A 57,671-nucleotide genomic window follows, 5' to 3' on the forward strand; every position below is an offset into this window, starting at 1 on the left:
CCGGCGCATAGCACCTTCGATACATTTACCCGGAGGTACATACAAAGTGAGATGTTCCGCGTCGTAAGGGGCGCCATAGTACCGGGGCAAACGCGAGTGGAGTCGTTCCAAGGCTCGCTCCTCCGAGTCATCCACGTCGATGTAACAGAATTTCGCTGGCTCCAAAGAAGCCGGATCCCGACCAAGGTCCACAGCATGGCTGGTGACGATCTCCCAATTGCGCTTGAATATCTCAGGAGTAGTCGTGCTTGAAGCTAGCCAGCCGCTCCCGATTCGTGCAGCGCGTTTCAACGCGGCCTCCACTCTGCCTCCGATCAAGATCGGAATCGGCCTGTCCTCAGGTCGAGGGGTCATCGACTCCGCCAGCGCATTGGGGATATTAGCCTCTCCACTATTACTCTGACCCCAGAAAGAACGGAGAGTCTCAACCGTTTCCACAAATCTACTGACACGGGTACGTGTTGGAATTCCACTAGCTTCATATTCCAGTGGTCGTCCTCCTAATGAAGCACCAACGACTAGCCGGCCGTCCGATAGATGATTGAGCGTCGAGAGCGACTTGGCAAGTGGAATCGGGTTGCGCAGGTTGAAAAGCAAAACGCTAGTACCGAGTTGCACCCGAGAAGTGCAAGAGGCTACAAAAGATAGTGTTGTCACCGCCTCGAGTATGTCGATACCTGGATGAAGAAGCCGATCTTCCACCCAGACGGAATCGAACCCAGAAGCCTCAGCATCAGCAGCAAAGGCCTTCATTTCTTCTGACGACGGGACATCTTCCCAGCCTACGTTGGGGAGATATATACCAAATTTAAGAGTAGGTCTCGGATTCATAGACAAAGCAAATTCCTTTTCCTATTTTAATGCCACGCTCGAATTTACATACTGAACCATTCTGAAGCCTGCTACGGAAGCTTTGGTTCAAGACCAGGAAGGTTTTTGTCAAAATATAATATTCTATTAGGCATTGTTTTTATTATTGTTTCCCTCAGAGATTGGGGAATACGAGTAGGCTTATACCTCAGGGCGTAGTACATAGGAAAGCTTTCGGCCACGTCTTCACGATTTGGATAATCTCTCGCATAAGTGGAAATAAAACTCCCATCTGCTTTCTGGGCTGCTTTCCATTTATCATTGTAGTGGTATGCGTCTAGTGATGTATGTGACGCTTCGTGAATAAACGCTTCTTCTAAATTACCAAGCGCCATGAATTTCAAACCCTGCTCATGGTGGATTAGCAGGTTATTGTTACCTCCACCAAAATTAGCATATCCATTGTGAAGCCAAATCGTATCAACATCTTGTAAAAGAAGCGTAGGCAATCGACCAATTGGAACAAGATACATAAGAGCTACCTCTCTAGCGGTTTTCTTGCTTACAAACTCAGGATTGACCTGAACTTCTATGGTTTTACCATTAGTAAAAGTTGCTTCAAACAAAAATGGAGTAAGAGTAATCCATCCGCTTCTACGATCAAACATTTTCCTTGGATTATCAGGTACTTCCGTTAAAGTTTCGAAATGAGTAGGGTCAGTTTCGTTTATAATTTCAGAAGTATTTGGAGTCCAAAGAGTACCTCTGAAAGGCGGGGCTGGATTGCCTGAGCACGAAATAGTAATCAGTAGCATTGTTGTTAGCACAGCGGTGAAACGAACCAAGGAAACACCTTATTTAAGCAAAGGAATGGGCTGCCGTAGACTCAATCGCTAAGCTACTCGCGCAGCATACGCAATGCTATAGCAAAAAATCGCATTTCGTCAGGTTCGCTTATATGTTTCTTTACCTAAAACCATGACCATCGCGGTACCGATAAGTAAAAGGACTACAACAGCTAAGAATGCGCTAGTGAAACTAACTGTGTCCGCAATCAGTCCTATAAATAATGGCCCCGCTGTTTGGCCCGCGCTTTGGGAAAAAGCCCAAACTCCAAGAAACGCACCTCTTTTATCCTCAGGAGCAAGATCCATGGCATAAGTTTGCACAGTACCTGTTCCGATCGCTTCAGCAAGCCCAAATATCAGAACAGCTGCTAACGCGCCTGTAAAACTCGATAGGTCTGACATAAGCCAGACCGAAAGCGCAGTAATTATTAATCCTATAATTAATGTTTTTTTTCGACCGTATCGATCGGCTGCAATACCAGATGGAATGGCCGCAAAGAGAGCTAATATTCCTGAAATTGCAATCAAATTGCCAACTTGAATTTCATCCAATCCAGCTACATCAGTTCCCTGTACTGGGAAGAAAGTACGGAAAACTCCAGTACCTCCAACCACCATACTGACTGCAAAGGTACCGATAGCCAATGCTAGAAATGCGCGATTTCTGAACATATTTAGATCAAGATTAGGAATCCATTTTCTCTTTCTCTTAGTGATGGTCTCTCCAGAACCTGCAGGCGTATGACGCTTTGTATGAGACTCGCGTATCCACCAAACAGTAACGATGATTACGGCCACTTTATTGATGGCAATGAAAAGGAAAACTGATGGCAACGATATTACAGTGGCTACTATCCCTGCGACTGCAGGGCCAGCAAGCAAGCCAATGCGAGAGGAAGTCTGCCTCAATGCGACGGCCCTTCCTCTGGAAGCAATCTCTGTTTCATCAGCTAGTAATGCATTTGAAGAAGTCAGCCAAACAGCAATCCCTGTTCCTCCTAAAATTTCGAGTAAGAAGAAAGGAAGGTAGGTTTCAGAAAAAAATTGACCTGTTAATGAAGTGATGTGGATAGCCGCGCCAAGAATAATAAACGGCTTTCGCCCAAATTTATCTGTTAAATACCCTGTAAGAGCACCCACAAAAGTTCGAGGGGCAGCGCTTACGGATGACGCTAAGGCGACAAGAAGGAATGAGTCGCTTACGGAATATGCAAATAATGGCCTTACCAGCCATAACCCGCCAGTTCCAAATCCCCAAAAGAAGAACATTAAAAAAACAGGTAATGTTCTGGGATTTAGAAGGTCCAATATGCCTTCTTTTTTCGTTTCCACGCGCATTTAGGCATCCTACACCTTCTAGAGTAAAATCGCAGAATGAGTAAAGATTTACAGTTAATTGGAAATGAAATATTGAGCTTTGACAGCGTCATGTCAACCATGGATATTGCCTGGGAACATTACGAACTAGGCAAAGAGCATGGCCTAGTTATATTGGCAAAGCGCCAAACCCAAGGTAGGGGCCGATTCTCGCGACGGTGGGTAACTGGTTACGACGAAACATTATCAATGTCTGTTCTTCTTAACCCCCCCTTAGATCTACTGCCTTTCATACCGATTGCTGCCAATTTGGCTATATCTGACACTCTAAACGATCTTGCAAACGTTGAATGTCTGTACAAATGGCCTAACGATGTCTTGGTTTCAACAAGAAAAATTTCTGGAGTATTACTCGAAAGTCGCGTATCTACAGACGGGGTATGCGCGGCTGTTATTGGCATTGGAGCAAACATTAACTTGGATGTCAGTGCATATTCCGAACTGTCAGACTCAGCAACAAGTTTGTATGCCTTAACCAATCAAATTGTTGATATGCGAATGGTAGAGAAACGAGTTATCCAAAATTTGCAAAACAGGTATGCAGAGGCTAGTTCCAATCCAGCATACACCCTAGCAAAATGGTCTGCGAGCTTAGCTACTCTCGGTAAAGAAATAGTAGTGCATCAAAGGTCGGGTGCAATTTCAGGAATAGCAGAAGGAATTGACAACCGAGGAAGGTTGATCCTCCGTCTGCCTTCAGGTAAGGCTGCTATCCTTGAAGAAGGAGATGTAACTCTGTCAGCGTAACTCTATCAGGTACAATAGACTAAAGAGCGATATCAAGAGAATTAAATGAACCTCCCTCCTAATAGTTCCCAACAGCAACAACGATTAGTTTCAGACATAAATATTCGTCTCAGGAAATTTTTTGAACGAAGAGGGTATGAACTTTTCTCTACATCAATGCTTGAGCGAACAGACTTGTATTTAAAAAAGTCAGGAGGAGAGCTTGCTTCACGCATGTATTCATTTACTGATCCTAGTGGTGCTGAAGTAAGCATGAGGCCTGAATTTACATCCTCTGTGGTTAAAAATTATGTCAGCGGCCTCCTCAAAGGCCCATTACCTCAAAGATGGACCTACTCTGGCTCTGTGTTTCGCTATGAACCGGGATTTTCCGGGGAATTTCAGCAAATTGGAGCAGAACTGCTTGGGGCAGGTAGCTCTGATGCAGATGCTGAAATTGTTGCCATGGCATCGCAAAGCCTCTCTACCATCGGTATTCGTGGGCATAAGATACGCATTGGTCACATGGGAGTGGTCTCTGAAATGCTTGAATGTTTAGGGCTTTCAAAACGAGCAGGCGTCTTCCTTTTACGTAACATTCCACAACTTCGAACTGGTGAGGCAGGATTAGCTCAAATACGTGAAAGTGCTAGTCGTTTTGGACTATTAAGTTCTGGTAATAATTCAGATCTTGCACGAATCACGCGCGAAATGCCGCAACAAGATGTCATACAAATGATAAAAGGTTTTATTGGAGATGGAATGCACGGCGCTTTGGGACAGCGAACTTCTGAAGAAATAATTTCCAGGTACTTGGAGAAATTGCGAGAAGAAGGTCAGGCTGAATTTTTTGATATAGCGATTGAGTTATGCAAGGAATTAATAGCACTTGCAGGGCCTCCACTTGTTGCTAGGAAGAAACTGACAAAGCTCGCAAAAGCATATTCAATTCCCGAAAATGTTTTCGATCCAATCGATTCATTCTTTGACTCACTGGGGCATTATGACATGAAAAATGTCCCTCTTATTTTAGACCTAGCCTCTGCGCGAGGGATTGCATATTACACTGGAATCATTTTCGATATTGAAAACCCGCGGATTAAGATCGGCCGTTCAATAGGTGGGGGAGGTCGATATGATGGGTTGATTGAAGCATTGGGAGGGAAAAAATCATTACCAGCAATGGGTTTTGCATTAAATTTGGAGCAAGTAGCCAATTTGCTCCCCAAGGACTATGACCTAGATTTAGAAGAAACTCCCGCAAAAATACTCGTCACCGCGCAAGAAACTGCAATGAGCGAAGCTGTCGCTACAGCAGAGAGATTGCGGGCACAAGGGTTTTTTGCTGAAATCGACCTTGAGTGCAAAGATGATGCTAGCGCTGCAAAATATGCAAAGCAGCGTGATATTCAAACTATTATGAGGGTAGGGCAGGATGGCCAAGTCAATGAGCAATTTATCTAGCTCTGCATCTGAAATTTTACGTTTGGTAATACCGAGTGATGGAGCAATGTACCAAGAAACTTTAGATTTCTTAGCCGAATGCGACATGCACGTTCGCAGGCCAAGTGCTCGTGGCTACACTGGCAAGTTAACGTCGATATCTTCAGTGGAAATTGTCTTTCAACGGACCGCAGATATTTCGAGCAGGGTAGAAGCAGGTGACGCAGATATAGGAATTGTTGGGTATGACCGCTTTGCTGAAAGCCGTATTGATGATAGTGACGCAGCAGTGGTAATTCCCAATTTAGGCTTTGGCAAATGCGCATTAGTTGTAGCGGTCCCTGAGAGTTGGGTCGATGTTGAATCCATGTCTGACTTAGCAGACTTAGCTGTGATATTCCAAGAAACCAATAGAGAATTGCGTGTGGCTACAAAGTATCCTTCATTGACACGTAAATTCCTCTACCGACATGACGTTAATTATTTTTTGCTATCAGTTTTATCAGGAACAGTAGAACCTGCTCCAAGTATGGGCTACGCAGATTTCATAGTTGATTTGACTGCTAGTGGTCAGACTTTGCGCGAAAATCATTTAAAGCAAGTCGCTGATGGAACTGTAGTTCAATCAGAGGGAGCTTTAATTGCAAATCGGCGATTATTAAGTCAATCAGATAAAAAAACAGAGCTTTTCCAAGAAATAATTAAACGTATTGAAGCACAGAGACTGGTATAGCTAATGAGAATCGTTGAAAATTTCGCTACTAGCCTTCGAGAATTGGAGCGTTACCCAAGTCAGGAAGATCCTAATCTTCCGTCTCACGTACTTGATAGACTTGCGACAATATTTGGAGAAGCTATCTCTGCAACTGAAGCGGTATGGCGAATTATTGCAGATATCCGACTCCATGGGGACCAAGCAATTCTTGACTACACTAAGCGTATTGATGGAACTGAGCTAGTTAATCTAGACATACCGAGTGACACATGGGCTAGCGCTTCAGTTAATTTGAATGAAACTTTACGCGAGGCCTTATCGCTTTCATCGTCACGGATTTTTGATTTCCACCAAGCATGCCTGCCAAAAGATTGGTTTGATGGAAATTTGGGAGTAGGGCTCAAGCACGTTCCCATCGAAAGAGTTGGGATTTATATTCCTGGCGGCACTGCAACGTACCCATCTACAGTCCTGATGAGTGCAATACCGGCACGCGTAGCAGGGGTTAAAGAAATCATTCTATGTACCCCAAATCCGACCGATTCGGTTTTAACTGCTGCACTTAATGCAAAAGTAGATCAGGTATTTCAAATTGGAGGAGCGCAAGCTATCGCTGCAATGGCATTTGGCAGTGAAAGTATCCCACGGGTGGACAAGATTGTCGGGCCAGGGAATATTTTTGTCTCGATTGCAAAGCGGCTTGTATATGGGAGTGTAGACATTGATGGTCTCTATGGTCCTACAGAAACATTGATAATTGCCGATGATTCAGTGAATCCACAAATAATTGCTTCCGATTTACTAGCACAGGCAGAGCATGACGATCTTGCTACTCCAATACTTATAACTTTTTCACGCGCTATAGCTAACCTCGTTAATGATCACATTGAAGAACAGTCAGCAAATATGCCTAGGGAATCGATTATCAAAAATTCTTTGGCCAACCAAGGCGCTATTCATCTTGTTTCTGATGTATCTGAGGCTATTAAGCTATCCAATGTATTCGCGCCAGAGCACCTCAGTTTACTTATACGAGATGCAGAGAAATACATTCCGCAAATCGAAAATGCAGGTGGAATCTTCGTAGGGGAAAACAGCCCTGAAGTTTTAGGGGATTATGTGATTGGACCCAGTCATGTGATGCCAACTGGTGGTACTGCAAGATTTGCCTCTAACTTGGGAATTAATTCCTTTCTCAAGCAGATTCCTATAATGAATTTGTCATCTTCAACAATGCTGCAACTTGCACCCGCAGCTGTCGAAATAGCTGGCATAGAAGGTCTAAGTGCACATTCTGCCTCTGCTGCAATACGGATTGAAGGGATTGAAAGTACTTCCGACGAAAAGGGGCAATCGAGCTGATGTCAAATATCAATCCTTTAAATTATATTCACGATAGATGGCGTAGGCTTTCACCTTATGAAGCCGTAGATCCTCCGGAGAAATTGGCTGAAGCTGCAGGCATTCAAGAGAATGAAGTCATAAAGCTCAATGCTAATGAAAACCCTTATGGTCCTTCACCTCTGGTGCTAGAGGCTCTACGAGATCTTCCTAATGTCCACATTTACCCCGACCCAGCGCAAGTAGCCATGCGTAAAGCCATAGGGGATTACATTAAGGTTGATCCACATAATGTCGTAGTTGGCAATGGTAGTGATGAAATAATTGATCTGGTGTTCCGTGCAGTTCTATCGGACGGCGATGCAATTATTAATGCAGTGCCCACTTTTGGGATGTACCCAGTAACGGCCCAGATTTGTGGGGCTAATACTATTTCTATACCCAGGGGTTCTTCATTTGAAATACCTGTTCATGAAGTAATGGCATGTGCAAGCAAAGCCAAAATAATAGTAGTTGTATCCCCCAATAACCCAACAGGCAATTTAACTCCCCTTGCAGATATCGAGGTTTTACTTGACTCCGGCTCATTACTTGTATTGGATGAGGCATATGCAGAATTTAGTAATCAAACTGCTATGGGATTAATTAATAAGTATCCAAATTTAATTATCCTCCGAACATTGAGTAAATGGGGTGGGCTTGCTGGATTAAGGGTAGGGTATGGGGTAATGAATACTGCCCTGGCTGATGTTTTAATGAGAGGAAAGCCCCCTTATAACGTTTCACGTACTGCAGAAATTGCGCTATTGGCTTCATTAAAAGACCATGCGGTTTTGGATTCTAGGGCGCAAGTCATAATTGCGGAAAGAGATCGGTTGTACGAAACCTTGGAGAACTTACCCGGAGTAGACCCTCTCCCCTCACAAGCCAATTTCATCCTATGTCATATTGCTGAAGGTCGCGCAAAAATGGTATACGAAGGGCTCGCTCAAAAAGGCATAGCAGTGAGATACTATTCGGAAGGGCGCTTAGAAAATTACCTGCGCATTAGTGTAGGTACAACAGAGCAAACCAACAAGCTAATCGTAGCGCTGAAGACTTTAGTGTAGGTGTTATATGGAAGCCCGAAAAGGTAATTACAGTAGGACCACAGGCGAAACAGAGATTTCCGTTTCAATCAATTTAGATGGAACAGGAGAATCAAACATATCTTCTGGCAACGGCGTACTCGATCACATGATTAACCAGCTTACACGCCATGGGTTAATTGACATTGAACTCCAAGCAAAAGGCGACAGTGCTTTAACAGGCTGGCATCATACGGTTGAGGATTGTGGCATTGCATTAGGCAGGGCATTCTCCGACGCGCTATGCAACGGCGCAGGTATTAGACGAATGGGGCACGCATTGGTTCCTCTGGACGAAGCTCTCGCCCGGGTTGCCCTTGATTTAAGTGGACGCGGCTATGCTGCAGTTGACTTGGGTATAACAGGTACAAATATTGCTGATTTACCAGGCGATTTATTAAGGCATTTTCTTGAATCGTTTGCAGTAGAAGCACGCATGACATTACACATCAATGTATTAGAGGGAATCAACGCGCATCACCGAGCAGAAGCTGCATTCAAAGGATTGGCAAAAGCCTTACGTGATGCAACTGGGCGTGATGAAAGATCTGCAAATACGATACCAAGTACAAAAGGGTCGATCTCTTAAGTCGTTATCTCATCCAGAACAAAATCAAATGATTCTATGACCGTATTCGCAAGTAATTTTTCGCACATGTCAGTTACTTGAGACTCAGCAGATTGTTCATTAGAAGCTTGCAAATCGATAGCAATAAATTTCCCAACTCGCACGTTTTCAACAGATTTAAAGCCCAATGAATTTAATCCAGTCAATACAGCATTACCCTGAGGATCGTTCACGCTTTGCTTAAGCATAATCTTGATCGTTGCCCTGAATAACATTGTTACCCACTAGCCCCGCAGGTACTGCCCATGAATAAAGGTCCTTTATTAAGATGGTCATCCACAAATGCTTGCATACTTTCTTGGTCATCAACTTTCGTTTCCTGCAGCCAACCCCAAGAAGTCATCACGACCTCTCCTGAATCCAGTCCGTTATGAGGGTTTACAAGTAAACACCCCGGATACCCTGGCTGCTGTCGTGCAAAGTCTGCCAGTTTAACCGCATCTGCATCTGACAAACCATGATTAAAAATTACAGCTCCGTATTCAAGATTTCTAACGGCTTGCCCGTCAGAAATCTGTTTGTCATGTACACCCCAATCTGCTGCTAATTCCAATCTTGGTCCGGAGGTTGGAGGAGTCGTAGAATATGAAATAGATGATGTGTCAGATACAACACCGCCAGGCTGAATGGCAATTTGCGTACCTACTAGCTCTTTAACTACTACGTCTTGATTATCAGAGCCAGATCTAACTCCGCCACCTATAGATGGCAAAACAAGTCCTGCTATTAAAGCAATAGCAATAAGGCTACCACCTGCGGTATAGAGCCTACGTTTGCGAGTCTTTTTTGCCTCAGATCTAAGCCGTCGTTCATGTCTCGCTACAGTATTCCGAGACGGAAGTTTTGCTTTTTTAGGAACTCCTCGAGCAGTGGCGCCTTGATCAGTAGGTTCTTCTTCATGCTCTAGGCTCTCAATATTTTCTTCAAAATTATTTGTATCTTCAGCAGTCACGCAATGCTCCTAGGGCTAAAGGTCTAGCGGTGTACCTACAAGCCTCAAATAAGCTTCTAGATAGCGCTCTCGGGTTTTTTCTATTATTTCTGCAGGCAATGAAGGGGCAGGTGGTGTTCTATCCCAGTCTTTTTGTGTCAAAAGCCAGTCTCTGACGAATTGCTTATCAAAATTTGGTTGCGATTTCCCGGGATTATGCCCGGATGCGTCCCAAAATCGACTCGAATCTGGAGTTAATACTTCATCAATCAGGATAATTTGACCATCATGCATGCCAAATTCAAATTTAGTATCAGCAAGCATTATTCCCCGATCCAGTGCAATATCATGTGCTCGTTGGAACACCGCAAATGATAGCTCCTGTAATCTACTAGCAAGCTCAATTCCAACCATTTCACCTAACTCAGCAATTGTGACTGGCTCATCATGCCCTACTTCAGCTTTTGTAGTAGGAGTAAACATTAAATCTGGTAGCTTGCTTCCATCCTGCAACCCTGAAGGCATCTCAACCCCAAAAATAGTCCCGGTTGAATCATAATCAACTAACGCAGAGCCTGTTAGGTAAGCCCTTACAACGCATTCAGCGTCAATTCTCTCTGCTCTCTTCACAATTGTCGCCTGACGCGCGACTTCAACAGGAAGGTTTTTAATTAATTCATTATCTTTAAATCTATCTTGTACCTCCGGATCGTCAGCTAAGCCAATGAAATGGTTTGGAACAATATCCTCAGTTTGCTCAAACCAAAATTGTGACATCCGAGAAAGCACCCGTCCTTTGTCAGGAATGCCGTCCGGCAGAACAACATCAAAAGCAGATATCCTGTCAGTAGCCACCATAAGCAGCAATCCATCACCCAAGTCATAGGTGTCACGAACTTTCCCTCTATAAAGTCTGTCAGGTAACGGTGTTTCTAATAAAGGTTTCATATACATCCCATAATAAATTATTTATCTAAACCGACTCGTTCGTACAAAGCATCGACACATTGCGTATAAAAAGTATAGTCAAAAAGCTCCTCAAGTGAGGAAGGCTCAATGAGCTCTTTCACCTTAGTATCATTTTTAATTAATTCCCGAAAGTCAGCACCTTCGTCCCAAGTTTTTGCTGCATACGATTGCGCTAGTTTATAAGCTTCATCGCGCGACATACCAGCGTTTACCAGTGAAAGCATTACTCTCTGCGAAAAAAGTAAGCCGCGAGTCGATTCTATATTGGCAATCATACGATCGGGGAAAACCGTCATCCCCTGAACAATTCCAGTGAAGATGTTCAAAATATAATCTAAGGCCATGCAAGAATCAGGCAATATAATTCGCTCAGCTGAGGAGTGTGAAATATCGCGTTCATGCCATAAAGCGACATTTTCAAGCCCTGTAATTGAATTGCCTCGTATTAGCCTGGCAAGTCCGCAAACTCTTTCAGATAAATCTGGATTACGCTTATGTGGCATAGCTGACGATCCAGTTTGTCCTTCGCCAAATGGCTCTTCCACTTCGTGCACCTCAGTTCGCTGCAGGCCCCTTATCTCTGTAGCAAATTTCTCTAGTGAAGCCGCGATTACTGCTAGCGTCGTAAGAAAATAAGCATGACGATCTCTTTGTACAATTTGGTTCGATAATGGAGCGTAATCAATACCTAATGCATCACATGCAAACGACTCTATCTCTAGAGGTACTGTAGCATGCGTTCCAACTGCGCCTGAAATTTTACCTACGCTAATTTGTTTTGTCGCATGGATAAGCCGATCTCGATTGCGACGCATTTCATCCCACCACAAAGCTAATTTGAGGCCAAAGGTGGTAGGTTCAGCATGGACGCCATGTGTACGGCCCATCATTAGCGTGTATTTATGCTCTTTGGCCTGAATTTGAATGGCATCAATCAAAGCATCGACCCCGTCAAGCAGGATTTTCGCGGAATCTTTAAGTTGAAGTCCAGTGGCAGTGTCCCACACATCGTTTGAGGTAAGCCCTAAATGAACCCATCTTCCTTCAGGGCCTAAATTAGAGGTTATTGAATAGAGAAATGCAGTAACGTCGTGCTTAGTTTCAGCGAATTTTTCTTCCAGTTTCTTAGAATCCCAAGAGGCATTGCGTATTTTTTCTATATCCTGTTGGGGGATTGTTCCAAGCTTTGCCCAAGCCTCGCATACAGCTAGTTCTACAGCGAGCCATCGATCATATTTGCCATCGTCCGACCAAATACTTTTCATCGGTTCAAGTGCATAACGATCAATCATTTGTAATCTCCAATCGTTTTCTTTGCATAATCAATAATATCGTAGAAACTACCAAGTTTCTGATAGTTGATGGCATTGTCTGTACAAAATGTAACAAGCCAATCTCTTGCAAAGACATAGTCCGCACGCAGAGCAGGGCACGCATCTGAAGTACTATCGCCTGCATAGATTATCGTATCGCCTGAACCTTGGTATTGTTCTAACATTTTGCATTTACAATTGCCTGGCCACGCGAAACAGGATTTGTCTGCGTACGGGTACTTAAATGTCATTTCTGACTTTTCGAAATAGGTTTCTACCGAATGAATAGGAATATTAATGTCCTCAGAATCTAAAGCGGCAGTAATGTAAAAATCTAATCCATGGCTGGTTATTGCAATAGCAATATCATTGTTATTACAAAATTCGACCAACTCTTTAAATCCTGATCGAAGAGGCCTACTCTCTCGTACAAAGTTTTCAATAATGGTCTTACTTTGATCCAGTTGCAAAAATGCTAATTCTTGGTATTTCGCCAAGGATATTTCCCGGTCGGAATACCTATTACGAATTTCTTCCCATGGCACTACGCCTGGGAGCATTACATCAGGCTGAAAACGTTTGAATATCGATTGGCCAACATTTGCAGCAGCCACTGTATCGTCAAAGTCGCATAGGATAGTCAACAAGAGAATTAATTCCTTTAGCGCTGCCTAAGTCGCTCGCGATACTGTTCCACTTCTTCTCGAATTTCAGGGTATTTTATTCCTAAAATTTCAGCAGCAAGCAATGCGGCATTACGTGCACCCCAAGACCCTATCGCTACAGTTGCAACTGGGATGCCAGGAGGCATCTGCACAATAGAATAAAGCGCATCGACTCCCCCTCCCATTTCGCTTGAGGCAATAGGTACTCCGATAACGGGTAGCGTTGTATGAGAAGCAACCACACCAGGAAGTGCAGCTGCACCTCCTGCTGCGGCGACAAATACTTCAACCCCTTCTTTTTGAGCCGTCATAATATACTCTTCAACTTTTTTCGGGTTTCGATGTGCAGAGGCGACTATCAGATCTGCGTCAATTCCCAAATCGCCTAGTGTTTTTTTGGTATCTTCCATCACTGGTTGATCTGTAGCGCTCCCTACAATTATTCCTACTTTTGGCACGGGTACTCCTCTCAATTATTTAATAATTTTGTATTAATTAGAATTGTGCAATATCTGTGCGAAATTCTTTGCCGGTAAATTTAACAGAGCGCACTAATTTGTATGCACTAGCACGAGCTCCTTCCATTGTAGCTGCTTTTCCTATAGCAGTCAGGACTCTTCCTCCTGCGGTAGAGATCACTCCATCACGTAATTGAGTACCTGCATGGAAGATCATACCGTCATCGGATTTTTCATTAGAACCTTCAATTATATAACCTGTTTGATAAGTCCCCGGATAGCCACCTGATGCAATGACAACTCCTACTACGAAGTCATTTTCCCACCGTAATTGCAGATTTTCTAAGTTGCCGTCAAGAACAGCGTCGATTACGTCAATCAAGTCATTTTCAAGGCGAGGCAAGATAAATTCTGCCTCTGGGTCACCCAATCGCGCATTAAACTCAATAATTGAGGGACCTTGCTCTGTTAGCATCAAGCCTCCATATAAAACGCCAATATAAGGCGAACCGTCCAGAGCCAATTGGTCAATCACAGGCTGAATGCAAGTTTCTTTAATTTCCTGTTCAAGGTTATGACTCCACCAAGGTGGCGGGCTGTAGCCACCCATTCCACCAGTGTTTGGCCCTTCGTTACCGTCGTAAGCTCTTTTATAATCGCATGCGGCAACAAGTGAAGATGTATTTTTACCATCGCTAAAACAAAACACGCTTACTTCAGGCCCAGACAAACAATCTTCAATGACTACGCAATGCCCCGAGGACCCAAATATATTTTCAATCATCATATTGTGTAATGCCTCAAGAGCATCATCAATAGACTGAGCGACTACAACACCTTTGCCTGCTGCTAACCCATCTGCTTTTATTACTATAGGCGCGCCATGCTCGAGAACATATTCTCTAGCATCTGAATAGTTATCAAAAACCATAAATGGAGCAGTAGGAGCATTCGCTGCTCTCATTATCTCTTTAGAAAATGACTTGCTGCCTTCGATTCGAGCTGCTTTTTGAGAAGGACCAAAAATACGTAATCCTTCATCTTGAAAGCGATCAACTATCCCGTTAACCAATGGAATTTCCGGTCCTACTACGGTTAGATCTATATCGTTTTCTTTCGCGAATAAAATTAATTTATCGATATCATCGAGTGCAATTGGCACATTTATTGCTAATGCGCCCGTACCAGCATTACCAGGTGCTACAAAAATTTCTGGTTTTTTGGGGCTAATAGAAAGCTTCCAAACAATTGCATGCTCCCTCGCACCACTACCTACTACTAGCAAGCGCATCGATATGATCTTCTCTTAGTTCGTATGAATTTTATTTTCAAAAATTGGCTCCATAGTAGATAAGGCTATGTTCAAAGACTCTAAATTCAAAGGCTCCTGACTAATCGTGCTTTTTAGAAATTCGGTGATTGAGTTTTCGAGGCCAATATCCCAATTATCTCTGTAGGATATGGAATTTTCGTAAGTTTTAGGCGGTGAAATAAATCTACCGTCTTCGTCATAATAATTCCTTGGCTCATGAATGTGCTCTGCTACTCCATCGTAACGGTATAGACCGTCTGTGCAAGTCAAAAGCAAATCAAATTGGTACGGCACTGAATAGCTCACGAATATATTTACACGCGCTTTGTTCGCCATATCAAGGGTTATCATAGAGGTATCTGGGACGTCACCATTTCCTGAGAAATTTTCAGATTTAATGTTCCCATTTACGATTCCACCAAAAAGATGAATAGCCGCATTTATAAAATGTACTCCGGTTTGTTCAGCAACCCCATTCGTACTGAGCGTTGATCTCCAGTTCTTTATATATTTATCGGAGTATGCGAATCCATGCCCCATGCGAATAGCCATTTCTATAGGAGCCCCTAATCGGTTTTTTGTAACAATTTCTTTTATTTTCCTGAAAACTGGCGAATCAATAAATGAGTAATTTACTTTAATCCTCTGCTTTGCTTCTAGATTGAGATTTAACAAATACTTTGAGTTTTCGATGTTCGTAACAAGCGGCTTTTCAACCAAAATATATCCTGTGAATTTGGTTAATTTCTGTATGTATTCAACGTGCGATGGTGTAGGGCTTGCAATAATAATAGCGTTGCAAGAAAAGAGTGTTTGTAAATCATTGGTAACTCTAGGGTCTATGCCTTTGTAATCACGGTGATAGTAGATTTTTATATCTTCCACTAAATCGGATTTTTCCAAGATTTTTATGAGCCGAAGCGCGTGATTATCTTTACCAATAACGCCTACAGATAAGTTGTTATTTTTATGACGATTCATGAACAGCTCGTATTATTCGATTAAATATTCGTTTCTTCAAGCACATTTTGAATGAATAAGTTCGCGCCTGCAAAAAACATTTGACTTAGCCATTCTGGGTCACTCCAACGATCTACTGCATTTTCATCTGCTTGATCAGAAACATATTTGTAGCAAAAAAAATCTAGTTCATTAGCAAGGCTATATTTAGCTAGAGCATAAGCCTCCATATCTACCAAATCTGTATACAAAATATCTCCGTCAGTAACAAAGTTATCGCCGCTACCGCAGCTTAGTCCTGCCCTGCCCAGTTCTATAGTATCGATAGGATCAAATGGTGTTTGCCCTATTTTAAAGCCTAAGCTCCTTGCGTCCATGTCCCGTTGCTCTAATACCGTCACTTCATGCAGTCCAGAAATATTTTTATTGACCGCTCCTGCGGTCCCATAATTTATTAATGTTCTAGGAGAATGAATTTTTACTGCTTTCTGAACTCCAATCATTGCGTTCACTTTTCCCACACCTGTATAGCAAACATTCCAATCAGGAACGAGAGATTTAGGTAACTCTTGTTCTAGCGCAACCACTATAAGAGTATGTTCTTTAGTGAATTTAGTCGTCATATTGGGTTAAGGAAAAAATTGGGCAGTTGAGTGTGTCTTTGCCTTTCAAGTTTAAGAGCTCTACTACAACCGCGCAGCCGACGACTTGCGCGCCTTGTGACTCAATCAATTCCTTTGCGCAGCTTAATGTGCCGCCAGTGGCAAGTAAGTCATCCATCAAAACAACACGCGCGTCCTTCAAATCAGCATCTTGCTTGATGGAAAGCCCATCTATCCCGTATTCCAAGCTATATTTTCTAGATTCTAGTTGCCCGGGCAACTTACCAATCTTTCTAACCATGATTGAGCCTATATTCAATACGTCCGCGACAAGCGCAGAAAACAAAAACCCTCTCGCATCAATTCCGGCGATATAGTCAGGAGACCAATGTTCAATGGCAGTAGCTAGATTAGTTTTGGACCAAGACATCGCTTCGGGTGACTTTAACAATGGACTTATATCTCTGAATAATATTCCCGCTTCAGGAAAATCGGGGTAGCTAGCTACAAATTTATCAATGTCCACGTTCATTCCCATTCAATCGTACCAGGAGGTTTGCTAGTAATGTCGTACACCACACGGTTAACGCTTGGTACCTCATTCACAATACGATTAGAAATTCGTGCAAGCGTATCGTATGGAAGCCGTGCCCAATCAGCAGTCATGGCATCGTCACTTGTTACAGCACGTAGTGCTACCACATGCTGATACGTCCTTTGGTCTCCCATAACTCCTACTGTCCTAGTGTCTGTTAAGACTGCAAAACTTTGCCACAAATTTTCGTAGAGCCTGTCATTTTTTATTTCGTCCATAACGATCCAATCTGCCGCCCGGAGCGCCTCCAGTTTTGCAAAAGTGACATCACCAATCACGCGTATTGCTAACCCAGGTCCTGGAAAGGGCTGCCGGTTCAAAATAGTTGAAGGCAGGCCCAACTCGGCGCCGGCAAGCCTGACTTCGTCTTTGAACAAATATCGTAACGGCTCTACCAATTTCAGCTTCATTCGTTCAGGCAAACCGCCTACATTATGATGGGTTTTTATCTTATGGGCAGCAGTACTTTCAGATGTTTGGCTTTCGATAACATCCGGGTAAAGAGTTCCTTGTGCTAAGAAGTCTACTGAGCCCAAGGCTCCAGCTTGTTCCTCAAATATATTTATGAATTCAGCTCCAATAGTTTTTCGTTTTTCTTCAGGGTCCGCGATACCTGCTAACGCGGTTAAGAATCTTTCTTCTGCGTCTACATATATCAAATTCAACCCTAAACTATCTTGGAAAACTTGACGTACCCGCTCAGGCTCCTCACGCCGGAGCAGCCCGTTATTTACAAAAATACAAGTTAATTGATCTCCAATTGCCTCATGTACAAGCTTTGCAGTAACTGCAGAGTCCACTCCGCCTGATAGCGCACAAATTACTTTGCCACTACCTACTTGTTTTTTTATTCTTTCGATGGTTTCTGAGACGAAATTACCTGGTGTCCAATCGCCTGCAATATTACAGATCTTGTAGGCGAAGTTCCTTAAAACTTCAGTCCCTTGCGGAGTGTGAACAACTTCAGGGTGAAATTGAATGCCAAATATATTCGAATCATTGGCCATTGCTGCAACAGGTGAATTCTCGCTATACGCTATGGAATTAAATCCAGGAGGTAAATTGCTGATCCTGTCACCATGGCTCATCCAAACTGCTAGCTCTTCGTCCAAGTTTTCAAACAATGTACTAGGGTTATTTTTGTGTATGACTGCAAATCCGTATTCACGTTCAGTAGCAGGCGCCACCTCGCCACCTAATTGATGAGCAATGAGCTGCATCCCGTAGCAAATACCTAGTACTGGTACACCCATGTCAAATACCCAAGGTTGTGCCATAGGCGCATTGTCTTCGTATACCGAAGACGGCCCCCCTGAAAGAATAATGCCTTTTAAATTGAGATTGCTGATAGCCTCACGCGAAGCTTTAGGTGAAATCAGTTCACAGTAGACATTCTGTTCTCGAATCCTACGCGCAATTAAACGGCTGTATTGGGATCCAAAATCTACTACCGCTATAGCCTCCGGCATACGTATTGGTTCAGGAAATACAGGAGCACTACTAGACGTGCCTTCTCTCTCTTGAGCAATTTCAAGATAAGTCGAAACCTCAAGATCGCCAGTAGTTGCGACTCTATGAGTATCGCTAGATTCGTTTCTGGAGTTTTCTTTGTCGGGCATTTTGTTCTCGCTGAGCAACCTAAAAGTAGCATCGTCTAACATGTTGGTCAATTTCAAGTGATTAAGCCTTTATAATTGTTTGAGTGATATACTCGCTGCAACTTAAGAAGGCTTGATATGCCCCTTGTAGCTGACAACCCAAACAATCGGTCAATTGCTTCAATTTTATTACGCGAAGGTGGTGTAATAGCATACCCAACAGACACCGTCTACGGACTGGGTGCTTCGGTATTCAACTACTCTTCAATTTCGACAATGTTTGTAATAAAAGCTAGAAGTAGGGATCAGGCAGTTCCTGTCCTCATTGCTTCAGAAACGCAATTAGGCGAAGTTGCTATTGATATATCAAATGATGCATTGAAACTTGCCAAAGCTTTTTGGCCAGGCAAACTTACTCTCGTAATGAAGCGGCACCCAGATCTCCCGTCATTGATTACTGGAGGAGGAGATACTGTAGGTGTTAGATTACCGGACCATCCATGCCCGCAAGCATTAATTCAGGCCCTAGGCTCGCCTATTACTGGCACTAGTGCTAACCGCCACAACGGGCAGGAGCCTACTTCAGCCCAAGAGGTACAAAAGCAATTAGGCAATCGCCTAAGCTTGATACTTGACGGAGGGCCAAGCCCTAGCAATTTACCATCAACCATTATTGATACAACACAGACACCGCCAAAAGTGTTGCGAGCCGGGGTGCTCTCGATCGCAGAGATCCGGAAAGTGTGCGATGTCACGCAGTCTCATGCAGGTGGAGACGAGTAACATGAATCGTGATCGCTTATCTGAACTTTTATCATCTCACAGACCCCTAGTTGAACAAGCCCTCAAGGATAGCTTCGAAATTCCATCAGATCGAACTCTTGCGCTTTATCGAATGATGCATTTTCAACTTGGGTGGATCGACGAAAGCGGTGAACCTCAAATCAGTGACAATGAGCGTCTCTACGGATGCTTATGCCTAGAATCTGCTTATTTATTTGATTCGGATTTAGTGAAGAAAGCGCCTATAGCTGCAGCTATAGAATTGTTAAAGGAATCCATCCAAACCCACGAAGATATGCAAACAGCAAACCAATATAGGTATGGCCGAAGCGCAGTTTGGTGGCTTTGGGGCCCCGCGCAATCCATTAATGTCGGTGATGGTTTGCATGCACTCGCAAGACTAAGTTTGTTCACTGCTGAAAAGAGTTTACAAACTGAATCATTATTGGCAGCAGTGGGTTCGTTAGATTCGTCAGCACTCTCATATTATGAGGGTCAATATATTGATTTGGAACTACAAGAACGCATTGATGTCAGTGTAAAAGAGTATATGAAAATGGCGAAGGCGAAATACGGTTCTCTCTTGGGAGGTGCATTATCCTTAGGGGCAATTGCGTCAGGTGCCAAACAGGCTGAAGTCCAAATAATGCAAAAACTTGGAGAGGCAATAGGCGTAGCGTCTCTAGTATCTGAAGAAATTGAGGCCATTTGGAATCCTTCGCGACAATCAGGGCGAGCACTAAATAAGAGCAAGTTGTACCCCATTGTGGTAGGGCTAGAAGACGCTCCCTTGCCTCAAAAAAGAGAACTCGGGGGCTATTACTTCAAGCGGGTGATGGACATTGATGATTTAGCAGCAATTAAGGCGATCTTAGAGAGCCTTGGAGCTAAAGAAAAAACAGAGCTTTTTGTTGAAGAGCAAAAAATATATGCTAAAACCTTACTCCAGTCCTTAAATTTAAATTCAACAGCCACTGATCGTTGGAATGAACTTATAGAAAATCTGGTGGGGCAAAAGTGAGCAAAAAAACTATTCGGGACATTGATTGGCATGGGAAATGTGCATTTGTCAGAGCCGATTTTAATGTTCCTTTTGTGCATGGCTCAGGCGTAATTTCGGATGATACGCGAATACAAGAAGCAATTCCCACCATAGAGTATTTGCTCGAAAATGGAGCGTCTATAATTCTATGCTCACATCTTGGACGCCCAAACGGAAGAATAGACGAAGACCTACGGCTTAAGCCAATTGCTGAAAGGCTTGCCACACTGCTGGACAAAGAGATCAGGTACACATCTGATGAAGAGAATCAAACGTTAAATATCTCATCTATACGCCAGGGTGAAGTAGTGTTACTCGAAAACATTAGGTTTTCCCCACAAGAAGAAACGAATGATGGGCCGTTTGCAATGTCTTTAGCCAAAATGGCAGACGTTTTCGTCAATGATGCCTTTGGTACGGCCCACAGAGCACATGCTTCAACTGAAGGGATCGCGCATCATGTAACCGCAGTAGCAGGCCTCTTGATGGAGAAGGAATTGTCTTTTCTTGGCGCGGTTTTGAATGATCCTAAAAGACCATTAGCAGCTCTGTTTGGTGGTGCAAAAGTCAGTGACAAAATACAAATATTGGATAGGCTGCTTGGGCATGCCGATAACATATTAGTAGGTGGTGGCATGGCTGCGACTTTTCTTCATGCGCAGGGGTACAATGTTGGGGCATCTCTTTTAGAGAATGAGATGGTTGATTTTTGCGTGAACCTTTTAAATAAAGCGCATGAAGTTGGAACCCATATACATTTGCCTGTTGATGTTTTAACCGCAGATAAAATTGAAGCCAATGTAGAAACTACAATTGCTAATGTGACCGATATTCCTGCCAGCTCAATGATCCTAGACATCGGGCCGGCAACTGCAAACAATTATGTAAGAATTCTAAGCTCAATGAACACTGTTGTATGGAATGGGCCTATGGGTGTTTTTGAAGTCCCACCGTTCGATACTGGCACAAAAGAAATCGCTAATCACCTTTCCATGTCACATGCCGTTACAGTCATTGGAGGAGGTTCAACATCTGAGGCTGTTACTCATTTAGGGTTAGAAACTTGCATGTCTCATGTTTCAACTGGTGGAGGAGCGTCTCTTGAGTTTTTGGAAGGGAAAGTACTTCCTGGCGTGGCAGCGTTAGATGATATTTAGGAGAAAGATATGCGCGTTCCTATAGTAGCAGGTAATTGGAAAATGAATCCGAGTACACTTGATGAATCTTATGCGTTAGCACATGAAATAGTCTCTCAGGATACTGGCAATAGTAATACCATAAGCGTTATTTGCCCTCCATTTCCAACGCTAAAAACCGTCAAGGAATTATGCCAAAATTCATATGTCAAAATAGGTGCGCAGAATTTACATGCCGAATCGTCAGGAGCGTTTACTGGCGAAACCCCACCAGAAATGATTGCAGAACTCTGTGATTATGTAATTCTCGGGCACTCTGAAAGGCGTCAGTTATTTGCGGAGGATGACAAATTTATTGGCGCCAAAGTTAGTAAATCACTTGAACTTGGGATTTCACCAATTTTTTGCGTTGGTGAGACCCTTGAACAAAGAGATTCGGACTTAGCTTATAGCGTTATCGAAGCTCAAATTAAATCTTCTCTTAGCGCAATACCAACAAATAAGATGCAGCAAATAACGGTTGCTTACGAGCCCGTTTGGGCAATTGGTACCGGCAAAGCTGCCACGCCAGAAATTGCCCAGCAAATGATTGCCCATATCCGCGATTGCTTAAAGTCCATTTCAAATGATTTCACCGCTTCACAAATCCGAATTCTTTATGGAGGCAGTGTCAATGCTGCTAATGCAGAATCAATCGCATCTCAAGAAGATATAGACGGTGCTTTAGTTGGGGGTGCAAGCCTAAAGGCTGAAGAGTTTTTGAATATAATTAAGGCTTTTTCTTCGATTTAAGATGGACTCTCCTGATGTCGTTTTTATCGTTGGCCCCACTGGTACAGGCAAAACTGAGGCTGCGCTAAATTTAAGGCATTCATCTTCAATAGAAATCATTAACGCAGATAGTAGGCAAGTATACAAATGGCTTTCCATCGGTACAGCAAAGCCAACATTGCAACAGCAGTCGTTAGTTCCGCATCATCTTTTTGACATAATAGAGCCAGATGGCTCGTTCAGTATCGCGCAATTTCTTGAAATCGCCAGAGAGAAAATCACAGAAATTCTTTCACGGAACATAACACCTGTCGTTGTTGGCGGAACAGGGCAGTATTTATGGGGCTTAATTGAAGGATGGCAAATACCAGCTATACCGCCCAATAAAACCCTTCGAAAAAACTATGAATCCTTTGTCAATGAAAATGGTAGCGAGGCGTTGTATAAAAAGCTATTAAGTATAGATCCGGGCGCGCGCGCAATTATAGATTCATCAAACACCAGGCGAATAATTAGAGCGCTAGAGGTTTGGGAGCATACCGGTGTACCCTTTTCAACGCTTCGGAAACAAGCCCCTCCATCATACCGATTTCAAATTTCTGGAATCAATATCAACAGATTAGATCTTTACAAGAGGATCAACGATCGACTTATCAGCATGGTTGAAAATGGTTGGGTAGCAGAAATCGAATCGCTACTGTCATATGGCTATACGACTAAATTACCTTCGTTTTCAAGCGCGGGCTACAGGGAAATAGCATCATATATACAAGGGATAACAACTTATGAAGAAGCCTTGGAAAAAACTAAAGCCGCTACTCACCGCCTTGTTCGGGCGCAGGATAATTGGTTTAAAAAAAGTGATAGCCGAATAGCATGGAGCGAAAATATAGAAGAGTTATGCAAAAGGGTTAATTTGAAGAAGTAAGCTTGACTGACGACTCCGCATAATGCACTCTTTCCTAGCCAGGATAATACTGAGTAAAAATTAATTAAGAGAGCAGGTGACATGGCAGGTTATATTGATCCTAATGATCCGGTAGTACAGGCATTCGCACAGTTGGGTACAACCCCGGTAAGTGATGCATTGGATAGGCTTGGGTTAGGTGGCCAAGTATTTGGCATTCGCCCCATTGATCGTGAGTTTACTCTTTGTGGTCGTGCACACACGGTTCGCAACGAGCCAATGACTGCTGGGCACAAAGGTGAGAGTGTAGGTGATTACATTGATGAAGTGGCCCCTGGAGGTATTGTGGTCATTGATAATGGAGGACGATTAGACGCTACAGTATGGGGCGACATTCTCACTACAATGGCTAATCGAAATAATTTAGGTGGTACTGTAATTCATGGTGTTTGCCGTGATTCAAACAGAGCATTAAAAGTTAATTACCCAATTTTTTCAAGAGGTACCTATATGCGGACCGGCAAAGATAGAGTACGTGCCGATGCTTACCAAGAACCAGTTTCATTGGGAGAAGTTCGGGTAGAACCAGGAGATTTGCTGCTTGGCGACGGAGATGGGGTTTTGGTAATTGCCAAAGAACATGAGCAGGCAGTATTACAAGCTGCAAAAGAGATTGAAGAAGCCGAAGAAAGAATACGTAATGAAATTGGCAAAGGTGGGAGATTGGATGATGCACGCGCAAAATTCAAATACCATTCTTTACAAAGCCGTACCTAAAATCAGATATTGAGGAATTAAATGCAAACATCGATTCCGTGTGTCTTCATGCGAGGCGGGACTTCAAGAGGGCCATTTTTTCTAGCGTCGGACCTCCCCCAAGAGCAAAATCTTCGAGATCAGGTATTACTGTCTGTTATGGGTTCACCCGACAACCGTCAAATTGATGGCCTTGGTGGTGCGGACCCTCTAACCAGTAAAGTTGCAATTGTCAGCCCTTCAACTAGGGATGATTGTGATGTTGATTATTTATTTGCACAGGTGGTAGTCAACGAGGCGGTTGTAGACGTAAGCCCAAATTGCGGCAACATGCTTGCAGGCATCGGTCCATTTGCCTTAGAGCAGGGATTTCTCGCTGCCAACGAAGGAGAGACAGAAGTTCGTATCCATATGGTTAATTCTGGTGATCGTGCTATTGCACGTGTAATGACACCAAACAAAACTGTCAGTTATAACGGTGATGCACGGATCGATGGTGTCCCAGGTACTTCTGCTCCAATAATGATAGACGTTGAAGATACAGCAGGTTCATTTTGTGGTGCATTATTTCCAACTGGTAATTATATCGACAAGATAAATGGAGTGGACTGCTCTTTAATGGACAATGGAATGCCAGTTGTAGCTATGCGAGCAACCGACTTAGGTCGAACCGGTTATGAGACGCGTGACGAACTTAACAATGATACGGACTTAAAAGAGCGCTTAGAAGCAATACGCTTGCAAGCTGGGCATCTTATGAATTTAGGGGATGTCACAGACAACGTTGTACCTAAAATGTTTTTGTTAGCACCCCCAGTCGCAGGCGGAGCTATATGCACTAGATCCTTCATTCCAAAGGTTGCACACGCGTCGATTGGCGTTCTAGCTGCAGTTACTGTAGCCACAGCTGCCGTTTTGCCTGGGACAACAGCATATGAATATGCTGTACTTCCAGATGGGGGCAGGAAAATGCTTGAACTCGAGCACCCTACTGGGTATTTCTCAGTTGAGCTCCAAGTAGAGACAGAGAAGGGCGTCCCAAATGTACGGCGTGCAGCGTTACTCCGTACCGCACGAAAAATCATGGAAGGTAATGTTTATATACCATCTGATGTCTGGGATGGAAAATAATTGAGGAATTCCGATGGATAAACCAATAAATCTTATAGCAGGACCCGACCCAAATCCTATAAAACCAAATTTAATGCTTCCAGAAGGTTCCTGTGACGCACATTGCCATATATTTGGCCCTGCAGAGAAATTCCCTTATCATCCAAATCGATCGTATACGCCTCCAGATGCTTCCAAAGACGACCTCAAAAAGCTGCATGATCATATCGGGATTGATCGTGCGGTCATTGTTCATGCCAGCTGCCATGGAACATACATGGACGCGACATTGGATGCGATAGCTTCATCCAATGGCAAGTACAGAGGAACATCTATAGTTGAACCTTCTATATCTGATTCAGAGCTGCAGCGTTACCATGATGGTGGAATCAGGGCTGTCCGCTTCAATTTCGTGAAGCATTTGGAAAGCGTTCCTGAAGAAGCAACCGTAAAGCGAATGGCTGATAGGATAGCTGCTATGGGTTGGCATCTTGTTGTTCATCTTGATGCACAAGATATTGTCGAGCTATCCCCATTATTGTTATCCCTACCAGTGCCATTTGTAATCGACCATATGGCACGGGTAAAAGCTAATGAAGGTTTAGCGCAAGAGCCTTTTGTTCAATTGATAGATTTGATGCGACATGAGAATGCTTGGGTGAAAATATGTGGAGGGGAAAGAATTTCTGCAGACGGACCTCCATTTTATGATGCAATTCCATTTGCGCAAAAGCTTATCTCAACTGCGCCTGATCGAGTTTTATGGGGTACTGATTTCCCCCATCCTAATGTAAAGAATATGCCCAATGATGGACACCTTGTAGATTTATTAGGCATGTACACAGACGAGGAAGCGTTATTGAAGAAAATTCTTGTGTCCAATCCAGACCGACTGTATTTCTCTAATTAGTTTTATGTTTGTTTAGCTTATATGAAGTAGTCTATTATGATTAAAATAGATTACTTGCGAGTAAGCGCAAAACACCGGCTTCAGGGTCAGAACCCAAATTAATGCATACTACTTTTCGCTCTAATTTTTGCAGGGCTGATAAATCTCCACGCATTTGAGCCAACAACAAGTCATGAAAACCATAATCTTCAGTAGGGATGGGAAGAGCATCAATTGGATCTGAAACTAGTAACAGAAATACTCCGCTATTTGGGCCGCCTTTATGCAGTTGACCGGTAGAATGCAAGTACCGAGGCCCATATGCAAGAGTAGTTGTAAGCTTCTTGTTTATCGCTATCCGCTCTCGCAGTATTTGCAGTGAAGTTTTCACTCCTTCTGTTTCGCTGACATAGGCTAGTATTGAGAAATAATTCCCTGCTCGAGCATCTTCGAGTAGGGAAGCTAAATCAGAAGGCTTATCATAAATAGGCTTCGTAACCTCACTACCCAACTTCAAAATCTCATTTACTGTCGCATCTTTCGCTGATTGTACATCTGGCTGATCAAAAGGATTGACCCCAAGCATATGCCCTAATACAGCTGTCGCCATTTGCCATCTGAAAAATTCAGCACCAATATCGTAATTGTCTTCTAGCTGAATAGTTATCACAGGATGGCCATATCCATTAATACGCTCGATTGCAACATCCTTCACGGCGTTCTCATCACCATGCATCCTTATATATACAAAGACCCGGTCGTCGCCATAAATATTAGGCTCGAGCAAAGGTTCGTCGACTACTGGAATCACACCCTTATTAGACTTGCCAATACTTTCGGCAAGTAGTTGTTCAATCCATAAAGGAAAAGGCGCAACGCTATCGGACGCAATTAGTGTAATTTTATCTCTACCTTCACTATACAATGCTGCGAGCGCGGCCCCCAACCAACCACCAGGGTTATTTCGAATTCCAACACTAGGCTCACAACGCTTGGACATATGAGCAATTCTTGCATGTAGTTCGTTGCAGTTGAGCCCTGTAAGAACAGCGGGAACAAACCCAAAGTATGAAGTCACTGAGAACCGGCCTCCAATATTTGAATCATTTTCAAACAAGCGAAGGAATTTTCGATCAATAGCCAATCTAGCAAGCGGAGTTCCCTGATCAGTTATAGCAACAAAATGTTGACCAGCATTTTCGAAACCTACGGCGTCACATGTTTTTTTCCAAAAGAATTTATAAAGAGCCATTGATTCCGAAGTGTCTCCAGATTTAGAAGAAACGAGAAAAAGAGAATGAGCGATTTCAATATCATCTAAAGTTCTTTTAATGGCATCAGGTGCCGTAGAGTCTAGAACGTTAAATGATTGGCCTTTAGAAAGGGACGGTATAATTTTACTGATCACATATGGGCCTAAGCTGCTACCTCCCATCCCAATCAAAACAATATTCTTTAAACCCAACAATTTCACTTTTTTTGCAAAATCATTAAGGGCCAGAATATTTTCACCCATGTAGTTAGCTGCATTGAGCCATCCTAAGCGACCGGTAATATCCTCAGCTTCCCCTTGCCAAACTGAAGCGTCTTTCTCCCAAATTCGAGAGATTAAATTAGATGAAGCTAACTCATTTAATGTGCTATTTATGAGTGGTGAATAAGAACCAAGTTGTGCGCCTTGAGGTTGTTTGCTCTGAGTCATTACTTCCGTCCAAGTAGGTGCTCAATCTTTTGAATAATATTTTCTACAGTTAGCCCATACTTTTCATAGAGGGTTTTGAACGGAGCAGATGCGCCGAAGGTATCTACTCCAATCGAATAGCCATTTGGTCCAATATACTTGGACCAGCCCAAGGTACATGCTGCTTCAATAGATATACGTGCAGTTACTGAAGTGGGTAAAACAGACTCTTGGTAGTCTTTACCCTGCTGTTCAAAAAGTTCCCATGAAGGCATCGATACCACACGAGCTGAAAAACCCTGCTCCGAAACTGTCATTGCAGCTGTAAGTGCTAATTGCACTTCAGAGCCTGTGGCAATTAATATCACATCAGGGTTAGCTGACTTTTCCCAGAGCGTATAGGCGCCCTTAAGTACAGCTTCTGCTGATGGCATCTTGTGCCGGTCAATGATCGGGACACCTTGCCGTGTCAATACAATAGAAGTTGGGCCAGTTCTATTAAGCAATGCTGCTTTCCAAGCATAAGATGTTTCAGTGGCATCTGCTGGGCGTAAAACCGTCATATTAGGAATTGCTCTTAATCCTATGAGCTGCTCAACAGGTTGATGGGTAGGGCCATCTTCACCTAAAGCAATTGAGTCATGCGTAAACACATATATAACCCTTTGGCCCATTAGTGCGGCAAGTCTCATAGGTGGTCGCATGTAATCTGAAAAGATAAGAAACGTGGCAGTATAAGGAATCATTCCACCGTGTAATGCCATTCCACCTGCGATTGAACCCATTGCGTGTTCTCGAACGCCAAAATGCATGTTGTGAGGCTCGATTGCCGCTCCAATTTCAACATGCTTACTGAGCAAAGTATTAGTAGATGGAGCCAGGTCAGCTGAACCGCCTACCAATGAATGCAATTTTTGGGAGATATGATTCATAATTCTCCCTCCAGCTTCTCTCGTCGCTAAGGGCTTTTCTTCTTCATTAAATAACTGATCCAATTTTTCAAAGCATGCTTCTTCAACATTACCTTCTATATCTAATCGTAAGCTTCCTGCTTCACTTGGATATAAAGCCTCATACCTTACTAAAAGTTCATTCCATTCTGAGGTAGCGTTCTGCCCTCTTGCCACGGCTTCAAGCATATGTGCTGATACTTCATCGGGTACCACAAACGGAAGATGCTCCCAGTCTAAGTTTTGCCTTGTAAGAGCAACTTCTTCCTCGCCTAAAGGAGCTCCATGTACTCCGCCAGTATTTGCTTTGTTAGGGCTGCCATAGCCGATAGTTGTTGTCGCTATTATCAAACTTGGACGGCTATCTTCCTTGCGAGCCTGGCTAATAGCATTGTCCACTTCCTCAATATTCATTCCGTTGATCGGGCCGACAACATGCCAATTATAGGACTGAAATCGTTTGCTCACGTCTTCAGTGAAGGTGATATCTGTATTTCCTTCTATCGATATATCATTATCATCGTAGAGGTAAATTAATTTCCCTAAACCAAGCGTACCCGCTAGAGATGCTGCCTCAGAAGCAACTCCTTCCATCAAATCCCCATCAGAAACAATTCCATACGTGTAGTGATCAATGACACGACAGTCAGGGCGGTTATAATGCTCTGCCAAAATTTTCTCGGCAATAGCCATCCCAATTCCGTGCGCAAAGCCTTGCCCAAGCGGCCCTGTAGTCATTTCTGCTCCTGGGGTAAGGCCGTATTCGGGGTGCCCGGGTGTTTTACTCCCCCATTGGCGGAAATCTTTAATATCGTCGATGGATAAGTCATACCCTGTTAAGTGGAGCAATGAATACAGCAACATCGACGCATGGCCTGCTGACAGTACGAATCTATCTCGGTTGAACCAGTTAGGGTCAGTGGGGTTATGCTTCAAATAGCGATCCCATAGCGTATAGGCCATAGGAGCCGCTCCCATAGGGGCTCCTGGATGGCCGCTGTTTGCTTTTTGCACAGCGTCTATAGATAAAAATCTGATTGCATTAACCGAAAGGTTATCTATAGTCGTAGTTTTAGACTGAGGGGCCATGGTGCCTCCTGTGTTTTGCTTAGCTAATTCTATTTACGAATAGCATGTCCGGTCTATATGTTTTTATTGAATTTAAGGAATACACTTAAAATCTGCGCTATAGGAATTGGCTCATCAGGAGAAAATATGAAATACAGACAGCTCGGTAACACTGATATCCAAATTTCAGAGATTGGTTTTGGATGCGGTAATACCGCAGGTTTAATGATCTGGGGCTCAAAAGCAGAGCGAATTAAATCCGCTGAGCACGCTATGGATCTCGGCATAAATTATTTTGATACCGCTGCGACTTATGGGCAGGGTAGGTCAGAAGAAAATTTAGGGCCGGTACTTTCAGAATTATCTAGCCGGCCATTAGTTGGATCCAAAGTCGCCCTTCAAGAAGAGGAATTAGCCGACATACCTAAGTTTGTTAGAGCGTCGGTAGAACGGAGTCTATCCCGATTGGGATTGGACTATCTTGACATAGTTCATTTGCATAACAGAGTCACAGTTCGCCGTGATCCAGGAAAAACTTTGGCTATAGGCGCCTTACTAGACGCAGAGCAAATGCTTGGTGATTCCGGGATCCAAGAAACTTTTGAAGAACTCAAAAAGGAAGGGAAGCTGCGTTATTACGGCTTTTGTGCATTTGGAGGTGATCCTGCTGCATACCATGAGATCGCAGATCGAGGAAGGTTTGATTCCCTTCTAGTTTTTTACAATATCTTGAACCCTTCATCTGATCGTTTCATGCCTGATAATTTTACACAACATGACTATGGGCAAATCTTAAGTAAAGCGTCTGAGAAAGGAATAGGAACAGTAATCTTAAGAGTGCTTGAGGCAGGTGCGCTATCGGGTGACGCTACTCCTCATGAATTGAATCAAGGCGGGCCAAGCTCTGACCCTTCCTACGCGCAAAATGCGTTAAGAGCAAATGCACTGCATTTCCTAAAGAAAGACGACTCCGAAACTCTGGCACAGGTTGCCATCAGGTTTGCCCTGATGAACCCTAAAGTCTCAACTGTGCTTGTTGGGTTTTCGGAGTTGACCCAAATAAACGAGGCTGTATCCTGCGTAGGGCACGAGCCGTTCACTCAAACTCAGCTAGAACAGCTGGAAAATCTTTATACGACCGATTTTGGATTGGCTTAAATGGAGGGAAATTATGTTATTTATCGACAACGAAGTTGTAAGACGAGTCCTTTCGATTGATGAAGCAATTAACTCGCAGGACGATGCATTTAGAGGATTAATAGATGGAGCAGCAATTCATCGCCCTCGAATTGACATGTACGTACCAACAGGAAGAACCGAAGATTATTACCGATGGGGCACCATGGAAGGCGCTAGCAAAGACTTAGGGGTGTTTGCCATTAGGATGAAATCCGACATTGTTTCTTGGCCAGAAGATGAAAATGGCAATTGGACTGAGGACAAACATTGCGTAGAGCCTGGTACCTACTGTGGATTGATAATGCTTTTCAGTACACAAAATGGAGAGCCCTTAGCCATTATTAACGACGGGGAATTACAGCACGCCAGGGTAGGGGCAGGAGGCGGGCTTGGAGTAAGATATTTAGCCCGGGAAGATTCCAAGGTTGTAGGGATGCTTGGTTCAGGAGGAATGGCGAGGACATACCTCAAAGCTTTCTGTAACGAACGACCAATCGAAAAAGTAAGAGTTTATAGTCCTACAAAAAAGAACAGAGAAGCCTATGCAGCTGAAATGATGGACTCATTAAACATTGAAGTTGAGCCCGTAGACGACCCTGAAGCAGCGGTACGAGGAGCAGACATCGTGTCCACTTGTACAGATTCAATGAGGCCTGTCCTTAAAGGAGAATGGTTAGAACCAGGCATGCATATTACTAACTTAGGTGGGTATGAGTTGGATGAAACTACCTTTAATCGAGCTAAAGTTGTAATTCGCCAAGGAATTGGAGGTGCCAAACTAGCTGAAGATCCCCGTATTCAGTATGGACGAGGGCATAGTCCCGTCGCATTTGTCGCAGGAAACGAAGAGGAAATGAATCGCTTACCTTCATCTCAGTTGAGGATGGAACAAATTGCTTCTTCCACATATCCGACTTTTACTGATCTAGTTTCACAAACAGTAGAGGGAAGGACATCCAGTGAGGATATTACCCTTTACTTGAATGCAGGCAATCAAGGTCTGCAATTTGCGGCAGTTGGGAAAGTAGTTTACGACAAAGCGAAAAACCTAAAACTTGGCCATGAGATCCCGACATCCTTATTTTTACAAGATATAAGGGACTAGGAGAAGCGAATATGAAAGACGGGTTGCGATTTGTAGATAGTGATATGCACGTTCAAGAGCCAGGTGACTTATTTGAACAATATTTAGACCCTTCTTTCAAATCTAGAGTCACGGCCCCTGTCAATGCCAAGGGAAATTTTCAAAGATATTGGACTATCGACGGAATACCATCCTCAATGGACGGGGAGTTACAGCAGTACCGTAAGCGTGGTTCTAAAAACGTACCTCAAGCAAGCGGCTCAACAGTTACCTCGGTAGGCCAACAATTGTCTGCATCAAGGTCTTTTGGAACAGGTAGATTGCAGTTCGCGATAGATAGGAAGTACGACAACGAAGCTCAGCTTATGGCCTTTCCTATGGAAGGTATTGATATCGCAGTATTGTTCCCTACGGGCTGCTTAAGCATTATGGGAAGAAACAACATGGATCCATCGCTCTCATTAGCGTTATCACAAGCATATAACAATTGGATGTATGACTTTTCCCAGCGCAGCCCTAACCAAATGAAATGGGTTGCAATGCTGCCGATCCACGATGTTTCCCTTGCATGCCAAGAATTAAAACGATGCGTAAATGAGCTAGGCGCAGTTGGCTCTTTTATTAGGCCAAACCTTATAAATGGGCATTATTGGCATTCAAATTATTGGGACCCGCTTTACTCACTACACGAAGAATTGAATGTAGCCTGGTGTTTTCATGAAGGCACAGGAGCTTGGAATTCTTATTTCAACACCTTGTACGGAGAAAATCGATTCTACCGGCATGTAGCCAGTCACTGGATAGAAATGCAGCAAGCTATGGTGGCCCAGATAATAGGGGGAGTATTTGAATTCTTCCCCAATTTACGAGTTGGATATTTAGAGGCTAATAACTCTTGGGCGCCAGGCCTCCTCTCTCGAATTGAGTGGGATTACGTAAATTACCGGGACTCACATGCTCCGTATTTATCTTTAACTCCTAAGGAATATTTCCAAAGGAATTGCTGGGCTAGTGTAGAAGGGTCCGAGCCAGAAATTGAGGCAACTGCATCATTAATTGGTGCTGAAAATATGGCTATTAGTACTGATTACCCTCATTTCGACTCAAGTTTTCCGTTTGTAACTACAAATTTACTGAGCAACGTATCAAGGAAAACTGCACAAGACATTTTACTTGGAGGTGCAGGGCTCTATGGCTTCAATGATGACGACTTCAAGAAGGCAGATGCGTCTGCAGCAGAAATTAAATTGCCATCAGCAGCCAATTAAAACAGCATAGAAAAAAGAGGCACTTAGTGCCTCTTTTTTCTATTTGCTTTATTGCCATCAACTCTTTTCGTTTTCAAACTGGTAATCAGGGTTGGTGTAGCATTCAGGTGGCATTTCGCTTTCAAGCCCGCGCTTAGCTAGTTCAGCGGCAAATCTTTCTCTGATTTCCGGTGCCTCCTGGTGGTATTCAAATTGATCTCCCGAGCGATCAACATTCTCGCCCATAAACCCAGTAAATTGTGGTAGTGGGTGAAATGCAAGGTATCGCCCAGGCTCTTCACCAACATTAAAATGTTGGTGAAACCATCGATTTGGTGGTACGAAAATACTACCCTCGTGCCAAGGGATATAAACCTTGTCTTTACCTTCAGGCCACATGACCGAAAATCCTTCACCAGCAGGAATAACAATTACGTATGCTGGGCCATGCCTGTGTCCTTTTTTATAAGTTTTTGCAGGGAAAACTGACATATGTGCAGTAAGCTCTGAACCTGGGTATTGCACAAAGACCGTAGTACCACCAGCACCGCGGCCTTTAAATGGAACCAATCGGTCCCATGCACGCATGTCAGGGAAAAAGTTTCCTACCCAATATTGACGAACTTGCCCCCGGCCCGAAGGGTCGTTATCGACCGCTAGGGCATCAGAATAAAATTCGTCAGAAGAAACAAGTTCTTCCTGTGGCTGTAGGGGAGTATTGAAAAAAATGCTTGCATCTTTGGCAGCTGACATCGCAATAGGCATATTGTTGTAATGCAGTAATCGCGCAGGTTCGCCGCCAGACATGCTCGCATATTCGACCCAATAATTTCCGGGTATGCGAAACATCGCATGATCCGTCCATTCAAAGCTGTGCTTCTCGCCACCGTCTTTCCAAACTGTGGCAACGCCTCTACCGCTCAAAACATAAACAATGTCCTCTAAAGTCATTTTAAATGGCTTTATCGTGCCACCAGCAGGCACTTCAGTAATACGAGCTTCAGATACGCCTTCCTGTCCGGCTAATTGTAAAAAAGCACCGTTGTGGCCACGTTCTTTCCAATAACCAAGTTCAATCGTACGTCCATCTTCAATGTAATAATCTCGGTAAATTGGAATACCCTGAGCTTCCATCCAATTATCATAAAACTGTGGTGTTCTAATATAGCTAGCTTGTGACTGTCCTGTAGTCATGTAAACCTCCGTACATAAGCGATAAGACCTTACGAAAGGGCAACGAAGCTGTCAAACTGTTATATATATCTAAAATAATTAATCAGGGGAAGTATCGCTATGAAAATTGGATTTATTGGGCTTGGGAGAATGGGCAAGCCGATGTCAATCAACCTAGTAAAAGCGGGTTACGAAGTTATTGTTATGTCACGCTCACGATTACCTATCGATGAATTACTTAGCCATGGTGCAACTGAAGCATCGAATATCTCCGACTTAACCAATAATGCAAAAATTATATGTACGTGCCTTCCTGATGAGCCGGCCTCTGAAGAAATTTATTTTGGAGCTAATGGGCTATTGAAACACGCGACACATGGGCAAATTCTTGTAGAGAACAGCACAATAGGCCCTGCACTCGCAAGGCGAATTGGAACTATCGCTCAGAAAAATCAAATAGGGTTTTTAGACGCACCTATCAGCGGAGGGGTTCCAAGGGCGACAGATGGGACATTAACTATTATGGCGGGTGGTGCCAAAGATTCTTTCGAGCAAGCCTTACCTATACTTAATTCTATGGGGTCGACCATCCACCATGTGGGAGCAATAGGCCAAGGCAGCGTAACTAAGTTAACAAATCAACTATTAGTGGGGATCCATACTTTGGCTGCTTGCGAAGCGTACCTATTTGGTAAATCGGCAGGCGCCGATCCTCAGCAATTATTTGAAGTCCTTGGAAGTTCATGGGGCGCTAGCAATATGCTCAACAGAAATGCACCTATGATGATATCGCGAAACTTCGGTACATTAACTCCTACTAGGCTTCTAATTAAAGACCTAAGTCTCATTGAGGAAGTCGCTACTGAACTAGGCATTTCTTTGCCAATCGGAGCGAAAACCAGAGCCCTTTTCAATGCAGCGCATGAAAAAGGATTGGGGGATATGGATCTTTCATCTTTGATCCAATTATTTGATTAAGGAGTAAGAACAACTTTCCCAGTCGTCTTTCGACCTTCTAATCTTGTGTGTGCTTCGCCCGCTTCTGAAAGATGGAAAACTCCATCAATGTGGATTTTCATTTTGCCTGACTCAACCCAGGAAAACAGATCATTCGCTCTCCACTCAATCTCTTCTCTTGAAAGGGCGTAGCTATTAAGCGAAGGCCTCGTGAGAAACAATGATCCCTTGGCGTTAAGAATTTGAGGGTCTACCGGGTCTACTCGCCCACTCGATTGGCCATACAAAACCATATATCCGCGATGACCAAGGCAATTTAAACTACCCTCAAAAGTAGTTTTGCCCACTGAATCGAATACGACAGGAAGGCCTTCTCCGCCTGTTATTCGTTTGACTTCAGATGTGAAATCTTTTTCTGTATAAAGAATAATTTCATCTGCCCCGACGCTCCTTGCTAATTCTGCTTTCTCTTCAGTCGAAACTGTGCCAATGACTTGAGCACCAAGCATCTTTGCTATCTGTACTAGAAGCAAGCCAACGCCGCCGGCGGCAGCATGGATAAGGCATGTCTGCCCTTTTTGTAATGGGTAAGTAGAATTTGCAAGATAATGTGCAGTCATACCCTGAAGAAGGATAGCGGCCCCTTCCTGGTCTGAAACTCCAGGTGGTAATTTTACTGCTTTTTCTGCAGGAACTTTCATATATTCTGCATAAGCAAAAGGAGTTCCTGTGAAGGCAACATGATCACCTACATCAAATCCATTAACATCATCCGATACTCCGATGACTTCACCTGCGGCCTCCTGCCCTGCAATATGGGGTAATTCAACCTTATACGCCCCTGTACGTTGGTACGTATCGATAAAATTCACTCCACTAGCCCCAACTTTTACCAGGAGTTCGCCATTCAAAATCACAGGGGTTTCCGTTTCTTCGTATTTTAGAACTTCAGGCCCCCCAAATTCATGAAACCTAACAGCCTTCATGGTGCCCCTCCCAATATAAGTTGATGAAGCAAAGCTTTCGACTCGGTATACTAACAGACAATATGCGAATTCTTTTTTTGATTCTTATACTAATGTCCATTGGCCTAGTAGCGTGTTCCCAAGAAAACGCATCCGAAGTGGCTCCAGTTCAAATTGAAATCACCCCTACGCCAATATCTACTCCTACTCCAGCAAGTATTTTTGAGGAAAATTTCACCCTTAAGGATTGTAATTTTTCAATACAAACGCGCCGAAAATACCAATGCGGGTACCTCCAGGTCCCTCTCGATTACGGTGAGCCTGACGGCCTTAAAATTGATATCTCCATAGCTATTTTCTACGCAGAAAATCCTACTTCAAAGGAGAACCCGCTTGCCTATTTGCATGGAGGACCAGGTTCACATTCATTAGAAACCATACCTTTCATCTTTAACTCAGTATTCTCTTCACTTGCTTCTACGAGAGATTTGGTGTTTTTTGACCAACGAGGAGTAGGTACTTCAAAACCATCATTAAATTGCCCTGAAGTAATAGATGACACCATTTCCTCGCTGAATATCAAGCAATCTATAGAAGATCAACAAGCTTCATTCATGAGCGCGTTGCGCAAATGCCACGATAGATTAGTTGAAGAAGGTATAAATTTTTCTCATTTCAATACTCTTTCGAGTGCACGTGATGCAAATAGCATAAGGAACGCATTGGGGTACGAAGTATGGGATCTATTAGGAGTTTCATACGGAACTAGGCTCGCACAGACAATAATGCGGGAGTTCCCTGAAAGTATCGGTAAAGTTGTATTAGATTCATCGTATGGTTTAGAGCAAGATATCTATGCGTCCGTTCCGCAGCATGCAGATAGGGCATTCAGACTACTGATAGACCGATGTATTTCTGATACGGAATGTCATGAAAATTACCCACACTTAGAAACGAAGCTGTATCGAGCAGTATCTCAGCTCGATGAATATCCCATGCCAGGCAATGCTGTGATGATTAAAGCTGATGCAACATCAAATAATGGGTTTGCTGCGGAGAACATACCCACCCTCATGACCGGGAATCGATTCGTATCGGTTCTATTTCAGAGCATGTATCAATCTGAGTTAATCCCCTGGCTTCCAGAGGTAATATCTAATGTTTCCGCTGGGAACGTTGAGGCTGCAAATATATTGCTCTCAAACGACCTTTCAACTATGCAATATACAAGTCTGGGACAATATTATTCTGTACAATGCCCTGATGAAATAAGCTTTACAAATTTAGCATTTTTAAGAGAAAGCTCGCGGGAAAGTGAATTTTTTAGGAAACTTTTTGACAGCCAAGACCTTTACGCCAAAGAGCACATAAGTATCTGTGAATTTTGGGATGCTTCTTCTTCCGCCTGGAAGGAAAACCAACCCGTAGTAAGCAGTATTCCTTCTTTAATCCTTACAGGAGAATTCGACCCAATTACACCGCCCTCTGACGGTGAAACAGTTGCTGGTAATTTGAGTAATTCGTCTTTTGTAATCATCCCAGGAGCAAGCCACGGGGTCCTTTTCTCCAGTGCCTGTGCCCTATTCATAGCTACAGAATTCTTAAAGAGTCCTGTTAGACCCGACAGGTTGGATACTGAATGTGCGAATGGCATCGGCAATATTGATTGGGTTACACCTCTGAAAAAAACAGGCTTTCAAGCATATAGTGACCCCATTTCAGGAATCGAAAGTATTAAGCCTGAAGGATGGGATAATCAAGCGCCAGGGTTTTTCTCTAGAACATCCTTAGGGCTTGTTGGCCTGGCTCAACAAATAGTACCGGGTACGACGGCAGAAGACTTGCTTCCTACGCTTGTTGAGTCCTTTGGGGTTGCAGCAAGTAACACTGATCTTGGGGAAATAAAAACAGATTTATATTCATGGGGTATTACTGAAATTTCCTCCAATGGGCAAATCACTATTCTTGCTACTACAACTATAGGTTCGAGCGCAGCCGTTGTGCTTGCATCAGGTCTTCCAAGCCAGCGAAATGACCTAATTGAAAGCATTTTAAGGCCAGTGACAAAATATTTTAGAGTTCAGTATAAATAGTCTATAGACTTATTGATAAGAGCTAACATTACATAAAATATATTATTTTATTAAGTTGAATATTGGTGGCGATAAAAACCCCGCGACAAAAGGAAATGGCAAGTTAACAATCATTCGACTCCATGTAAAAGCTCCGCCAAGAAAGGGCCATTCCCACATTACAGTTCTTGTAATTGGAATTGTATTCCAAGCCGTAATAAAAGCCGCTACTGGACCAACTCCTGCACCGGACAAAAAAACTGATCCTGCCAACGGGATCACCACGTAGGGACCGCCTGGTATCAATACGCCGACAACCGTCCCGATTAATATCCCTGTAAGTCCCGATTCGTTCCCCATCCATTTCGTAATTATTTCTTCAGGAAGGATTACCTGGGTCATTGCAGAAAGCGCCATACCAAGGATCAGCATTTTGCCAACTGTCTTAAGCAGTAATGCGCTTGTTATAACGCCTTCTCGAATCCCAGAAAATCCATGCCTTTGCAATACAAATACTGAAGCTAAAAGAACTAAAACAGCAAGTAAATAGGTACTCATGAGTCAGACGTCTCAGATTTACCGATTTTTGCTCTTGCTGACTCCTGTGCACTCCGTGGCATCATTCTAAAAACAATTGGAACTAACACCACAGACACTAAGACTAACCAAATGGTGGCAAATGTCCTTGCGAGTGCAAGTGGTATTCCAAGAAATGGAACTTCATATACCAAAAATCGATTTACCGTAAACATATTCCTTGCAGCTGTGAAGGCAGCTATAGAACCGATTCCAGCTCCTCCGTGCATCAACGCTGCAGCTATAGGGTACATAACGTAAGGACCTCCCGGGGAAAGTGCTCCAGCAGCAGCACCAATGAGAAAGCCTTTGACCGAAGCTTCATCTCCCATCCATCGACCAACAGTCGCTGGAGGGAACAAAATCGTAAGTAGTCCGGCCAGAATAAAACCCAATGTTAGTGCCGGAGCAGCAGTTCCAAATAATTCAAAGGTAGTGATACCGCCTTCAATCACCCCAGAAATACCGTGTACTAGTAGTACCAAGCTTGTAACTAGCGTCAGTAAGAAAACCATCGTCAAAAATGAAGGGTCTTTCCACCAAGGTTTTTTAGAATTCTGGCGCATAAATCCTATTCTCCCAGCAACTGGTACAGCTTAGTTGAATATGTATTCTATCTCCAATACAGGAGCGGAAGGTCCGGTCCTACTAGAAAACCGTTTAGCCGTAATGGATTCAGATTCATCACCAATTAAGATCCAACCATAATTGCGATGTGTACCATTTATCCAATTCTGCACATCTTCATTCAACCTAGGCCCTGACCAAGTATATGAACCCGGGCCCTTCACCATAGAGACTGCAGAGGGCTCAATTTCAAAATCACCCCCGCGTTTAATCCAAGCATGCCCAGGGTGGATACGATTCTTCCATGTTGCATCCAGCCCTTGAATTGTTCCTCCAGCTCCTTCTCCCTGTGCGCCTTGTGAACTGCCCTCAGACCATTCATTAGTTAATTTATATAGAGCTACTTGAAAAGCGCCTTCACGGGCTCTGTCCATTTCCAATGATAGTTCGACATTCACCACCTGTGACTTGGAATTAATGCTGCTTGGTATATCGAACATGATTAACGCTCTACGTGAGTCACTTTGATTATTATTACCTGCGAAAATAAATTGACCACCTCCGTTAGAGACTTTTGAGCTCTCCGAGTAAATAGTAGTGTCTTTCAATGGCTTCAATTCAGTTTTTATCGAATTCGAAAGCGCAGGAGTGGGGGTTGGCAAAGCTGTAGGAGTGGGGGTTGGCAAAGCTGTAGCAGTAGGTGTTGGCAAAGCTGTAGCAGTAGGTTTTGGCAAAGCTGTGGGCGTAGGTGCTGGCAACGCCGTGGGACTAGCTGTGGGCGTGATGTTCAAGGGCGAGGTAATGGGAGGAGTCAAAGTCGGCAGAGTAGGAGAAATTGTAATTGAATCCGTGCCTGAATTATTCGCACAGCTTAGGCCAAAAATTCCCAACAACAAGAGAAGGACAATCAGAATACTCAAAGGCCTTTTCAATTTTATGGGGATTCGAATTGATTCCGTTCTCATAGAGCATCTCATTACTTAGGGCTATAATCATGGCATGAATAGACCTCTCCGTTTCATTATAGCTACACCCATATGCGATGGGCACGATGTTGCTGCTGCTGCAATTACCAGGATTCTTCGGTTGGAGGGAGCACAAGCCGTTTATATTGGCTTCAACAAAACTCCTTATCAAATAGCAAAAGCTGCTTCTGAAGAAGACGCTACAGCTATCGCCATCAGCACTTATAACGGCGGTCATGTGGCTTTCTTGAAAGAACTTGTTCAAGAGCTCAAAAGACAAGGAATCAACGATATTCCTATTTTTGTGGGGGGAGGAGGCACTATCCTTGAAAAAGAAATTGAGCCTCTCAAGAAAATTGGTATTACTAAGGTCTATCGCCCTCCATTAGATTTGACAGATGCAATTCGAGACATGATCTCCATTGCTTCCACTCATTCCTATAAGGAACCATCACCCAATGGATCACCATCTCGAATACTGGCACAAACCCTTACATTAATTGAAGCCGAGGAATTGAGTACCACTTACCCAAAGAATGCGTCCATACCTCCGTTGGTATGGGGTATTGGTGGTAGAGGCGGTGCGGGCAAGAGTACACTTATCGACGAGCTTATTTTAAGGTTCCTAATTTCTACTGAGGGATCCATCGCAATATTAACTGCGGACCCTACTCTCGGCGATCGATTGAGAATGATTCACTGCTATAATCCAAGGGTGTTTATGCGGTCCGTTTCAGTACGACCTGGGGAAAGCACTAGTGGAAAACTAGCACCGCTGATCACCAAAATACGAGAAAATGGATACCAATTAATACTCGTCGAATCTGTGGGTCTTGGTCAAAACGAGTTAGGCGTTGCACCTATTGTAGATTCTTCTATCTTTTGTATGACGCCAGAGTACGGAACTGATATCCAGCTTGAAAAAGAAGCTCTCCTATCTTCAAGTGAAATCGTAGTGATGAATAAAAGGGATTACCCTCAATCCGAAGCCCGTGCAAGGCGCGTACAGCAGTTCATTACGTCGGGTCAAAAATTCTTCTTAACTGAAGCAAAGCACTTTGGTGATCCAGGAGTAAATGAGCTTTTTACAGAAATCGCGCAACGGTCGGAATTAGGTTCTAATCCTATAGAATTACCTGCATCTCAATTCGTCGAGCAAATTCCATTTAACCGTCGTTCCTACTTGGGTTCAATCGTTGATACTCATCGCAAGTACTATGAAGATTATGAAAATCTTGGTCAATCTGAGCTTGATGGAATTCAAGCGCAATTCGATCAAATTTGGGACAAATATGGATTTAATGGAGATTTGTCTGGCTGCAGAATTGAGAATGGTATTGCATATAGAGAAGTCGACAATGGTGAGATCCCAGTCGCCAGAAAGACTACTACTGGCATATGGGTGCCCGTAATTGGAATACCTCATAAGAATTCGAGTCTCAATGAAATTGTTCGATATGTAAGTCGGCAAAATGTTCCAGGTTCTTTCCCTTACACAGAAGGAGCTTATCAATTCAGAAGAAAAGATGAAGACCCTATAAGAATGTTTGCAGGTTTAGGGTTACCTGAAACGACGAATCAAAGATTCCATTTACTCGCAAAAGGGCATGGTTCTCCACGCCTCTCTACCGCATTTGATTCTTTGACTCTATACGGCCTCGATTCTGATGAACCCGGAGCCGCTGCAAAAGTTGGAGAAGGTGGAGTCGCTGTCGATACTATAGACGATATGCTCCGCCTCTACGACGGGTTTGACCTAGAGAGCACTTCTGTATCTCTCACAATGAATGGACCAGCGCCGACGATAATGGCTATGTACCTCGCTGCGGCAAAGCGCCGTGGTTTTGATTGGTCAAAATTAAGAGGGACTATTCAAACAGATATATTTAAAGAGCTACAAGCCCAAAATGAAGCTCAATTCCCTCTTGAACCGTCCTTACGCCTTATTGGCGACATGGTGGAATTCATGATGCCTAATGTACCTTCGTGGTATCCAATTTCGATATCGGGCTACCATATAGGTGAAGCTGGTGCAAATCCAATTCAAGAATTGGCATTCACTCTAGCTAATGGATTAACTTACATTGAGGTATTTAAATCTAGAGGATTGTCAGTCGAAGAGTTTACCAAGAAGTTCTCATTCTTCTTTACCTCTGGTTCAGAGCTAGAATTCAATGTTCTTGGCAGGGTGGCCAGGCGTATTTGGGCTGTAGCTCTCAAAAAATATTATGGAGTTGAAGGAAATGGGGCTGCTCTAAAATTTCACAGCCAAACATCGGGGCGTTCATTACAAGATACCGAACCTCTTCACAATCTGACTCGAGTCGCACTGCAAGCTGAACATGCACTTCACAACAACACTAATTCATTGCACACAAATTCTTACAAAGAAACTTACACCACACCTGAAGAAGATGATGCTTTACTGGCAATGGGAAGCCAGCAGATACCTTTGGTTGAAAGTGGCGATTTTGGTTATATTGAAAATCTGAATCAAGGATCCTATGGACTATCATATTTGGAAGATGCGGTTGAGAGCGCGGTTCATCAAATTTTCACTGAAATAAATATGCAGGGCGGAGTAATACCCGCTATCGAAAATGAATATTTCCGAACCGCTATTCAAGAAGAAGTCCAAAGAGAGCGCAAAGCGATGCGAGAGGGAGAGCGCAAAATCATTGGCGTGAATTACCTTTCCAACTCATCCTCACTGAGACCGCGTGGGCAGCTTGTTAATATTCCAATGAAACAAAAACGACATCAAATAAAACGTACCAAAAATTTCAAAGCCGACAATCAAACTAATGCAGCGGTTTCATTGAGAAATTTACAAAAAGTTGCTATGTCGGACGGTAATGTATTTGAGTCACTTTTAGGTGCGGTTGAATACGCAACCGTTGGTCAAATCACCAATGCACTTTCTGAAGTGTGGGGTAAATTCCGCCCAAGTATGTAGAAAGGTTTTATGTCTAACTTAAATGAACTACGTAATCAAATAGTAAAAGCATCTTTAGGCTTAGTAAATTCGGGCATTTTAACGAAAAGTAATCATGGGAACATGTCAGTTAGAGTCCCAGGCACCGACACTTTCTTGCTCACTTCGGTTAGCAATTTATCCCAAATTTCGGAAGAGCAAATTGGCCTATTCGATTTTAATAATCAATTAATTGATGGTTCTGTCGCGCCGACTAGCGCGGAGATAATTCCAATGCATGGCATTATCTATCAATCTCGCCCCTCTACAGGCAGTGTCTTGCATACACACTCACGCTTTGCGACTGCTTTCGCAGTAGCTAGTAAAGTTATTCCAGTAGCTTATGAGGCCATGGTTCGTTTTGGGTTTGATAGCAGTATCCCAGTCGCGCAGTATGGGCCCAGGGGCTCGCAAGAATCGATTGACAGTATCTCCACAATTCTTGATGACCCGATGGTTACTAAAGGTCTCCTTCTTGCAAATCATGGTGTCTTAACATTTGGAAAGACAATTAATGACGCGGTCTCAGCCAATAACGTAATGGAGGAATCTGCAGAGATAATATTTTATGCAGAGTCACTTGGCGGAGCAAAAGAAATCGATTTTGAGTTAAGGAAAGCTGCCCAGCTGCGAATGCAAGAATTTGCAGCCCCAAGTATACAAAAAGGAGAGACTTCTTCTTGAATACAGTAAAAATTGGAATCATAAACCGCACGATTAATATGCTAGATTTTCTTCTAGGAGACCAAATCAAAATTTATGAATCCCACGGAATCAAAGCTGAGTTTGACCTTGTAGCGGGAAATGAGAGTATTGAATTACTTCTAGACGAGAAGCTAGATTTTGTGGTTTCAATTGGAGCTGCAACCCGGGCAATCATGACGAAAAATTCCCCTGTTAGGGTAGCTTTATTGGTACACCAAAATGCTCCTCACTGGTTTATGGCCCGCTCGGATATAAAATCTGTCAAAAATTTGCGTGGGAAAAAAATTCAAGCAGCGCAACCCGGAAGTGAGCCAGACGTAATGGTCAGAAAATATATTAGTGAAAACGGGCTAAACCCAGAAGTAGATGTTGAGTTAGTCTATGAAAGAGCCCATCAGGGCTGGAAAAAAAATGGACCAGCCCCAATAGAGGATGCGGTTATAGCCCGTACCTTAGAACAAGAAGTTTTAGAGGAAATGGGATATCACACTTTAGTGGAATTGTGCGAGCAGTACCCAAATACTTTGATTCATGGCCTAGTTACTACAGAGAAAATATTGAAGGAAAAATTCAGTACAGTAGAGGCAATGATCGCCTCTCACAAAATGATAAGTGAATGGATTGATGAAGGCCGTGAAGAAGTTCTTGAATTCGTTGAATCTACTTTTAATGTTTCAGAAGAGCGCGCTCGCCGTGCACTTTCTTCAATGAAAGGAAAATTTGTAGCACGAATGGAGCCATCTGATTTCGGTTCCGTAATCGAATCATCAGCTAAGGCCTTAGGCTCTGTGCCTATCCCAGTTAACCGTCTGATAGCACAGATTTAACTAAGAGAGTGATTCACTACTGGAACCATGGCGGATAGATCAACATGAGATTGCAACGCCTCATTTACGCTTGCTAATGGATATTGATGCGTAATCATTTTTTCAATAGGTACGTCAATACGTGATTGCATAAGCCTCATTGAGCGAATTATATTTTCAACTTTAGACCCAACCACTCCAGCTACAATAAGATCCTTTGATGCAATTGCAGATGGATCCATTTCTACACTTAATGGCAATATCAGCCCAATAACTAGGTATTTACCCCCGTAACGAACCATTTGCAAGCCCTCATGTACCGAGGTTTTAGCTCCTGAAGCTTCAATTACCATATCTGGACCACGCCCAGTAATTTTTTTTATTTTCTCTATCCTTGAGTCAGGAGTTGGGTAATCTGCCAAATCAATGGTCTCGTCCGCGCCAAGTTCTTTAGCCAAATCTAGTCGATGTGAAGGACTACCAATCATAATTACATGGGCAGCACCTCTAATTCTAGACTGGATAAGTGCGCCCATTCCGATGGGGCCAGATCCTTGTATTACGACTGTGTCTCCTGGGTCAGGTCCGTTGATTTTTCTTAGACCACTCATCGTTGTGTGATTACCTATGACTGACATCAACGCGCGCTCTGTCGTCATTTCATCAGGTACCCTGATCACGGCAGGATTTGGATCCAAAAGCAAATATTGCCCGAAACCGCCTCTAAGCATAGTGCCCGATGAAGGATCCACATGTGAGTTTCCATAGTGGATATTATTTGTGCATCTCAACCCCATAAGACAATTGAAGCAATGACCGCATGGAGCTGAATGGAAAAGGATTCGATCTCCTTCGTGAAGCTTCTCTCCCAAAATATCTGTTACTACATCGGATCCCATTGCTGCTACTTCGCCTATATTTTCGTGACCCCAAATAATTGGGTTAGGGGCTTTCGGGTTGTACCAGTTATGCGCATCTGTCCCGCAGACCGCCGCCATATTCATTTTGACTAAAATATTCTGTGATCCCACTTCTGGAAGTGAGAATTCTTGAATTTCTAAAGGCAACTCTGCGCCCACAAAAACCGCAGCTAAGCATTTTTCAGTCATTGAATACTCCTTTACGAAAAGTGAGTCTAGACAGATCCATCATGGTCGTCAAACGTTGCGGTAAACACTTTACGCGCATAACATCCGGTTTGGAGGACAATATGGAATTCAAAGACATAGATCTCGTAGATTCTGATGGGCATATAATCGAATCCATTGCAGAGCTTGCTGAATTTGGTGACGCATCCGTGAAAAATGTTGCTCTCGACAGGAAATCGATCAGGGCGACTGTATGGCCATCTCTTGATGGAGTACATGTCCACAACAACACACGACTCGAAGCCAATAATAAAAAAAACAGGCAACACGCCAGTGAAGCCCGCCCCGGTTCGGCTGAAGATTGGCAAGGGCTACTAAACAAAAGCGGAATGAACCACACTGTTCTATACCCATCGCTGGGGCTTTCGCATGGGGTTATTCGAGATATTGAGTACGTAACGTCCCTCTCAAGAGCCTTCAACGATTATGTTGCAGAAAAATATGCCAAGGTTGACTCAAGGCTCCATCCGGTGGCACTAATTCCTATGCAAGAACCTGAAGCAGGAGCAGCTGAGCTGCGAAGAGCAGTGAAAGAATTAGGACTTATCGGGAGTATGATTCCCGCAGCCGGGCTTCCTATGAAATCCGACTTGGGCCACCCTCTGCATTGGCCCATATATAAGGCAGCTGAAGAGTTAGATTGTGTTTTAGCGTTCCACGGTGCTTCGAATTCTGGACTTGGTCTCGACACCTTTATGGTTCCTGGATCTTCCCAAACCTTGCATCATCCTCTCGCGCTCATAATTGCTTGCACCTCAATGATCTACAATGGTGTATTCGAGCAATTCCCTAACCTAAGAGTAGCGTTCTTGGAGGGCGGGTGCGCCTGGCTCGTTCTGTTACTTGATCGTATGGAACGAAACCAAGAAGCATTCGGTGTTTTCCATGATTGGCCAATACTTCGTTATCTTCAAGAAGGTCGCATAATGATAGGCTGCGAAGGTAATGACCCAAGCTTGCCTTATCTAGTAGAGCGCGTCGGGGCAATCCCTTTTGCCTATTCATCAGACTACCCACATGAAGTTGATTACCCAAGTGCCATGCATGAAGTTGAGGAAACATTACAAAGTAACTTGCTAGATGATGAGGCCAAGCGTGCAATTCTTGGTGACAATGCACGGCGTTTTTATAAATTGCCTAAGTAGAAAGGATAAAGATGGAAGTAATCAATCCTGTAATAAAAAATAAATTAAAAGAAGGAACCGAGAACCCTGAATCTTTCTGGGATCAAGCTGCTAGAGAATTGCCTTGGCTCAAGACTTGGGATCAAGTATTCGAGTACGACTACCCAACGTTCAATTGGTTTATAGGCGCAAAAACAAATCTTTCCTATATGTGCATTGATCACCATATTAATCAAGGACGGGGTGGTCACACGGCTTTTATTTACGCAAATGAACTAGGCCAGAGAGAGCAAATCACTTATGCCCAATTAAAGCGTGCCGTTGAAAAAGCTGCAGCTGCGCTTAGAGGCCTTGGTATTGGCAAAGGCGATAGGCTTACTATATACATGCCAAATACTCTTGAGACAGTGATACTCATGCTGGCTACAGTTCGGATTGGAGCTATTCATTCGGTAGTTTTTGCAGGTTTTGGTGCACCAGCTCTTGCTGATCGAATTAAAGCAAGCGGGTCAAAAGCCGTATTCAGTGCAGATATTGCTTACCGCAAGGGATCTGAAGTACAACTAAAAAGCATTGTCGACGATGCAATTGACTTGGGATGCGATTCCGTTGAACGCCAAGTAGTACTTAAACGGCATGCAGAAACACCCATGCGTGAAGGTATAGATATCTCGTGGCAAGACTTTCTCCTTCTAGGGGAGGGGCATAGCGGTAATTACGAACCAATGGAAGCCAACGATCCTGCGTATATCCTCGCTACTTCAGGAACGACTGCAACTCCTAAATTAGCAGTACATACACACGGAGGCTACCCTGTAGGAGTTTATAGCCAAGGCAAATGGTGCTTCGGGCTAAATCATGATGATATCTGGTGGGCAACGTCGGATTTGGGATGGGCCGTTGGGCATAGTTACATAGTTTATGGCCCGCTATTATTCGGTGCTACATCCATTGTATATGAGGGGGCATTGGATCACCCGGGGCCAGATGTTTTCTGGAAGTTATCAGAGGAATTCAGCCTCACGGGAATCTTTACATCCCCAACTGCAGTCCGATTATTAATGAAATTTGGTGAAGAGCCTGCAAAAGGTTTCGATATATCTGCGTTAAAGAGAATTGTCTGTGCTGGGGAAGTATTAAATCCTCCCGCATGGGAATGGCTGCAAAAAAGAGTACTCGAGGATCGCATACCTGTTATTGATAACTGGTGGCAAACTGAAACTGGGGCACCAGTTATCGGAAATCCTTACGGTATAAGTATGCTCCCTCAAAAGCCAGGATCAGCCGGCATTCCACTCCCGGGAATGGACCTTGCGGTAATGACACCAGAAGGGCAATTATGTGAGCCTGGAGAGAAAGGGATTCTTGTTTTAAAGCACCCGTTCCCTAATTTGACTCCTACTCTTTGGGGCGAACCAGCCAGGTACGGGACTGACTATTGGGAGCGAATTCATGGAGTGTATTTTACTGGAGACTTGGCCGAATTAGATGAAGATGGTTACGTCTGGTTTTCCGGGCGCGCCGACGAAGTCATTAAAATAGCAGCGCATAGGATAGGGACTATCGAAGTAGAATCAGCTTTCCTGAGGCACGATGACGTTGCCGAAGCAGGAGTAACTGGGCGTCCTGATGATCTACGTGGTGAGGTCATATCCAGCTTTATCGTACTCAAAGAAGGGCGCAAAGCCAGTGACAACCTTCGAAAAGCCCTTATTGAAACGGTAAGAACAGAATTAGGGCCTTTTGCTGTCATAGGAGAGGTGAATTTTGTCAAAATGCTCCCAAAAACTAGGTCTGGGAAAATAATGCGTCGAGTACTAAAAGCTGTAACGTTAAATACAGATCCAGGCGACATCACAACAATTGAAGATGAAGGCAGTGTCGATGAAGCTCGATTAGCTTGGCAGGAAATAAAAGGCGAGATTGAGCGCTGAGGAGGATGGAATGCTGGAAGGCAAAGTAGCTGTAGTCACTGGAAGCGGGCCCAACATCGGAGGAGAAATTGCGCGGACCTTAGCACAGCATGGAGCTAAAGTCGTCTGCGTAGATTTTCTAGATGATCGAGCTGCAGTAGCTGCGGCCTCTATTAAGGAAGCTGGAGGGGAAGCTATTAGCATTAGTGCAGATATCTCTACACCCGTAGGAGTAGGCGACGTCTTCCTCGCTGCCGATAAAGCATTCGGCAGAGTAGATATTCTAGTAAATAATGCTGCAGTAAATAATGAGGCAGGAATCCTAGACGTGGAATATGAAAAATGGAAATGGGTACAATCCGTAATTATGGACGGTACTATGCTCTGCAGTCAGCAAGCAGCACGAAGAATGGTTGATCAAGGCGAAGGAGGTGCAATAGTGAACACAGCCTCGACCACAGGGCATCGGGGTAAAGCAGGATTTATTAGTTACTCAGCGTCAAAGGGTGCCGTTTTGCAAATGACTCGGACCATGGCTGTCCAGCTTGCGCCTTATGGTATTAGGGTCAACTCAATCACACCTACTCAGACAGGCGACTCACGTGGTACAACCCCTGGGGGATCAACTGCTCCGAGAGCTGCAAAACCTAAAAATATACCACTGGGAAGGTGGGGCGATCCTTCAGACCAAGCTCAAGCAGTACTTTACCTAGCCTCTCCAATGTCTGCATACGTAACTGGTGAAAACATTAATGTAGATGGCGGATTATTGGCTCTATTCCCATCGGAGCGAGATCCCGGGCAAACTTAAAATTTAGACAAAAAGATCTTCTAGAGCCCAATTCTTATGAATCGAACCCGTCCTATATAAAGAATCTACGAGTTCTTGGACTGAAGAACCGTGAATATCTAAGCCTTGATTCCTTGGGAATAGTCCTAATTTTCTGAGTATTCCTACTTCAAGTCCCTGGTGAATAGCCTCATCAGGCTCTTCAGTCATATATATCTCAGTTGCGCTATCCATGGCACGACAAACAGCTTCAGCTAATCCGGGATTCAATTGGTGAGATTCTTCCTTTATCACTATCAGTGTATTTATAGGAAATCTATTCTTTTTTGCATTGTATTGCTTGATCAAAGGGTAAGGGTCTTCCACCAAAAATTTTACTGAGTCATCAAGAGTCGCATTGCCCCCTGCTACAACTAAGGCATCAATTTTCCCTTCAATTAGCTTCTGCTCTAAATCAATGGTTTTTTCGCGAAGGAACGCAGGTGGCTTTAAATAGGAAACCCCTGCTAGGGAATCATTTTCACCTTCGACCCAAGTTATTTTTTCCAAGTTTACGTCATACTCAGAAGCAAGTACTGACCTTAGCCAGACTGCAGGATTTGAAGAAAAGCCTAAAGGAACTCCTATTCTTTTACCTTCGAGGTCTTTAGGTGTCTCGATACCAGATTTTTTATTTACCGTTACACCTGTCAAAGGGAAAAAAAGATTAGGGAAAATGGGAAGCCCAAATAGCTTTACTCCACTATCTTTTGCAATGATGAAATTCCCTAGTGTCAATTCGCCCACATCATACGGGCGGGTCGTAACCATTGCAGGGAAAATCGGGGCAGGTGCGGGGCCAGCGTCAATTATTTCTACATCAAAATTTTCAACCTGAACTTTACCACTAATTAAGTGTCTAGTTTCTAATCGGTTACCTACTGCTACTGTAATCGCCATTATTTCCTCGTAGTTCGCGCATCATGAGCAGAAAAAGATCTACTACGTCCACTTTTAACGTCATACCGATGTCGAATAATATTAGTTAAATCCATGCTTGTAATCCGCACATAGATGGTCTCAGTTTCGCTTGAGCCCTGTGTACTGTGTATTTCGCCGGGTAGGAAATAGTGGGCATTACCAGGAAGCTGTTCAATTGTTTGAGTAGTTTGCAAGGAAGGCATTTCACTACGGTCATCTGAGTAGCGGTAAGCGTAGCGGGTCTGTGTATTTGAGCCTTGCTGTACTCCATATACCACAAAGCAGGCTCCATGGTCATGAGGCGACGGCACAGTCTTTTTTGCTGCTGGTTGCCGATATGCAAGTATCATGAATCCTGCATCAGGATGGCCTAATTCTTCGTCCTTATATATTTCATACGTCCCGTTTTCCTCACCGAACTTGTCGCTATTAAGTGGCCAGCCTGCATCAAAGCCTTTCTCAACAATCTGCGCAATCAAGTGAGCTTGCTCGCGAGGATCTAAAGAGTTTTGAAATACCGACCGAATTTCTTCAATTAGTTGTTCTTCAGTGTACGTTATGCTCATGAACCTTTAGCTTTTCAAAGTCGTTTCAAAAAATAAATCATCAACACTCATTTTATTAGGGATCAGGCCTTGTTCGTATTCATATGAAATAAATCGCTCTAAGTTCGGCCGATTAGCCTCAACTCCAATAGCCCAAGGATCCCCTCCAAACACATTACGCTCCTCTTCTAGGTAATGACGACCCCATGTCAATCTACTCCAATTTGGATCATCCATGTACCTAGTCCATATTTTCTGAGCATTTTGGAATCCTTCCATTACGCTTAACGCAATCCAAGGATGTCTATCTAATACTTCCGTTTTAAGCGCAATTATATGCATAATTGGATAAAACCCGTTTCGCTTGTAATAATTGATTTCTTCTTTTCGGGGGTCCGAAAATAATCGTCCAACTTCCTGCGCTTGCTCTAAATATGGCTTGGGCGGCCTAGGTGATAAGTACGCAGATACTTCCCCTTGTACCAATTCTTCGCCTAATGTTTTACCTCTCTCCATCCGTTCCACTGTCACATTAGCGGGGGGCTCAAAATCGACCGGTTCATCAGCAGTAGTCACCCAATGAACCTGATCTAACGGCACTCCGTATTCGGTTGCAAGATCACCTTTTGCGAGTACTGATAATGTAGTTTGAAAAGAACGTAGTGCAACTTTTTTCCCGATCAAATCTTTTGGTTCTTTGATTCCAAGCTGCGTATTGATATACATCTGAGACTGACTGAATAATCTACGAGGGAATATGGGGATTGCAGTAAGGGAAACTCCTCGAGCTTTAGCCATAACATATGATCCTAGGGACAATTCGCAAATATCAAATTCTTGATTTGCGAGCATTCTTTCATGCCTCCTACCGCCGATACCTTCTTGCCCAATAATGAGTAAGTTGAGATCAATACCTTTCATTCCCGCAGTTCCTTCAATCCATGGTATGTGGCGCTCGTAATGATCGAGAGCCATGCTTAAGCTAAGGTTACTCATTAAAGATTTTCTCCGTATTCTTTTGCCATTAGTTTTATATCTGGCTCTTCAAGCAAACATGCAGTGCCGTCTTCCCAGAAAGGGACTCCATCAAGTGCAATTGATTGATTTGAAATGTAGGCTGATAAAGAGGACGGAATCCTGCCTATATGGAAATGCATAACATCAGAATTGCTCTGCTGGCCAGGTTTTTTTTCGGCCTTCGGATGGAACCCTCCATGAAATGAGTCAATTTGGTACGAATTCTCAAAACCATATTGATCTACATTTCGATTTAGCAATGATTGAAGTTGTTTTTTAGTCCATATCGTATTACCAGAAGGATCGTCGCGTTGGTTAGATCTAGTGCTTTCTTCATCCCAATCTATTCGCTGTAGCCGATTGTCCATAACTGATAAAAACATCGGGCTTTGGAAGGCATTCCTATCAGCCATTCCAGGATGGTCAAAGGCAATTACTCCCGCTGCATCGGCGCTTCCTACTGGTGCATATACTTCTCCGGGAAACACACGCTCAGTTCTACTAAGTTCAGCATCTTGAACAAAAAACGCGTCAGCAACTTCGCTTGCAGAAGCAACGCGACCAGCAATATCTGTGCCTTGCGGAGTTGTTATTCTATAAGTTTGTGCAGTTTGCGTAATTTCTTCTATCTTCCCTGCCAATGCCATAACAAGGCGCCAATCAAAAAGTGAATGCGCTGTTGCAATTGCTTCAGGAGTGCGAATTCGATTGTTTACGCGTGTCAAAGATGCATGATTATTATCTGTTAAATAATTAAGTAGTAATACTCGATTGAAAGCACCATTAAGTATTAATTTGTCGGCTGCTAAAATTTCAGAAAACTCCCTAGATTGTAGTTGCTTTTCTGAATTAATAGGCTCTGTCCATAAGGAGATTGGCTTTCCTCCTGCATTTGTAATTGCTTCTTCAATTAAATCAATGAGCGAGGAATCCATAGTCCCTCGCTCATTGATTAATAGAACATTTTCGCCTTTTTGGACTGAAACACAGTGATTAACGAGATTGGAAACTCCGTTTAAAATCCTTGTCGTTTCATCTGCCATAATTCCCTAACCTAGTCGATAGAAACGCTCGGCGTTTCTATACAAAATCGCGGCCTTATCAGAAGAAGTAAGGTCAGGATTATCTCGAAGCTCACTAATTTCTTCTTTGCATGTTTGATGATTCACTTCATGCGGAAAGTCAGAAGAAAATAAAAATGGTTTATTCCCTGCTACTTTTACAGCAAAAGGAAGCGTCAGTTCATCACCTTCCACTCCTACAAAAATCCTGTCTTCGTCTACATTCCGTAAAATGTAATCGGTAACAGATTCGCCTTTATTCATTTGCAGAAATCGGCGCTCAGGGTCATATTGAATATGGCTGTCCCATGAACGCTGAAACCTTTCTAGGCAACCAACAAACCATGCTGCACCTGCCTCAAGGAAACCAAATCTGGCATTCGGATACTTATCCAATACTCCATTGAAGACAATACCGGCAAAGTTCACCATTTGCCCGAAGGGATGACCCAATGCGTTTACCGCAGCATACGGGCTCATATCATCAAGACCCATGTGGTCATGAACGCCGCCATGAATTCCTATTGCGCAACCTAACCTGTCAGCCTCTTCGTAGATAGGCCAGTATTTGGGGTCACCAAGATGGTTTTGCAATTGCAATGCACCGGTACCTGGCAACATGGCTCCAGTGAAACCCAATTCTTCAACGATCCTTCTAAGTTCAATGACAGCCTCTGCAGGTTCTTGCAATGGAATAAGCCCCGCAGCTTGGAACCTTGAATCTTTACTTACGTATTCATCGTAGACCCAATTGTTGTACGCACGTGCAAGTTCTATGGCCCAATCCCGACTTACAACCCTACCAAAAGCCAGTCCATTCGATGTGTAAAGAACAGTTTTATCAACTCCGACATCTTGTAAAAAATCGACCCATCCTTCTCTACCAACCTGGGCAAATGCTCCTTCAGGTAAGAAATGCTTATTGGCTGCATGTAAATGGTCGTTTGGAGGAAAAGGACCTCTGGTCGTTACAAAACTTCTGTCTTTGTATTCATCAGGCATTCGATCCCAAATAGCCTGATGGTCTTCAACCAAATGACCATCCCCATCAATAACTCTTTCAATATTCTCGGTAGTCATCATTTAGCTCCTTAATTCGTTGCTAGCTGGTAAAACCGCCCAGCGTTGCGATACATAATGGCTTCTTTATCTTCAGCTGAAAGCTCTGTGTTTTCACGTAATTCATTTATTTCTGCCTTGCAAGTATCTGCGTCTACTTCATGGGGATAATCAGAAGAAAATAAATAAGGTTTGTTGCCAGTGATCCTAACTGTTTCTGGAAGTGCTAGCTCATCACCTTCAACGCCAATAAATATCCTGTCTTCGTCTATATGCCTACAGATATAGTCAGAAACCTGTTCGCCTTTGCGAATATTTAAAAATCTACCTCGAGGATCATATTGAATATGGGACGCCCATGAACCATTAAAGCGCTCCATGCAAGTAAGAAGCCAAGCTGCGCCTGCTTCCATAAAGCCAATTTTTACACCTGGGTATTTATCAAATACTCCGTTAAAAATGATCCCTGCGAACGCCACCATTTGGCTCATTGGATGCCCAAGAGCATTAATGGGTGCATATGGGCTCATATCGTCCATCAATAAGCCTTCGTGCGCGCCCCCATGAATACCTAATGCGCAGCCTAATTTTTCTGCTTCTTCATAGAGAGGCCAGAATTTACTGTCTCCTAAGTGGGGTTGCTGTGCTCCTGTAGAAGGAAGCATTGCTCCCACGAAGCCAAGATCTTTGACCATACGTCGAAGTTCTTCTACTGCTGCTGCAGGCTCTTGTAGAGGGAGTAAGCCCATAGCTTGAAACCTATCACCTCTGGATACATACGTGTCGTATACCCAATTGTTATATGCCCGTGCAAGTTCAGTGGCCCAGTCCCTGCTGACAATTTTTCCAAATCCTAAACCGCCAGTTGTGTATAAAACGGTAGAATCAACTCCGACTTCATCCAGAAATTCTATCCAGCCATCAGGGCCGACATTAGCAAACGCCCCTGGCGGCGTAATATGACGGTTAGCTGAGTGCAAATGATCTATAGGAGGAAACGGATTGCGAGCACCTCTATCGCCAAAGCTTTTCCCTTTGTACTCTTCCGGCATGTAAGCAACAATGGCATCGATATCCTCCATAATATGCCCATCACCGTCAATTATTCTCTCTAAGTCTATAGACTGCTTCGTAGTCATTTAGCCCCCCCTATGTGTACTAATTTATGTACTCTTTTTGGTTGTGTGGAGCAATGTCGTTGTCCACATCATCCGTTATAATGCGATTGTATGTCGCTGCTGAAGTGCTCGCAACATTTTCAGCAATTGACCCAAGTAAGAATCATCTTCTAGACTCTGATCAAAGAAATAGCCCATAGGAGGGCAAATGGTAACGAGAAATGCTGATTTAGCAAACTGGCAAGAGCCAGAAGGTATGAATAAAGCAGGTTTTGGCTTTTGGAAAACGCCAAAATCTCCTTATGATTTATTTATGGAAGCCCAAGGATTTGAAATACATCGTGATATCGGAGTTAGAAGAATCCAAGATTTACCTCTCAAGCCGGTGAAAAGGCTTGGAGGGAATGGCGTAGCTATACAGTTACTGGGTACTGAGCATCTATGGGGAATGTATGTTATAGAAGTTCCTGCAGGAGGCGCTCTTCATCCTGAGAAGCATATGTATGACAAGATTGTATACGTTGCAGAGGGTAGGGGTTCAACAGAAGTTTGGCACGAAAGTAGCACTAAAAAGCAAACATTTGAATGGAGCGCAGGCTCTCTTTTTGGCATTCCTTTGAATGCTACTCACCGTATAGTGAACGCTACTTCCAGTCCAGCATTACTACTATGTGGTACCACTGCACCTAACATAGTAAATCTTATTCGAGATCCTGAGTTCATATTCAATAATCCTTATGAATTCAAAAATTTATTTGATGCAGAAGATGACTACTTCAAACCTGTAGATGATGTTTTCGCTGACCCTGTCAGAGGTCTTGCGATGCGCAGAACTAACGTAATACCTGATATCGTCAATTGTCATTTACCTCGTGATAACAGAAGGTCATTCAGTTATCGACGTGTAGAGCCTCATATGGCTGGCGCAAACATGTATATGAAAATTGGGCAGTATGAAACTGGTCAGTATTCAAAAGCACACAAACATTCTTCAGGTGCGATACTTGTATGCATTAAAGGAAAAGGTTATAGCGTGACATGGCCTAGTCAGCTTGGTGAGCACCCATTCGAAAGTGGACATGGTGACGAAGTTAGAAGGCAAGACTACGAACCTGTAGGTATGATTAGTGCAGCACCGATGACAGGCGACTGGTTTCATCAGCACTTTGGGACATCACCAGGAGGAATCCGTTTCCTTATTTTTGATGGGCCTTACGGACCTGGAATAAAGCCAGGAAAAGCCCCGGGCTCTGATGCCAGAGATGGTGGAGCGCAAGATACTCGAGATGGAGGTAATGCCATTGCCTTCCCAGACCAAGATCCTGCTATCAGAACAGAGTTTGAAAGAATGATTGGCCTAGAAGGATTGGAAAGCACTATGCCTGAATGGGCCTACACTGATTACGCACCCCCTCCAGGCGCTGCGGACGTTGGTGGCTTCTAGAATGAATAATAAGAAGGGGCGCTTGTGCGCCCCTTCTTATTATTATCGTATTAATCTCGTATATCTTGTAGAAACCACTCAGTAGGTAATTCTCGTCCGAGTCCTTGCTGCCGAGCTTTTTCGTATACCATTCCACCAACAGCAGCAAATTGTAATCCCTGATTTCCACTGTTGAGGTACAGAGTTATATCTTCAGGTGAAGTTCTTTGAATATTTCCACTAGCTAGATCATTGAAGGTAGGGGTGCTATCGTCACCACCTGCTCCCACTCGTGAACCAGCATGGCGTTGAGGTAATCGTTTTTTTTCTTCTTCAGTACCCCCAATATAATCCCCGTTGTTGTAACCTTCTCCCATATGTCTTGGGTCTTCATTACGAGGGCGGGAATGAGCAACGCCTTGCTTTACGATAATGTCCGCGCGCGAAAAAACTTCTTCATCTAATTCGCCTCTAACATCAGTAACATGCTGCCCTGACTGCAGCCATGCGCCCTTTAACGCAGGTTCCATAGCGTTTGTGCAAGCCGCCACAATATCAACTCCCTCTACTGCAGCTTCGGGGGTATCGACAGCTCTTACTTCTAGCTCTAATTTCGCAGACATCTCTTCAGCGTAAAGCTCACGGTTCGCCTCCGTTGGACTGAATACTTTCACCTGCCTTATATCCCGTACTGCGGCAAAAGCCTCAAGGTAAGTACGTGCCATACCACCT

The 57,671-nt window shown here is 43.6% G+C and carries 56 protein-coding genes (1 of these 56 running past the window's edge); 27 read left to right on the forward strand and 29 right to left on the reverse strand.

Annotated features, from left to right (window positions below; translation table 11 throughout):
- From MK127_02560 to MK127_02570, 3 genes are all read right to left on the reverse strand, one after another.
- Window positions 1-831: LLM class flavin-dependent oxidoreductase (locus tag MK127_02560; GenBank protein ID MCH2531679.1), on the reverse strand; the 831-nt coding region annotated here is incomplete at its 3' end.
- Between the two features lie 71 nt (window positions 832-902).
- Complete coding sequence (locus MK127_02565) at window positions 903-1,625, reverse strand: hypothetical protein (protein ID MCH2531680.1); 723 nt, start codon at window positions 1,623-1,625, stop codon at window positions 903-905.
- Window positions 1,626-1,754: 129 nt separating this feature from the next.
- The gene (locus MK127_02570; GenBank protein ID MCH2531681.1) at window positions 1,755-2,996 is read right to left on the reverse strand and encodes an MFS transporter; all 1,242 of its coding nucleotides are present in this window, start codon (window positions 2,994-2,996) and stop codon (window positions 1,755-1,757) included.
- Between the two features lie 36 nt (window positions 2,997-3,032).
- Between MK127_02570 and MK127_02575 the strand changes: the two genes are divergently transcribed.
- The 6 genes from MK127_02575 to hisB are packed head-to-tail and all read left to right on the forward strand — an operon-like array spanning window position 3,033 to window position 8,976.
- Complete coding sequence (locus MK127_02575) at window positions 3,033-3,782, forward strand: biotin--[acetyl-CoA-carboxylase] ligase (GenBank protein ID MCH2531682.1); 750 nt, start codon at window positions 3,033-3,035, stop codon at window positions 3,780-3,782.
- Between the two features lie 45 nt (window positions 3,783-3,827).
- Window positions 3,828-5,225, forward strand: coding sequence for a histidine--tRNA ligase family protein (locus tag MK127_02580; GenBank protein MCH2531683.1), 1,398 nt, complete (start codon window positions 3,828-3,830; stop codon window positions 5,223-5,225).
- The gene (gene hisG, locus MK127_02585) at window positions 5,209-5,937 is read left to right on the forward strand and encodes an ATP phosphoribosyltransferase (protein MCH2531684.1); all 729 of its coding nucleotides are present in this window, start codon (window positions 5,209-5,211) and stop codon (window positions 5,935-5,937) included. Before MK127_02580 ends, hisG begins: the two co-directional genes overlap by 17 nt.
- 3 nt (window positions 5,938-5,940) lie before the next feature.
- Window positions 5,941-7,281: a histidinol dehydrogenase gene (gene hisD / locus MK127_02590; GenBank protein MCH2531685.1), complete on the forward strand. Its 1,341-nt coding sequence runs from the start codon at window positions 5,941-5,943 to the stop codon at window positions 7,279-7,281.
- Window positions 7,281-8,369 (forward strand): histidinol-phosphate transaminase, encoded by a 1,089-nt coding sequence (gene hisC, locus MK127_02595; protein MCH2531686.1) that lies wholly within the window; start codon window positions 7,281-7,283, stop codon window positions 8,367-8,369. Before hisD ends, hisC begins: the two co-directional genes overlap by 1 nt.
- 7 nt (window positions 8,370-8,376) lie before the next feature.
- Complete coding sequence (hisB, locus tag MK127_02600) at window positions 8,377-8,976, forward strand: imidazoleglycerol-phosphate dehydratase HisB (protein ID MCH2531687.1); 600 nt, start codon at window positions 8,377-8,379, stop codon at window positions 8,974-8,976.
- On the opposite strand, the gene purS is transcribed toward hisB, so the two are convergent.
- The 11 genes from purS to guaA are packed head-to-tail and all read right to left on the reverse strand — an operon-like array spanning window position 8,973 to window position 18,289.
- Window positions 8,973-9,203 carry a phosphoribosylformylglycinamidine synthase subunit PurS gene (gene purS, locus MK127_02605; GenBank protein MCH2531688.1) on the reverse strand — a complete coding sequence of 77 codons (231 nt, stop codon included), beginning with the start codon at window positions 9,201-9,203 and terminating at the stop codon, window positions 8,973-8,975. The genes hisB and purS overlap by 4 nt on opposite strands.
- A 29-nt stretch (window positions 9,204-9,232) precedes the next feature.
- Window positions 9,233-9,967, reverse strand: coding sequence for a DUF3105 domain-containing protein (locus MK127_02610; protein ID MCH2531689.1), 735 nt, complete (start codon window positions 9,965-9,967; stop codon window positions 9,233-9,235).
- Between the two features lie 15 nt (window positions 9,968-9,982).
- Window positions 9,983-10,894 (reverse strand): phosphoribosylaminoimidazolesuccinocarboxamide synthase, encoded by a 912-nt coding sequence (locus MK127_02615; GenBank protein ID MCH2531690.1) that lies wholly within the window; start codon window positions 10,892-10,894, stop codon window positions 9,983-9,985.
- 17 nt (window positions 10,895-10,911) lie between these two features.
- Window positions 10,912-12,207 carry an adenylosuccinate lyase gene (gene purB / locus MK127_02620; protein ID MCH2531691.1) on the reverse strand — a complete coding sequence of 432 codons (1,296 nt, stop codon included), beginning with the start codon at window positions 12,205-12,207 and terminating at the stop codon, window positions 10,912-10,914.
- Window positions 12,204-12,842: an HAD-IB family phosphatase gene (locus tag MK127_02625; protein ID MCH2531692.1), complete on the reverse strand. Its 639-nt coding sequence runs from the start codon at window positions 12,840-12,842 to the stop codon at window positions 12,204-12,206. Before MK127_02625 ends, purB begins: the two co-directional genes overlap by 4 nt.
- Before the next feature lie 47 nt (window positions 12,843-12,889).
- Window positions 12,890-13,351, reverse strand: a complete 462-nt coding sequence (gene purE, locus MK127_02630) for a 5-(carboxyamino)imidazole ribonucleotide mutase (GenBank protein MCH2531693.1) — start codon at window positions 13,349-13,351, stop codon at window positions 12,890-12,892.
- Window positions 13,352-13,388: 37 nt separating this feature from the next.
- Window positions 13,389-14,642 carry a phosphoribosylamine--glycine ligase gene (gene purD / locus MK127_02635; GenBank protein MCH2531694.1) on the reverse strand — a complete coding sequence of 418 codons (1,254 nt, stop codon included), beginning with the start codon at window positions 14,640-14,642 and terminating at the stop codon, window positions 13,389-13,391.
- 15 nt (window positions 14,643-14,657) lie between these two features.
- On the reverse strand, window positions 14,658-15,644 hold the full coding sequence (locus tag MK127_02640) for a Gfo/Idh/MocA family oxidoreductase (protein ID MCH2531695.1): 987 nt from the start codon (window positions 15,642-15,644) through the stop codon (window positions 14,658-14,660).
- A 20-nt stretch (window positions 15,645-15,664) separates the two neighbouring features.
- Complete coding sequence (locus MK127_02645; GenBank protein MCH2531696.1) at window positions 15,665-16,246, reverse strand: 5'-methylthioadenosine nucleosidase; 582 nt, start codon at window positions 16,244-16,246, stop codon at window positions 15,665-15,667.
- Window positions 16,236-16,763 (reverse strand): adenine phosphoribosyltransferase, encoded by a 528-nt coding sequence (locus MK127_02650; protein ID MCH2531697.1) that lies wholly within the window; start codon window positions 16,761-16,763, stop codon window positions 16,236-16,238. The genes MK127_02645 and MK127_02650 overlap by 11 nt, the downstream gene beginning before the upstream one ends.
- Window positions 16,754-18,289: a glutamine-hydrolyzing GMP synthase gene (gene guaA, locus MK127_02655; protein MCH2531698.1), complete on the reverse strand. Its 1,536-nt coding sequence runs from the start codon at window positions 18,287-18,289 to the stop codon at window positions 16,754-16,756. Before guaA ends, MK127_02650 begins: the two co-directional genes overlap by 10 nt.
- 267 nt (window positions 18,290-18,556) lie before the next feature.
- On the opposite strand from guaA, the gene MK127_02660 reads away from it, so the two are divergent.
- The 8 genes from MK127_02660 (at window position 18,557) to MK127_02695 (ending at window position 25,833) form a co-directional block, all read left to right on the forward strand.
- Window positions 18,557-19,201, forward strand: a complete 645-nt coding sequence (locus tag MK127_02660; protein ID MCH2531699.1) for a threonylcarbamoyl-AMP synthase — start codon at window positions 18,557-18,559, stop codon at window positions 19,199-19,201.
- Window position 19,202: 1 nt separating this feature from the next.
- Window positions 19,203-20,222, forward strand: a complete 1,020-nt coding sequence (locus MK127_02665; GenBank protein ID MCH2531700.1) for a polyprenyl synthetase family protein — start codon at window positions 19,203-19,205, stop codon at window positions 20,220-20,222.
- Complete coding sequence (locus MK127_02670) at window positions 20,219-21,400, forward strand: phosphoglycerate kinase (GenBank protein ID MCH2531701.1); 1,182 nt, start codon at window positions 20,219-20,221, stop codon at window positions 21,398-21,400. Before MK127_02665 ends, MK127_02670 begins: the two co-directional genes overlap by 4 nt.
- A gap of 9 nt (window positions 21,401-21,409) precedes the next feature.
- Entirely contained in the window at window positions 21,410-22,171 is a 762-nt protein-coding gene (tpiA, locus tag MK127_02675) for a triose-phosphate isomerase (protein ID MCH2531702.1), read from the forward strand.
- A 1-nt stretch (window position 22,172) separates the two neighbouring features.
- A complete protein-coding gene (miaA, locus tag MK127_02680; protein ID MCH2531703.1) occupies window positions 22,173-23,078 on the forward strand; it encodes a tRNA (adenosine(37)-N6)-dimethylallyltransferase MiaA in 906 nt (301 codons plus the stop codon).
- A gap of 81 nt (window positions 23,079-23,159) precedes the next feature.
- Window positions 23,160-23,834 carry an RraA family protein gene (locus MK127_02685; GenBank protein MCH2531704.1) on the forward strand — a complete coding sequence of 225 codons (675 nt, stop codon included), beginning with the start codon at window positions 23,160-23,162 and terminating at the stop codon, window positions 23,832-23,834.
- A 21-nt stretch (window positions 23,835-23,855) separates the two neighbouring features.
- Entirely contained in the window at window positions 23,856-24,944 is a 1,089-nt protein-coding gene (locus MK127_02690) for a 4-oxalomesaconate tautomerase (protein MCH2531705.1), read from the forward strand.
- A gap of 13 nt (window positions 24,945-24,957) precedes the next feature.
- Complete coding sequence (locus MK127_02695; GenBank protein MCH2531706.1) at window positions 24,958-25,833, forward strand: amidohydrolase family protein; 876 nt, start codon at window positions 24,958-24,960, stop codon at window positions 25,831-25,833.
- A gap of 40 nt (window positions 25,834-25,873) precedes the next feature.
- On the opposite strand, the gene MK127_02700 is transcribed toward MK127_02695, so the two are convergent.
- Window positions 25,874-27,514, reverse strand: coding sequence for a glucose-6-phosphate isomerase (locus tag MK127_02700; GenBank protein MCH2531707.1), 1,641 nt, complete (start codon window positions 27,512-27,514; stop codon window positions 25,874-25,876).
- Window positions 27,514-29,532: a transketolase gene (gene tkt / locus MK127_02705; protein MCH2531708.1), complete on the reverse strand. Its 2,019-nt coding sequence runs from the start codon at window positions 29,530-29,532 to the stop codon at window positions 27,514-27,516. Before tkt ends, MK127_02700 begins: the two co-directional genes overlap by 1 nt.
- 126 nt (window positions 29,533-29,658) lie before the next feature.
- On the opposite strand from tkt, the gene MK127_02710 reads away from it, so the two are divergent.
- From MK127_02710 to MK127_02720, 3 genes are read left to right on the forward strand one after another with little or no spacing between them, the layout of a single operon-like run.
- The gene (locus MK127_02710; protein MCH2531709.1) at window positions 29,659-30,669 is read left to right on the forward strand and encodes an aldo/keto reductase; all 1,011 of its coding nucleotides are present in this window, start codon (window positions 29,659-29,661) and stop codon (window positions 30,667-30,669) included.
- A 13-nt stretch (window positions 30,670-30,682) separates the two neighbouring features.
- On the forward strand, window positions 30,683-31,795 hold the full coding sequence (locus MK127_02715) for an ornithine cyclodeaminase family protein (GenBank protein ID MCH2531710.1): 1,113 nt from the start codon (window positions 30,683-30,685) through the stop codon (window positions 31,793-31,795).
- Window positions 31,796-31,806: 11 nt separating this feature from the next.
- Window positions 31,807-33,042, forward strand: a complete 1,236-nt coding sequence (locus MK127_02720) for an amidohydrolase family protein (GenBank protein MCH2531711.1) — start codon at window positions 31,807-31,809, stop codon at window positions 33,040-33,042.
- A 57-nt stretch (window positions 33,043-33,099) separates the two neighbouring features.
- Here MK127_02720 and MK127_02725 read toward each other — a convergent pair whose 3' ends face one another.
- Window positions 33,100-34,215: a cupin domain-containing protein gene (locus MK127_02725; GenBank protein ID MCH2531712.1), complete on the reverse strand. Its 1,116-nt coding sequence runs from the start codon at window positions 34,213-34,215 to the stop codon at window positions 33,100-33,102.
- A gap of 99 nt (window positions 34,216-34,314) precedes the next feature.
- On the opposite strand from MK127_02725, the gene MK127_02730 reads away from it, so the two are divergent.
- A complete protein-coding gene (locus MK127_02730) occupies window positions 34,315-35,172 on the forward strand; it encodes an NAD(P)-dependent oxidoreductase (protein MCH2531713.1) in 858 nt (285 codons plus the stop codon).
- Here the strand turns inward: MK127_02730 and MK127_02735 are convergent.
- Window positions 35,169-36,137 carry a quinone oxidoreductase gene (locus tag MK127_02735; protein ID MCH2531714.1) on the reverse strand — a complete coding sequence of 323 codons (969 nt, stop codon included), beginning with the start codon at window positions 36,135-36,137 and terminating at the stop codon, window positions 35,169-35,171. The two genes, MK127_02730 and MK127_02735, sit on opposite strands and share 4 nt — an antisense overlap.
- Window positions 36,138-36,199: 62 nt before the next feature.
- Between MK127_02735 and MK127_02740 the strand changes: the two genes are divergently transcribed.
- Entirely contained in the window at window positions 36,200-38,209 is a 2,010-nt protein-coding gene (locus MK127_02740; protein MCH2531715.1) for an alpha/beta hydrolase, read from the forward strand.
- Between the two features lie 42 nt (window positions 38,210-38,251).
- Here MK127_02740 and MK127_02745 read toward each other — a convergent pair whose 3' ends face one another.
- Genes MK127_02745 through MK127_02755 form a run of 3 tightly spaced genes read right to left on the reverse strand, consistent with a single transcriptional unit; the run spans window position 38,252 to window position 39,939 of the window.
- A complete protein-coding gene (locus MK127_02745; GenBank protein MCH2531716.1) occupies window positions 38,252-38,746 on the reverse strand; it encodes a permease in 495 nt (164 codons plus the stop codon).
- Window positions 38,743-39,330, reverse strand: a complete 588-nt coding sequence (locus MK127_02750) for a permease (protein ID MCH2531717.1) — start codon at window positions 39,328-39,330, stop codon at window positions 38,743-38,745. The genes MK127_02745 and MK127_02750 overlap by 4 nt, the downstream gene beginning before the upstream one ends.
- Window positions 39,331-39,360: 30 nt before the next feature.
- Window positions 39,361-39,939: a DNRLRE domain-containing protein gene (locus tag MK127_02755; GenBank protein ID MCH2531718.1), complete on the reverse strand. Its 579-nt coding sequence runs from the start codon at window positions 39,937-39,939 to the stop codon at window positions 39,361-39,363.
- Between MK127_02755 and MK127_02760 the strand changes: the two genes are divergently transcribed.
- Genes MK127_02760 through MK127_02775 form a run of 4 tightly spaced genes read left to right on the forward strand, consistent with a single transcriptional unit; the run spans window position 39,929 to window position 44,802 of the window.
- A complete protein-coding gene (locus MK127_02760) occupies window positions 39,929-40,315 on the forward strand; it encodes a hypothetical protein (GenBank protein MCH2531719.1) in 387 nt (128 codons plus the stop codon). The two genes, MK127_02755 and MK127_02760, sit on opposite strands and share 11 nt — an antisense overlap.
- Before the next feature lie 15 nt (window positions 40,316-40,330).
- On the forward strand, window positions 40,331-43,252 hold the full coding sequence (locus MK127_02765; protein ID MCH2531720.1) for a methylmalonyl-CoA mutase family protein: 2,922 nt from the start codon (window positions 40,331-40,333) through the stop codon (window positions 43,250-43,252).
- Between the two features lie 9 nt (window positions 43,253-43,261).
- The gene (locus MK127_02770; protein ID MCH2531721.1) at window positions 43,262-43,954 is read left to right on the forward strand and encodes a class II aldolase/adducin family protein; all 693 of its coding nucleotides are present in this window, start codon (window positions 43,262-43,264) and stop codon (window positions 43,952-43,954) included.
- A complete protein-coding gene (locus tag MK127_02775; GenBank protein MCH2531722.1) occupies window positions 43,951-44,802 on the forward strand; it encodes an ABC transporter substrate-binding protein in 852 nt (283 codons plus the stop codon). The genes MK127_02770 and MK127_02775 overlap by 4 nt, the downstream gene beginning before the upstream one ends.
- Here the strand turns inward: MK127_02775 and MK127_02780 are convergent.
- Window positions 44,799-45,890 carry a zinc-binding dehydrogenase gene (locus tag MK127_02780; GenBank protein MCH2531723.1) on the reverse strand — a complete coding sequence of 364 codons (1,092 nt, stop codon included), beginning with the start codon at window positions 45,888-45,890 and terminating at the stop codon, window positions 44,799-44,801. The two genes, MK127_02775 and MK127_02780, sit on opposite strands and share 4 nt — an antisense overlap.
- 101 nt (window positions 45,891-45,991) lie before the next feature.
- On the opposite strand from MK127_02780, the gene MK127_02785 reads away from it, so the two are divergent.
- From MK127_02785 to MK127_02795, 3 genes are read left to right on the forward strand one after another with little or no spacing between them, the layout of a single operon-like run.
- The gene (locus MK127_02785) at window positions 45,992-47,074 is read left to right on the forward strand and encodes an amidohydrolase (protein ID MCH2531724.1); all 1,083 of its coding nucleotides are present in this window, start codon (window positions 45,992-45,994) and stop codon (window positions 47,072-47,074) included.
- Window positions 47,075-47,085: 11 nt separating this feature from the next.
- Window positions 47,086-48,987: an acetate--CoA ligase gene (locus MK127_02790; protein ID MCH2531725.1), complete on the forward strand. Its 1,902-nt coding sequence runs from the start codon at window positions 47,086-47,088 to the stop codon at window positions 48,985-48,987.
- A gap of 10 nt (window positions 48,988-48,997) precedes the next feature.
- The gene (locus MK127_02795; protein MCH2531726.1) at window positions 48,998-49,777 is read left to right on the forward strand and encodes a glucose 1-dehydrogenase; all 780 of its coding nucleotides are present in this window, start codon (window positions 48,998-49,000) and stop codon (window positions 49,775-49,777) included.
- A 3-nt stretch (window positions 49,778-49,780) separates the two neighbouring features.
- On the opposite strand, the gene MK127_02800 is transcribed toward MK127_02795, so the two are convergent.
- Genes MK127_02800 through MK127_02825 form a run of 6 tightly spaced genes read right to left on the reverse strand, consistent with a single transcriptional unit; the run spans window position 49,781 to window position 55,537 of the window.
- Window positions 49,781-50,695, reverse strand: coding sequence for an ABC transporter substrate-binding protein (locus MK127_02800; protein ID MCH2531727.1), 915 nt, complete (start codon window positions 50,693-50,695; stop codon window positions 49,781-49,783).
- Window positions 50,695-51,282, reverse strand: a complete 588-nt coding sequence (locus tag MK127_02805; GenBank protein MCH2531728.1) for a hypothetical protein — start codon at window positions 51,280-51,282, stop codon at window positions 50,695-50,697. The genes MK127_02800 and MK127_02805 overlap by 1 nt, the downstream gene beginning before the upstream one ends.
- A gap of 6 nt (window positions 51,283-51,288) precedes the next feature.
- Complete coding sequence (locus MK127_02810) at window positions 51,289-52,257, reverse strand: 4,5-dihydroxyphthalate decarboxylase (protein MCH2531729.1); 969 nt, start codon at window positions 52,255-52,257, stop codon at window positions 51,289-51,291.
- Window positions 52,257-53,321 (reverse strand): hypothetical protein, encoded by a 1,065-nt coding sequence (locus MK127_02815; protein ID MCH2531730.1) that lies wholly within the window; start codon window positions 53,319-53,321, stop codon window positions 52,257-52,259. The genes MK127_02810 and MK127_02815 overlap by 1 nt, the downstream gene beginning before the upstream one ends.
- Before the next feature lie 6 nt (window positions 53,322-53,327).
- A complete protein-coding gene (locus MK127_02820) occupies window positions 53,328-54,419 on the reverse strand; it encodes an amidohydrolase (protein ID MCH2531731.1) in 1,092 nt (363 codons plus the stop codon).
- 11 nt (window positions 54,420-54,430) lie between these two features.
- Window positions 54,431-55,537 (reverse strand): amidohydrolase, encoded by a 1,107-nt coding sequence (locus MK127_02825; GenBank protein MCH2531732.1) that lies wholly within the window; start codon window positions 55,535-55,537, stop codon window positions 54,431-54,433.
- 187 nt (window positions 55,538-55,724) lie between these two features.
- Here MK127_02825 and MK127_02830 point away from each other — a divergent pair, with 187 nt between their 5' ends.
- Window positions 55,725-56,960, forward strand: coding sequence for a cupin (locus MK127_02830; GenBank protein ID MCH2531733.1), 1,236 nt, complete (start codon window positions 55,725-55,727; stop codon window positions 56,958-56,960).
- 50 nt (window positions 56,961-57,010) lie between these two features.
- Here the strand turns inward: MK127_02830 and MK127_02835 are convergent, their stop codons facing one another.
- A protein-coding gene (locus MK127_02835) for an ornithine cyclodeaminase family protein (protein MCH2531734.1) crosses the window boundary here: on the reverse strand, window positions 57,011-57,671 show its 3' portion. 452 nt of this gene lie beyond the right edge of the window; 661 of the gene's 1,113 nt are visible here — the last part of the coding sequence; its start codon lies off the right edge, out of view; the stop codon is at window positions 57,011-57,013.

The sequence above is a fragment of the Dehalococcoidia bacterium genome, from assembly GCA_022449765.1.
In the GTDB taxonomy this organism is placed as follows: domain Bacteria; phylum Chloroflexota; class Dehalococcoidia; order Lucifugimonadales; family Australimonadaceae; genus UBA2963.

Excerpts from the sequence above, each read along its gene's own strand:
- MK127_02565 (MCH2531680.1), bottom strand. The coding sequence starts at position 1,625 with ATGCTACTGATTACTATTTCGTGCTCAGGCAATCCAGCCCCGCCTTTC.
- MK127_02570 (MCH2531681.1), bottom strand. The coding sequence starts at position 2,996 with ATGCGCGTGGAAACGAAAAAAGAAGGCATATTGGACCTTCTAAATCCC.
- MK127_02575 (MCH2531682.1), top strand. The coding sequence starts at position 3,033 with ATGAGTAAAGATTTACAGTTAATTGGAAATGAAATATTGAGCTTTGAC.
- MK127_02580 (MCH2531683.1), top strand. The coding sequence starts at position 3,828 with ATGAACCTCCCTCCTAATAGTTCCCAACAGCAACAACGATTAGTTTCA.
- hisG (MCH2531684.1), top strand. The coding sequence starts at position 5,209 with ATGAGCAATTTATCTAGCTCTGCATCTGAAATTTTACGTTTGGTAATA.
- hisD (MCH2531685.1), top strand. The coding sequence starts at position 5,941 with ATGAGAATCGTTGAAAATTTCGCTACTAGCCTTCGAGAATTGGAGCGT.
- hisC (MCH2531686.1), top strand. The coding sequence starts at position 7,281 with ATGTCAAATATCAATCCTTTAAATTATATTCACGATAGATGGCGTAGG.
- hisB (MCH2531687.1), top strand. The coding sequence starts at position 8,377 with ATGGAAGCCCGAAAAGGTAATTACAGTAGGACCACAGGCGAAACAGAG.
- purS (MCH2531688.1), bottom strand. The coding sequence starts at position 9,203 with ATGCTTAAGCAAAGCGTGAACGATCCTCAGGGTAATGCTGTATTGACT.
- MK127_02615 (MCH2531690.1), bottom strand. The coding sequence starts at position 10,894 with ATGAAACCTTTATTAGAAACACCGTTACCTGACAGACTTTATAGAGGG.
- purB (MCH2531691.1), bottom strand. The coding sequence starts at position 12,207 with ATGATTGATCGTTATGCACTTGAACCGATGAAAAGTATTTGGTCGGAC.
- purD (MCH2531694.1), bottom strand. The coding sequence starts at position 14,642 with ATGCGCTTGCTAGTAGTAGGTAGTGGTGCGAGGGAGCATGCAATTGTT.
- MK127_02640 (MCH2531695.1), bottom strand. The coding sequence starts at position 15,644 with ATGAATCGTCATAAAAATAACAACTTATCTGTAGGCGTTATTGGTAAA.
- MK127_02645 (MCH2531696.1), bottom strand. The coding sequence starts at position 16,246 with ATGACGACTAAATTCACTAAAGAACATACTCTTATAGTGGTTGCGCTA.
- MK127_02650 (MCH2531697.1), bottom strand. The coding sequence starts at position 16,763 with ATGGGAATGAACGTGGACATTGATAAATTTGTAGCTAGCTACCCCGAT.
- guaA (MCH2531698.1), bottom strand. The coding sequence starts at position 18,289 with ATGCCGGAGGCTATAGCGGTAGTAGATTTTGGATCCCAATACAGCCGT.
- MK127_02660 (MCH2531699.1), top strand. The coding sequence starts at position 18,557 with ATGCCCCTTGTAGCTGACAACCCAAACAATCGGTCAATTGCTTCAATT.
- MK127_02665 (MCH2531700.1), top strand. The coding sequence starts at position 19,203 with ATGAATCGTGATCGCTTATCTGAACTTTTATCATCTCACAGACCCCTA.
- tpiA (MCH2531702.1), top strand. The coding sequence starts at position 21,410 with ATGCGCGTTCCTATAGTAGCAGGTAATTGGAAAATGAATCCGAGTACA.
- miaA (MCH2531703.1), top strand. The coding sequence starts at position 22,173 with ATGGACTCTCCTGATGTCGTTTTTATCGTTGGCCCCACTGGTACAGGC.
- MK127_02685 (MCH2531704.1), top strand. The coding sequence starts at position 23,160 with ATGGCAGGTTATATTGATCCTAATGATCCGGTAGTACAGGCATTCGCA.
- MK127_02690 (MCH2531705.1), top strand. The coding sequence starts at position 23,856 with ATGCAAACATCGATTCCGTGTGTCTTCATGCGAGGCGGGACTTCAAGA.
- MK127_02695 (MCH2531706.1), top strand. The coding sequence starts at position 24,958 with ATGGATAAACCAATAAATCTTATAGCAGGACCCGACCCAAATCCTATA.
- MK127_02700 (MCH2531707.1), bottom strand. The coding sequence starts at position 27,514 with ATGACTCAGAGCAAACAACCTCAAGGCGCACAACTTGGTTCTTATTCA.
- tkt (MCH2531708.1), bottom strand. The coding sequence starts at position 29,532 with ATGGCCCCTCAGTCTAAAACTACGACTATAGATAACCTTTCGGTTAAT.
- MK127_02710 (MCH2531709.1), top strand. The coding sequence starts at position 29,659 with ATGAAATACAGACAGCTCGGTAACACTGATATCCAAATTTCAGAGATT.
- MK127_02715 (MCH2531710.1), top strand. The coding sequence starts at position 30,683 with ATGTTATTTATCGACAACGAAGTTGTAAGACGAGTCCTTTCGATTGAT.
- MK127_02720 (MCH2531711.1), top strand. The coding sequence starts at position 31,807 with ATGAAAGACGGGTTGCGATTTGTAGATAGTGATATGCACGTTCAAGAG.
- MK127_02725 (MCH2531712.1), bottom strand. The coding sequence starts at position 34,215 with ATGACTACAGGACAGTCACAAGCTAGCTATATTAGAACACCACAGTTT.
- MK127_02730 (MCH2531713.1), top strand. The coding sequence starts at position 34,315 with ATGAAAATTGGATTTATTGGGCTTGGGAGAATGGGCAAGCCGATGTCA.
- MK127_02735 (MCH2531714.1), bottom strand. The coding sequence starts at position 36,137 with ATGAAGGCTGTTAGGTTTCATGAATTTGGGGGGCCTGAAGTTCTAAAA.
- MK127_02740 (MCH2531715.1), top strand. The coding sequence starts at position 36,200 with ATGCGAATTCTTTTTTTGATTCTTATACTAATGTCCATTGGCCTAGTA.
- MK127_02745 (MCH2531716.1), bottom strand. The coding sequence starts at position 38,746 with ATGAGTACCTATTTACTTGCTGTTTTAGTTCTTTTAGCTTCAGTATTT.
- MK127_02750 (MCH2531717.1), bottom strand. The coding sequence starts at position 39,330 with ATGCGCCAGAATTCTAAAAAACCTTGGTGGAAAGACCCTTCATTTTTG.
- MK127_02765 (MCH2531720.1), top strand. The coding sequence starts at position 40,331 with ATGAATAGACCTCTCCGTTTCATTATAGCTACACCCATATGCGATGGG.
- MK127_02770 (MCH2531721.1), top strand. The coding sequence starts at position 43,262 with ATGTCTAACTTAAATGAACTACGTAATCAAATAGTAAAAGCATCTTTA.
- MK127_02780 (MCH2531723.1), bottom strand. The coding sequence starts at position 45,890 with ATGACTGAAAAATGCTTAGCTGCGGTTTTTGTGGGCGCAGAGTTGCCT.
- MK127_02785 (MCH2531724.1), top strand. The coding sequence starts at position 45,992 with ATGGAATTCAAAGACATAGATCTCGTAGATTCTGATGGGCATATAATC.
- MK127_02790 (MCH2531725.1), top strand. The coding sequence starts at position 47,086 with ATGGAAGTAATCAATCCTGTAATAAAAAATAAATTAAAAGAAGGAACC.
- MK127_02795 (MCH2531726.1), top strand. The coding sequence starts at position 48,998 with ATGCTGGAAGGCAAAGTAGCTGTAGTCACTGGAAGCGGGCCCAACATC.
- MK127_02800 (MCH2531727.1), bottom strand. The coding sequence starts at position 50,695 with ATGGCGATTACAGTAGCAGTAGGTAACCGATTAGAAACTAGACACTTA.
- MK127_02805 (MCH2531728.1), bottom strand. The coding sequence starts at position 51,282 with ATGAGCATAACGTACACTGAAGAACAACTAATTGAAGAAATTCGGTCG.
- MK127_02810 (MCH2531729.1), bottom strand. The coding sequence starts at position 52,257 with ATGAGTAACCTTAGCTTAAGCATGGCTCTCGATCATTACGAGCGCCAC.
- MK127_02815 (MCH2531730.1), bottom strand. The coding sequence starts at position 53,321 with ATGGCAGATGAAACGACAAGGATTTTAAACGGAGTTTCCAATCTCGTT.
- MK127_02820 (MCH2531731.1), bottom strand. The coding sequence starts at position 54,419 with ATGACTACCGAGAATATTGAAAGAGTTATTGATGGGGATGGTCATTTG.
- MK127_02825 (MCH2531732.1), bottom strand. The coding sequence starts at position 55,537 with ATGACTACGAAGCAGTCTATAGACTTAGAGAGAATAATTGACGGTGAT.
- MK127_02830 (MCH2531733.1), top strand. The coding sequence starts at position 55,725 with ATGGTAACGAGAAATGCTGATTTAGCAAACTGGCAAGAGCCAGAAGGT.